Source organism: Pseudomonas syringae (assembly GCF_001698815.1).
In the GTDB taxonomy this organism is placed as follows: domain Bacteria; phylum Pseudomonadota; class Gammaproteobacteria; order Pseudomonadales; family Pseudomonadaceae; genus Aquipseudomonas; species Aquipseudomonas syringae_A.
On sequence record NZ_LGSI01000067.1, the window covers coordinates 56,727 to 114,397 of the forward strand.

Here is a 57,671-nt window from a genome sequence, read left to right on the forward strand (position 1 = left end):
GTCATCCCCATGAATTGTCCGGCGGCCAGCAACAACGCGTCGCCCTCGCGCGTGCATTGGCGCCGGAACCACAGCTGTTATTGCTCGATGAGCCATTTTCCAACCTGGATGGGGAATTGCGGCGGCGGCTGAGTCATGAAGTTCGCGACATTCTCAAAGCGCGCGGCACCAGTGCAATTCTGGTCACTCACGATCAGGAAGAGGCGTTTGCGGTCAGCGATCATGTCGGGGTATTCAAGGAAGGTCGTCTTGAGCAGTGGGATACGCCCTACAACCTGTATCACGAACCCCTGACGCCATTCGTTGCCAGCTTCATTGGCCAGGGCTATTTCATTCGTGGCCTGATGGTCGATCCGCAATCGGTGCAAACCGAACTGGGCGTGTTGCAAGGCAACCGTGCGTACCCCTCAATCAAAGGCAGCGCCGTCGATGTATTGCTGCGTCCTGACGATATCGTTTATGACCGGGACAGCGCGCTCAAGGCGCGGGTAACCAGCAAGACATTCCAGGGCGCGTCAACGCTCTACCGTTTGCAGCTATCCACGGGCAGTCAGCTGGAAGCGATCTTTCCGAGCCATGCCGATTACGTCGCCGGTGAAGAAGTCGGGATTCGCGTCGCGGCTGAACACCTGGTGGTGTTTCCGGCGGCGGGGAGCATTCCCGCGCAGAGCTCGGTGTAGCAGCCCTTCGAACCCGTTGGAGCGAGGCTTGCCCGCGAAGAACGATGACGCGGTGGATCTGTTCCACCGCGGCGCCTGATTCGCGGGCAAGCCTCGCTCCAACGATCAACCCCGCCCCACCGGCGCAAAAATTGCCTTGGTCTGCTCGGCAAGCACCGCCGGCGCCAATTCGACCTCAAGCCCTCGCCGTCCGGCGCTGACGTAAATCGTTTCGAACGCCTCGGCACTTGGATCGATGAATGTGCGCAAACGCTTCTTCTGGCCCAACGGGCTGATGCCGCCCAGCAGGTAACCCGTTGACCGTTGCGCGGCGGCGGGATCGGCCATTTCCGTCTTCTTGGCTCCCGCCGCGTGGGCCAGCGCCTTGAGATCCAGCGTGCCGACCACCGGGACCACCGCCACCAACAACTCGCCCTTTTCCGTACTCGCCAGCAGCGTCTTGAAGACCTGCTGCGGATTCAGCCCAAGCTTTTCTGCGGCCTCCAGGCCATACGATGCCGCTTTCGGGTCATGTTCGTAACTGTGGACACGATGTTCGGCGCGAACTTTTTTCAGCAGATCCAGTGCGGGGGTCATGCAGCGCTCCAGGGTGGCGGGCAGATCGATTCAGGCCGCTACTTTAAGCGATCCGTCGCCAGTGCGTCTTGATCAGCGCCTGTATCCGGGGTGATGAACGCTCAAGTACGCCTCACGAGGAACAAATTGCAACCCGCTCCAACCCTTTAGTCACAAAATGGACGCTGGTTCACATTCGACCTTTGACAGTATTCATTCTTGTCTATATTTTTTCGTTTACGAATATCACCGGAACTATATTTCTAGCCACGGTCGAATCTCGGTCGGCGATGGGGTTTCGCCGACACGATGAAAAAGATAGCACCGGTGAATTGCACACGGCGCTGCACAAAAACAAAAAACGAGGTCCTTCATGACAATCGCTTTACAACAACCGACGCTGAAAGGCCAATGCGTGGCCGAATTTCTGGGCACAGCCCTGATGATTTTTTTCGGAACGGGATGTGTTGCGGCGCTCAAGGTCGCGGGTGCCACGTTCGGCTTATGGGAAATCAGCATCATCTGGGGCCTGGCGGTGAGCATGGCGATCTATTTCAGCGCCGGAGTTTCCGGCGCTCACCTCAATCCGGCAGTCAGCATCGCGCTGAGCCTGTTTGCCGGTTTTGAAAAGCGCAAACTGCCGTTTTATATCGCCGCGCAAACGGCTGGAGCCTTTTGCGGTGCAGGCCTGGTGTATCTGCTGTATGTGAGCCTTTTCTTCGAATTCGAACAAACCCACCACATGGTGCGCGGCACGCTTGAAAGCCTCGAGCTGGCCTCGGCGTTCACCACCTACCCTAATCCGGCGATTTCAATCGGTCAGGCGGCATTGGTGGAATTTGTGATTACCGCGATCCTGATGGCGGTGATCATGTCGCTGACCGACGACAACAACGGCCTGCCACGCGGCGCCCTGGCACCCCTGTTGATTGGTTTGCTGGTTGCATTGATTGGCGCCTCTACCGCCCCACTGACCGGCTTTGCCATGAATCCGGCACGGGACTTCGGCCCTAAACTGATGACGTTCATTGCGGGCTGGGGTGAAATGGCTTTCACCGGCGGACGCGATATTCCCTATTTCCTGGTTCCGATTTTTGCACCAATTCTTGGTGCCTGCCTCGGCGCTGCCAGCTATCGTGCGTTGATCGCGCGCCATCTGCCCACCGCCACCCCCGCTAGTGCCGCACCCGTTGTAAAAAAGGATGCTGATGTTGCTGCCCTGAAAGTCCGGGCTTGAGCTTGAACCTCACCCGCGCTCTCGAAACTCACCCATTATTGCAAGGCAATCGACATGACTGACTCACAGAACAAGAACTACATCATTGCGCTTGACCAGGGCACGACCAGCTCACGGGCGATCATCTTCGACCGCGACGCCAATGTGGTGAGCACCGCCCAAAGCGAATTCGTCCAGCATTACCCGCAAGCAGGTTGGGTCGAACACGATCCGATGGAAATCTTCGCCACCCAGACGGCCTGCATGACCAAGGCGTTGGCCCAGGCAGATCTGCATCACAATCAGATCGCCGCCATCGGCATCACCAACCAGCGTGAAACCACGGTGATCTGGGAGAAGGAAACCGGCCGGCCGATCTACAACGCCATTGTCTGGCAGTGTCGCCGCAGTACGGAAATCTGCCAGCAGCTCAAGCGTGATGGCCTGGAAGACTACATCAGGGACACCACCGGTCTGGTCATCGACCCGTACTTCTCCGGTTCCAAGATCAAATGGATTCTGGACAACGTCGAAGGCAGCCGCGAACGCGCGCGCAACGGCGAGCTGATGTTCGGCACCATCGATAGCTGGCTGATCTGGAAATTCACCGGCGGCAAGGTTCACGTCACCGATTACACCAACGCCTCGCGAACCATGCTGTTCAACATTCATAAGCTGGAATGGGACCAGCGCATGCTGGACGTGCTGGATATTCCGCGTGAAATGCTCCCGGAAGTGAAGTCTTCCTCGGAAGTCTACGGCCACAGCAAAAGCGGCATTCCTATCGCCGGGATCGCGGGCGATCAGCAAGCTGCACTGTTCGGCCAGATGTGCGTCGAGCCAGGCCAGGCCAAGAACACCTACGGCACCGGCTGCTTCCTGCTGATGAACACCGGCAAAAAAGCCGTGAAGTCCGCTCACGGCATGCTGACCACTATTGGTTGCGGCCCGCGTGGCGAAGTCGCCTATGCGCTGGAAGGCGCAGTCTTCAACGGTGGCTCTACCGTGCAGTGGCTGCGTGACGAACTGAAGATCATCACCGATGCGGTAGATACCGAATACTTCGCCACCAAGGTCAAGGACAGCAACGGCGTTTACCTGGTCCCGGCCTTTACCGGGCTCGGTGCGCCGTACTGGGACCCGTATGCCCGTGGCGCGCTGTTCGGCCTGACCCGTGGCGTGAAGGTCGACCACATCATTCGTGCGGCGCTGGAATCCATTGCCTACCAGACCCGCGATGTACTGGACGCCATGCAACAGGATTCCGGCGAACGCCTGAAATCCCTGCGTGTCGACGGCGGCGCTGTAGCCAACAACTTCCTCATGCAGTTCCAGGCGGACATCCTCGGCACCCACGTGGAACGCCCGCAAATGCGCGAAACCACGGCACTGGGCGCAGCGTTCCTTGCTGGCCTGGCCATTGGTTTCTGGAGCAGTCTGGACGAGTTGCGCGACAAGGCGGTGATCGAGCGCGAGTTCGAACCACAGTGCGAACCGGAGAAGCGCGAGAAACTCTACGCAGGCTGGCAGAAGGCCGTAGCACGCACCCGAGACTGGGAACCACACGAAAACGAAGAGTAAGCAACCACGCGTGATCGGGGGGCAGTATTGAGTTACATGAGTTTCCGGCTGACAGGCAGCCTGTGCCTGCGGCATCATGAGCCGCATTTGGCAGCCTGAAAGGACACTCAACAATAATGAATCTGCCCCCCCGTCAGCAGCAGATCCTCGAACTGGTCCGTGAGCGCGGCTATGTCAGCATAGAGGAAATGGCCACGCTGTTCGTCGTGACCCCACAAACCATCCGCCGCGATATCAATCAGCTCGCGGAAATGAACCTGTTGCGCCGCTACCACGGCGGCGCGGCCTATGATTCGAGCATCGAAAACACCGCCTACGCCATGCGTGCGGATCAGATGCGCGATGAGAAACAACGGATTGCCGAGGCCATCGCCGCGCAAATCCCCGATCACGCCTCGCTGTTCATCAATATCGGCACCACGACCGAGTCCATCGCTCGCGCCCTGCTCAATCACAACAACCTGAAAATCATCACCAACAACCTGCACGTGGCGTCGATTCTCAGTGCCAAGGATGATTTCGAGGTGTTGCTGGCGGGCGGCAATGTACGCCGTGACGGCGGCGTCGTCGGCCAGGCCAGCGTCGACTTCATCAATCAGTTCAAGGTCGACTTCGCTCTGGTAGGCATCAGCGGTATCGACGAAGACGGCAGCCTGCTGGATTTCGATTATCAGGAAGTGCGGGTTTCCCAGGCGATCATCGCCAACGCGCGGCAAGTCTTGCTCGCGGCGGATTCGAGCAAATTCGGCCGCAACGCCATGGTCCGCCTCGGACCTATCAGTTTGATCGATTGTCTGGTGACCGATCAGGCTCCCGTGCCGGCTTTGATGCAATTGCTGACGCAGAACAAGATCCGGCTGGAAGTGGTTTAAGACGCGATCGCCCCCGTAGGAGCGAATTTATTCGCGAGGAGGCCAGTACATCAGACCCATCCGTTGCGTCTGGAACGGCGCTCTCGCGAATAAATTCGCTCCTACAAATGTTCCTTCTCTCTCTGCCATGTTCACTTTTGTTCCTTTTCCCTCCCCATGATCAGTATTTTCAATCAGTCTCGACTGGCTAGACCTTCACTATTGAGCTATCATTTTCGGAAATGAACATAAATGTTCGAATTTGTTGTTCGAACAAATATCAGGAGGCCATCCGATGCCCCATTCCGTCTTGCCTGTACCGCCCCTTTCCGAGGTCTACGACATCGCCGTTATTGGTGGTGGTATCAACGGTGTCGGAATTGCCGCAGATGCCTCCGGTCGTGGCCTGTCGGTTTTCCTTTGTGAAAAGGACGACCTTGCCAGCCACACCTCTTCTGCCAGCAGCAAGCTGATCCACGGCGGGCTGCGCTATCTCGAACATTACGAATTCCGTCTGGTGCGCGAAGCCCTGGCCGAACGTGAAGTGTTGTTGGCCAAGGCACCGCACATCGTCAAGCCGATGCGCTTCGTGCTGCCCCATCGCCCGCACTTGCGCCCGGCGTGGATGATTCGTGCCGGTTTGTTTCTGTACGACCACTTGGGCAAGCGCGAGAAACTGCCTGGCTCACGCAGCCTGCGGTTCGGCAGCGATAGCCCGCTGAAAGCAAACATCACCCGTGGTTTTGAATATTCCGATTGCTGGGTCGATGACGCCCGCCTCGTGGTGCTCAACGCCATGGCTGCGCGGGAACACGGCGCGCACATCCACACCCAGACCCGCTGCCTGAATGCCCGGCGCAGCAATGGCTTGTGGCACCTGCACATGGAACGCACCGACGGCACGCTGTTTTCGATTCGCGCCAAGGCGCTGGTCAATGCGGCGGGCCCCTGGGTTGCCAAGTTCATTCGCGATGATCTGAAACTGACTTCGCCGTACGGCATCCGCCTGATTCAAGGCAGCCACTTGATCGTGCCAAAGCTGTATGAAGGCGAAAACGCGTTCATCCTGCAAAACGAAGATCAGCGCATCGTGTTTGCGATTCCCTACCTGGAACGCTTCACGATCATTGGCACCACAGACCGCGAATATCAGGGCGATCCGAACAAGGTTGAAATCACCGACGGCGAAATGGACTACATGCTCAAAGTCGCCAACGACCACTTCAAGAAGCAGCTGACCCGCGACGATGTGCTCAACACCTATTCCGGCGTGCGCCCGCTGTGCAACGACGAGTCGGACAACCCGTCAGCAATTACCCGCGACTACACGCTGTCGCTGTCTGGTGGCGTCGATGAAGCACCGATTCTGTCGGTATTCGGCGGCAAGCTGACGACTTATCGCAAGCTGGCGGAATCGGCGCTGGCGCAGCTCGCACCGTTCTTCAAGGACATGAAGCCAAGCTGGACCGCCAAGGCCAGCCTGCCCGGCGGTGAAGACATGAGCACTCCGGCGGCCCTGAGCGCCGAGCTGATTCAGCGCTGCACCTGGTTGCCAGCGGACATCGCGCAACGCTGGGCGCGCACCTACGGCAGTCGTAGCTGGCGCTTGCTGGAAGGCGTACAAAGCCTCGCAGACATGGGCGACAGCCTTGGCGCCGGCCTGTACACCCGCGAGGTCGATTACCTGTGCAGCACCGAATGGGCGACCACTGCTGAAGACATTCTGTGGCGTCGCAGCAAACTGGGCCTGTTCATGACCGCTGAAGAGCGTGCCGGCGTCCAGCAATACCTGGATGTTGTGGCGCGTAGAAAAGGCGCTATTGAAGCGGCGTAATTGCGCTGTGCAGGACGAACCCGTGGGAGCGAATTCCCACGGGTTTGGCATTTCAACAGACGTCAATCCATTCGGTTTTCCGAACACTCCTCGACGTATGGTTCGGCATCCCGGACGTCCGAATACCCCGCCTCTCTCCCGATAGAACTTTAAACCCTTTAAAACCAACGACTTAACCAACAGTAGCGTGCTTGGCACGGCTCCTGCTCTACACTATTTGTCGATCGCTTCGACAGTAACGTGTGCCCCTGTCGGCCGCCGTTGAAGCATTCGCCGAACAAGCGGGCCACACCTGTTTCGGCCCCATAAAAAAAACAAAGTCGAGGAATTACAGATGCGCATCGTCCCCCATCTTTTGGGCGCAGCAATCGCTGCCGCTCTGATTACCACTCCAGTTTTCGCCGCTGAACTCACCGGCACACTGAAGAAAATCAAAGAGTCCGGCACCATCACCCTTGGGCACCGCGATGCTTCGATCCCGTTTTCCTATATCGCTGACGCTTCCGGCAAACCGGTTGGCTACTCCCACGATATCCAGCTGAAAATCGTCGAAGCCATCAAAAAAGACCTGAACATGCCGGACCTGCAGGTCAAGTACAACCTGGTCACTTCCCAGACACGTATCCCGCTGGTGCAGAACGGCACGGTTGACGTCGAATGCGGCTCCACCACCAACAACGTCGAGCGTCAGCAACAGGTTGACTTCTCGGTAGGCATTTTCGAAATCGGCACTCGTTTGCTGGCCAAGAAAGATTCGGCCTACAAGGATTTTGCTGACCTGAAAGGCAAAAACGTTGTGACCACTGCTGGCACCACGTCCGAGCGCATCATCAAATCGATGAATGCCGACAAGCAAATGGGCATGAACGTCATCTCCGCCAAAGACCACGGCGAATCCTTCCAGATGCTGGAATCCGGCCGTGCCGTAGCGTTCATGATGGACGATGCACTGCTGGCAGGCGAAATGGCCAAGGCCAAGAAGCCGGATGACTGGGCTGTAACCGGCACTCCACAGTCCTATGAAATCTACGGCTGCATGGTTCGCAAAGGCGACGAACCGTTCAAGAAAGCGGTCGACGACGCAATCGTGGCGACCTACAAGTCGGGCGAAATCAACAAGATCTACGACAAGTGGTTCATGCAGCCAATTCCGCCAAAAGGTTTGAACCTGAACTTCCCGATGAGCGACGAGCTGAAGAAGCTGATCGCCGAACCAACTGACAAAGCGGCCGAAGACAAAAAGGCTTAATAGCCCATAAATACCCTGAAGCAGCCTCGCGCTGCTTCAGGATGCCGTGCAAGCATTTGGATCGATCAGAGGGGAGACCCTGATGAATTACAACTGGGACTGGGGCGTGTTCTTCAAGTCCACCGGCGTTGGCAGCGAAACCTATCTGGACTGGTATATCTCCGGTCTGGGCTGGACTATCGCGATTGCCGTTGCCGCCTGGATCATCGCTTTGCTGTTGGGCTCCGTGCTCGGCGTCATGCGCACCGTACCGAACCGTTGGGTATCGGGCATCGCCACGGTATACGTGGAAATCTTCCGTAATGTGCCGCTGCTGGTGCAGCTGTTCATCTGGTACTTCCTGGTACCGGACCTGCTGCCTGAACACATTCAGGAGTGGTACAAACAGGATCTCAACCCGACGACTTCAGCGTTCCTGAGCGTGGTGGTCTGTCTGGGTCTGTTTACTGCTGCCCGGGTCTGCGAACAGGTGCGTACTGGCATTCAGGCGTTGCCGCGTGGACAGGAGTCCGCCGCGCGCGCCATGGGCTTCAAGCTGCCACAGATCTACTGGAACGTGCTGCTGCCGCAGGCGTACCGGATCATTATTCCGCCGCTTACCTCCGAATTCCTCAACGTGTTCAAGAACTCGTCGGTGGCCTCGCTGATCGGCCTGATGGAATTGCTCGCCCAGACCAAACAGACCGCCGAGTTTTCCGCGAACCTGTTTGAAGCGTTCACTCTGGCGACATTGATCTACTTCACCTTGAACATGAGCCTGATGTTGCTGATGCGCGTGATCGAGAAGAAAGTCGCGGTGCCCGGCCTGATTTCCGTGGGGGGTAAATAATGGACTTCTCAGGAATCATCCCGGCCATACCCGGCCTGTGGAACGGCATGGTCATGACCTTGCAGTTGATGGTCATGGGCGTTGTCGGCGGCGTCATCCTCGGTACCTTGCTGGCGCTGATGCGTTTGTCATCGAACAAGCTGCTGTCGAGGCTGGCGGGCGCGTACGTCAACTATTTCCGCTCGATCCCGCTGCTGCTGGTCATCACCTGGTTCTATCTGGCGGTGCCGTTCGTGCTGCGCTGGATCACCGGCGAAGATACGCCCATCGGTGCGTTCACCTCCTGCGTCGTGGCCTTCATGATGTTCGAGGCGGCGTATTTCTGCGAAATCGTCCGCGCGGGTGTGCAGTCGATTTCCAAGGGGCAAATGGGCGCCGCGCAAGCGCTGGGCATGACCTACGGGCAAATGATGCGGTTGATCATCCTGCCTCAGGCGTTTCGCAAGATGACCCCGCTGCTGCTGCAGCAAAGCATCATTCTGTTTCAGGATACCTCCCTGGTCTACACCGTCGGCCTGGTGGATTTCCTCAATGCCTCGCGCTCCAGTGGCGACATCATCGGCCGCTCCAATGAGTTCCTGATCATCGCCGGTCTGGTGTATTTCACGATCAGCTTTGCCGCCTCGCTGCTGGTGAAGCGTCTGCAAAAAAGGTTCGCCGTATGATTTCCATCAAGAGCATCAACAAGTGGTATGGGGACTTCCAGGTACTGACTGATTGCAGCACCGAGGTCAAGAAAGGCGAAGTGGTAGTGGTCTGCGGACCGTCCGGCTCCGGCAAATCGACCCTGATCAAATGCGTCAACGCGCTGGAACCCTTCCAGAAAGGCGACATCACCGTTGATGGCACTTCGATTGCCGATCCCAAGACCAACCTGCCCAAGCTGCGCTCGCGGGTCGGCATGGTGTTTCAGCACTTCGAGCTGTTCCCGCACCTGACCATCGTTGAAAACCTGACCATCGCGCAGATCAAGGTGCTCGGCCGCAGCAAGGCCGAAGCCACCGAGAAAGGCCTGAAACTGTTGGAGCGCGTCGGCCTGTCCGCTCACGCCAACAAGCATCCGGGTCAGCTTTCCGGCGGTCAGCAACAACGTGTGGCCATTGCTCGCGCCCTGGCCATGGACCCGATCGTCATGCTGTTCGACGAGCCGACGTCTGCGCTGGACCCGGAAATGGTCAACGAAGTGCTCGACGTGATGGTGCAACTGGCCCACGAAGGCATGACCATGATGTGCGTGACCCACGAAATGGGCTTCGCCCGCAAAGTGGCGAACCGCGTGATCTTCATGGATCAGGGACAGATCGTCGAAGACTGCGAGAAAGAAGAATTCTTCGGTGATGTCAGCGCCCGCTCCGAGCGTGCGCAGCACTTCCTCGCCAAGATCCTTCAGCACTAAGCGATACCCCGTCGGCGGCCTGGCTCTTTAGCGAGCCAGGCCGCTGTTCGGCTCAGGACGACTGTGATGAAATGCGACCCCAATCTTTATCGCGCCGCGCCGCCATCACTCGCCGTGAAACCCCGCCTGATACGCCACCTGTTTTTGCCGCCGCTGATCATTGCGCTGATGATCGGCCTGGGCTACATCGCCTATCTGTTCAGTGAACACAACGGTATCAAGGCGCTCAAGGAGAATGGCGAACGTCAGCTGGAGCTGCACGCGCGTACCGTTGAAAGCGAAATCAACAAATACACCTATTTGCCCAGCGTGCTGGAGCTTGAGTCCAACGTTTCAGCGCTGCTTAAAGACCCGACGCCCGAGCTGCGGCAGAAGGTCAACGACTACCTCGAAGGTTTGAACCGCCGCAGTCGCAGCCGCGCCATCTATGTGCTGGACACCACCGGCCGCGTACTGGCCACCAGCAACTGGCGCGACGCGGACAGTTATCTGGGCGAGGACTTGTCGTTCCGCGCCTATTATCAGGACGCCGTGCGTGGTTTGCCCGGCCGTTTCTATGGCATCGGCAGCACCACCGGCGAACCCGGCTATTACCTGGCCCATGGTCTGGAGGAGCAAGGCAAGATCATTGGCGTGGCCGTGATCAAGGTGCAGCTCGAAGCCCTTGAACAGCGCTGGCAACGGGCGCGCCTGGAGGCATTCGTCAGTGACGAGAACGGCATCATCATCCTCTCCAGCGACCCGGCCCGACGCTTGAAATCGGTGCGTCCGTTGACTCCGGAAATCAAGGAACGCCTGGCGCGCAGCCTGCAATATTATTGGTTCCCGCTGAACGAGCTGGTGCCGCTGGAGCGCGAATCCCTGGCCGAAGGCGTGGAGAAACTTACCTTTCCGGCCAACGTCAGCGTCGATCATGAACATAAACAAGTGAGTTATCTGGCCCAGACCCGGCAACTGAGCGACACGCCCTGGCACCTGACCTTGCTGACCCCGCTGGAAGACTTGCGCCGGGAAGCGGGCAGCCAGGGCATGCTGGTGGCAGTGATCTGCGCGCTGGTGGCCTTCTTGCTGATCGCCTGGAATGAGCGGCGCAAAGTGCTCTCGACACGTCTTGCAGCACGAGAAGCCTTGCAACAAGCCAATAATGAACTGGAACGCAAGATTGCTGAACGCACCGAGCACTTGCGCGCCAGCAACGAACGGCTCAAAGGCCAGATCCGCGAACGACGCCAGGCGGAAGACACGCTGCGCCGGGCTCAGGATGAACTGGTGCAGGCTGGCAAGTTGGCGGCCATCGGCCAGATGTCCACCAGCATCGCTCATGAACTGAATCAGCCGCTCGCGGCTTTGCGCACCTTGTCGGGCAATACCGTGCGCTTCCTCGAACGTGGAGCACTGGATACCGCCAGCGCCAACCTGCGCACCATCAATGATCTGGTCGACCGCATGGGCCGCATAACCGCCAGCCTGCGTGCCTTCGCCCGACGCGGCGACGACAAGGGCCAGGCCCTGCTGAGCAAAGCGGTCGAGGCCGCGTTGCAATTGCTGGCCGGACGCCTGGAAAACTTCTCGCTGGATCTGCATCAGGATTTTGTCGACGCGCAGTTGATGATCGACCAGACGCGTCTTGAACAGATTCTGGTCAACCTGATCGGCAACGCGCTGGACGCCATGAGCGCCCAACCACTGCCTGAACTGTGGCTTGAAGGTTCGCTGGTGGACGGCCGCTATCGCCTGCTGGTACGCGACAACGGCCACGGCATCGACGACGAAGCGCGCAAGCACCTGTTCGAGCCGTTCTTCACCACCAAGCCCGGCGAACAAGGGCTGGGCCTTGGCTTGACCTTGTCTGCGAGCCTCGCTGCAGCCGCTGGTGGAAGCCTCGGCGCGGAGCATCCAACAACGGGCGGCACCGCGTTTGTGTTGTGTTTGCCGTTGGTGCCCGTATGACCTGTGGGAGCGAGCTTGCTCGCGAAAGCGATGTTTCACGCCCTCGGGATATAGGGGATGTACAGACCTCTTCGCGAGCAAGGTGGATCGCCACCCCGGTCGCTTCCACATTCAATTCGCGGATTTGTCTGTCGCTTGATGAGAGCCCCAAATGAACACTGACCTGACCGTACTCATCGTTGAAGACGACCCGCATGTCCTGCTCGGCTGCCAGCAGGCGCTGGCGCTGGAGGACATTCCCAGCGAAGGTGTCGGCAGTGCCGAAGAAGCCCTGGCGCGTATCGGCGATAATTTTGCCGGGATCGTCATCAGCGATATTCGCCTGCCCGGCATCGACGGTCTGGAACTGCTGACCCGGCTCAAGGCCCGCGACCGCAGCCTGCCGGTGGTGCTGATTACCGGCCATGGCGATATCTCCATGGCGGTGAATGCCATGCGCGACGGCGCCTATGACTTCATGGAAAAACCCTTCTCCCCCGAGCGCCTGGTAGAAGTTGCGCGTCGCGCCCTGGAGCAACGCGGACTGGCCCGGGAAGTCTGGTCGCTGCGCAAGCAGCTGGCTGAACGGGATTCACTGGAAGGCAAGATCATCGGCCGCTCGCCGGCCATGCAAAACCTGCGCGCCTTGATCGCCAACGTCGCCGATACATCGGCCAACGTGCTTATCGAAGGTGAAACCGGCACCGGCAAGGAACTGGTCGCCCGCTGCCTGCACGATTTCAGTCGTCGTCATGCCCAGCAATTCGTCGCGCTGAACTGCGGCGGATTGCCGGAAAGCCTGTTTGAAACCGAAATTTTCGGCCATGAATCCAACGCCTTTACCGGCGCGGGCAAGCGGCGTATCGGCAAGATTGAACACGCGCACAACGGCACGCTGTTCCTCGATGAAGTGGAAAGCATGCCGATCAACCTGCAAATCAAGCTGTTGCGGGTTTTGCAGGAGCGCACGCTGGAACGCCTCGGCTCCAACCAGAGCGTGGCGGTGGATTGCCGGGTGATCGCCGCGACCAAATCAGACCTGAACGAGATGGGCAAGGCCGGACAGTTTCGCAGCGACTTGTACTACCGCTTGAACGTCGTGACCCTGGAGTTGCCGCCGCTGCGCGAACGCCGCGAGGACATCCTGCAACTGTTCGAGCACTTTCTGCAGCTGTCATCGCTGCGCTTCGACCGCGAGCCGCCGCAGCTGGACCCGCAAACCGTATCCAGCCTGATGAGCCACGACTGGCCCGGCAACGTGCGTGAACTGCGCAACGTCGCCGAGCGCTTCTCCCTCGGCCTGCCAGCCTTCAAGACCGCAAGCGCCCACATCGACAGCCAAAGCCTGGGCTTTGCCGAAGCCGTGGAAGCCTTCGAGAAAAACCTGCTCAGCGAGGCATTGCAGCGCAGCGGCGGCAACCTGAGCCAGGCCAGTCAGGAACTGGGCATGGCCAAGACCACGTTGTTCGACAAGGTGAAGAAATATGGGTTGGGCTAGCCAACGGCGTCAGGTTGATACCGTCTTGACCTTCATCACGCAAGCGCGATGCGAGGGTCAAACGGTTTCTGCGATTTCAGAACGTCGAACACGATGTGCAGCAAGTATAAGTTATGTAGGAGGGGACTTGTCCCCGAAAGACGGTAGCTCAGGCAGCGTTAACCTTGCGGACTTTCGTTGTCAGGACCATCGCATTCGGGGACAAGTCCCCTCCTACCGGTCGTTAGATATTCATTGCGCAGGCTCGGCGCCTCGCCAACAAGTTGGCTCCTACAGTTCGAAACTAAACTACTTGCCCTCTCCCAGAATCTGCCGAATCGCCCCCACAAACACATCCACCGGCTGCCCACCCGAAACCGCGTATTGATCATTGAAGACAATGGTCGGCACCGAACTGATGCCTCGGGAAACCCATAATTGTTCCTGCTCGCGCACTTCGGTGGCGTATTCGTTGCTGCTCAGAACGGCTTCGGCGCGCACGCGATCCAGCCCGACTTTCTGCGCGACATCCGCCAACACTCGATGGCTGGACGGATCAGCCAGATCGGTGAAATAGGCCGTGAACAGCGCCTCTTTCAACGCCTGTTGCTTGCCTTCCAGCTCGGCCCAGTGCAGCAAACGATGCGCATCGAAGGTGTTGTAGATGCGCCGGTTTCCCTGGGAGAACGTAAAGCCCAATTCTTCGCCACGCAGCCGGATATTTTCCCGATTGGCTTTCGATTGCTCTGGGGTTGAACCGTATTTCTGCTGGATATGCTCATCGATGTCCTGACCTTCGGCGGGCATGTTCGGGTTCAGTTCGAACGGCTGGAAATGGATCTGCGCCCGGACTTCATCGCCCAGTTCAGCCAATGCCTCGTTCAAGGCGCGCAGGCCGACCACACACCAGGGGCAGGAAACATCGGAGACAAAATCGATTTTCAGGGGAGTCGTCATGGCAGGCTCACTCTAAGGAAACAAAGTTGCCACGATACGCCTAAGTGCGGTTGGTATTCAAAGCTGCGCCATATGCCGCCCGTCTTCATGCTGCGCGCGCAGGTAAGGCAACACCGCGCCCAGCAGCGGTGCCTTGAAGGCTTCCTGGAAACGATGGGCCAGGCCGGGAATCAGCCGCAACTGGCTGCCCTGGATATGCGCGGCCACATGCACGCCGTGCATCACCGGCAACAACGGATCCGCCGTGCCGTGCACCACCAGCACCGGCAAGCGCAGGCGATCCAGCAGTTCGACGCGACTCGGCTCGGCCAGGATCGCCAGGATCTGCCGCTTCACACCTTCCGGATTGAACGCCCGGTCGTAGGAAGTCGCAGCCTGTTGCAGCAGCAGCGCACGATCATCCTTTACTTGCGGGCTGCCCAGCGCCGCGAGCAAATCCGCCTGCTGTTCCAGCGCGGCTTCCCGGTTGGGTGCGCCACGTTTGGCAAGCAATTGCAGAAGCGCCGGATTGGGCATCGGCAAGCCCTGGGCGCCGGAACTGGTCATGATCAAGGTCAGGCTTTCGATACGTTGCGGTGCGAGATCCGCCAGATGCTGAGCAATCATGCCGCCCATGCTCGCTCCCAGCACATGAAATTGCCGGACGTGCAACGCGTCCATCAAGCCCAGCGCGTCGTCGGCCATGTCAGTCAATGAATACGGTGCCGAAACCTGCAGGCCCAGTTTGAAGCGCAGCACTTCGTAGGTCAGGTTGGCATTGGCGGGCGGTTGGACCCAGCTGGACAGGCCGACATCGCGATTGTCGTAGCGAATGACCCGATAACCCTGCTCGCACAGGGCGACCACCACTTCGTCCGGCCAGTGAATCAACTGCCCGCCCAAGCCCATGACCAGCAGCAAGGCAGGGTCGGATTCACGGCCGATGCTCTGGTAAGCCAGGCGCACTTGCTGGAGTTCAGCTATCTGCGTAGGAACGTTGACGTCGCATCGAGAGGCCGCAAAAGACGGCAAGCCGCACAAAAGTGCGGCCAGGAAGAGAAACACGCGCATGAAAAAACACCAAAAAACAGATCCCCAGTAGGCGACGAGTTTGATGATGTTTTGCAAAGCGCGCTGCCACAGTTACGTGACAGTTTGATGAAGAGGGCTGAATGGTCATTCTGGATCAATAAACATCGGCCTCGCGGGACTCGCTCCAACAACTATCAGGCGAGCTAACTGCGCAACTGCCGCGCCGCCGCCACCATGTTCACCAACGCCGCTTCGGTCTCCGGCCAGGCGCGGGTTTTCAGGCCGCAATCGGGATTGACCCACAAGCGCTCGGCCGGGATACGTTGTACCGCCTTGGTCATCAACCGGACCATTTCTTCAGTGCCTGGCACCCGTGGCGAATGGATGTCGTAGACGCCGGGCCCGATGTCGTTCGGATAATCGAACGCCTTGAAGGCTTGCAGCAATTCCATGTCCGAGCGTGAGGTTTCGATGGTGATCACGTCGGCGTCCATGGCGGCGATGGACTCGATCACGTCGTTGAATTCGCTGTAGCACATGTGGGTATGGATCTGCGTTTCGTCGCGCACGCCCGACGCGCACAGGCGAAATGCTTCGACGGCCCAGTCCAGATATTCCTGCCAGTTGGCCCGACGCAGCGGCAGCCCTTCGCGGAAGGCCGCTTCGTCGATCTGCACGATTTTGATGCCGGCGGTTTCCAGATCCACCACTTCGTCGCGAATCGCCAGGGCTAATTGTTGCGCCTGCACCTTGCGCGACACGTCTTCGCGAGGGAAAGACCACATCAGCATGGTCACAGGCCCGGTCAACATGCCTTTCATGACCTTGTCGGTCAGGCTTTGGGCGTAGCTGATCCAGTCCACGGTCATCGCCTGCGGACGGCTCAAATCGCCGAAGATCACGGCCGGTTTGACGCAGCGCGAGCCGTAGCTCTGCACCCAGCCAAAGCGCGTGAAGGCGTAGCCGTCCAGTTGCTCGGCGAAGTATTCAACCATGTCATTGCGTTCGGCCTCGCCATGTACCAGCACGTCCAGTCCCAAACGTTCCTGGGTCTGCACCGCGTGGCGGATCTCGTGGCGCATCGCATCGGTGTAATCGTTGGCCGACAGGCGGCCCTGTTTCCAGGACTGACGCGCCAGACGAATGGACGGCGTTTGTGGGAACGAGCCGATGGTCGTTGTCGGAAATGCCGGCAGATTCAAGCGCGCCCGCTGCTGTTCAATGCGCGCGGCAAAGGCCGATTGACGCTGGCTGTCGGCAGCCGTGATAGCCGCCAGACGTGCCTGCACTTCAGGTTTATGGATGCGCGGCGATTGCGAACGGCTGGTCTGTATGGCGCGACTTTCAGCCAGGGCGGCCTGCACTTCGCAAGACTCCGGAGCGTTCAAAGCCGCGCTGAGTAGCGAGATTTCTTCGCACTTCTGTACGGCGAACGCCAGCCAGCTCTTGAGCTCGGCATCGAGTTTGTCTTCGCGCTGCACATCCACCGGGCTGTGCAGCAGTGAGCAGGAGCCGGAAACCCACAAGTTGTCGCCAAAGCGCAGCTGCGCCTCACGCAATTGCGCCAGCGCCTGGTCAAGATCACAACGCCAGACGTTACGGCCATTGACCACGCCCAGGGACAACACCTTATAAGTCGGCAGACGGTCTAGCACCGCAGCCAGTTGCTCCGGCGCGCGCACCAGGTCGATGTGCAAGCCGTCCACTGGCAGGGAAACCGCCAGGCCGAGGTTGTCTTCCAGACCGCCAAAATAGGTCGCCACCAGTTTTTTCAGCGGCGAATACTGCAGGCTGTGATAGGTGCGTTCGAAGGCGTTCTTCCAGTCCTGCGGCAGATCCAGCGCCAGAATCGGCTCATCGATTTGCACCCACTCAACGCCCTGGGCAGCAAGGCGCCCAAGGATTTCGCCGTACAGCGGCAACAGGCGCTCCAGCAGATCAAGCTTGTCGAAGCTGTCGCCCTTGGCCTTGCCCAGCCACAGGTAAGTCAATGGGCCGATCACGACCGGCTTGACCTTATGGCCCAGCGCGCGGGCTTCGTCGACTTCTTCGAACAGCTGTTCCCAGCTCAACTTGAAACGCTGATCCTGAGTGAATTCCGGAACCAGATAGTGATAGTTGGTATCAAACCACTTGGTCAGTTCCTGGGCGTATTGCCCTTTGCCGTGGGCGCCGCCGCAACAGGTGGTTGCGCCCCGCGCCATGGCGAACAGCGTGTTCAGGGTCGGCAAGCCTTGGGCGTCGGTGGTGTCCGCAAAACGCTGAGGGATCACGCCGAAGGTCAGCGAATGGGTCAAAACCTGGTCGTACCAGGCAAAGTCGCCCACCGGCAGCAGCTCAATGCCTGCCTCTTTTTGCAGCTGCCAGTGAGCGGCGCGCAGCTCGCGACCGGCGTCGCGCAAGCCTTGCTCATCCAGATCGCCTTTCCAGTGGGCTTCCAGAACTTTTTTCAACTCGCGATCAGCGCCGATGCGCGGAAAACCAAGTGTGTGGGCCAAGGCCATGATGCGTCCCTCCGTAAAAGATGGCGCCATTGTCGACAGCGAAGTCAACATGAGACAAACTCATTGTTTTCGTGTTGATCACAAAATCTATTCATGGAGCGCCTGCGGTGCTTGAGATACGCCACCTGAAAACCCTGCATGCCTTGCGCGAAGCCGACAGCCTCGTGGAGGCCGCCGAGCGCTTGCACCTGACGCAATCGGCTCTGTCCCACCAGTTCAAGGAACTGGAAGAGCGCCTGGCCATGCAGTTGTTCGTGCGCAAGACCAAACCGGTGCGCTTCACCAGCGCCGGCTTGCGCCTGCTGCAACTGGCTGACTCGGTGCTGCCGCAATTGCGCAGTGCCGAGCGGGACATCGCTCGATTGGCGGGCGGCACGGCTGGGCGTCTGCACATGGCGATTGAATGCCACAGCTGTTTTCAGTGGCTGATGCCGACCATCGATCAGTTTCGCGATGCCTGGCCGGAAGTGGAGCTGGATCTGGCCTCGGGCTTCGCTTTCGCGCCTTTGCCTGCCCTGGCCCGTGGTGATCTGGACCTGGTGGTGACTTCCGACCCACTGGAACTGGCGGGTATTACTTATGTACCGCTGTTCACCTACGAGGCGATGTTAGCCGTCGCCAACCAGCACCCGCTGGCGAACAAGCCTTACATCGTGCCCGAGGATCTGCTCAAGGAAACGCTGATTACCTATCCGGTGGAACGCGATCGGCTGGACATCTTCACGCGTTTTCTGGAGCCCGCCGACATCGAACCGGCGCAGGTGCGCACTTCGGAACTCACGGTGATGATGATGCAGCTGGTCGCCAGCGGCCGTGGCGTGTGCGGCATGCCGCATTGGGCGCTGCATGAATACAGTTCGCGGGGTTATGTAAAGGCCAAGCGTCTGGGCGAGAAAGGGTTGTTCGCTACGCTGTACGCCGCCGTACGCGCCGACATGCTCGACGCGCCGTACATGCGCGATTTCCTGCTGACCGCCAAGGACACCTCGTTCTCGACGCTGGATGGGGTTAGCGCGGTGCGGTAAATATGGGATCCGTAGGACCGGCTTCAGCCGGGAGGGCGAGCGTTCTGACGACACAGGTGCGGCGTATGGTCTGGCCTCCTCCCGGCTAAAGCCGCTCCTACGCAATACACTTCATATTTGAGCCAGCAAGCAGGGTCGAGCTTCAATATGCCGCCAGCATCCTCCGATAAATCGGCAGGATCGAATCCCGGGTCAGCGGGGCCAATGGCAGTTCGGGATGGCTGTCGGCGCTGATCCAGACCACCTCCTCGATCTCTGCCGCCGGTACCACCTCCCCATCGATGCGCACCTCGAACAGCTCGCAGCGCACCTCAAAGCCGGGCTCGTTGGCCGCCGGTGCGGCAAATGAGCCGAGATAACCGGCCTGGACGGGATCAATCACCAAACCCAGCTCTTCCTCAAGCTCTCGCGCCAAGGCCACGGCAGGCGGCTCGCCGGGTTCGATCTTGCCGCCCGGTTGCATGAAGGCCGTGGTCCCGCGCTTGCGGACCAACAACGTGCGGCCATCCGCACCGATCAACAGTGCTGCGGCTATCTGAATGACCTTCATGAAAAAATCTCGACCTTGAGTTGGCGCGCTTCATCGGCGCGCTCCAGCGCCAGGACGATCAACCGATCAATCAGGCCCGCATAGGTCAAGCCGCTGGCCTGCCAGAGCTTGGGATACATGCTGATGGAAGTGAATCCCGGAAGGGTATTGACCTCGTTGATGATGATGTCCCGCGCCTCGGTGACGAAGAAATCCACCCGGGCCAGCCCCGCGCATTCCAGTACTCGGTAAGCTTGCAGAGCCACTTCCCGCACTTGATCACTGAGTTCCGGCGCCAGCTCGGCCGGAATGGCGATCCGCGCCTGGTCGCCGTTCAGGTATTTGGTGTCGTAGGCATAAAATTCGTCATTGGCGATGACTTCGCCGCATACGCTGACCTGTGGCTGGCGATTACCCAGCACCGCGCACTCCACTTCACGACCGACGATGCCCTGCTCGATCAACACCTTGTGATCGAACTCGAAAGCCAGCGCCAGCGCGGCGATAAAGCCCGCCTCGTCGCTGACTTTGCTGACGCCCACGGACGAGCCCTGGCTGGCCGGTTTGACGAACATCGGCAGGCCCAGCCTGGCGGACACTTCTTCGAAGCGCGCCGATTGCCCGCGAGTCAGCACCAGCGAAGGGGCGACGGCGATCCCGGCATCGCGCAGCAAACGTTTGGTGACGTCCTTGTCCATACAAGCTGCCGAGGAGAGCACGTCCGGCCCGACAAAGGGGATCGCCAGCAGGCGCAGCAAGCCCTGCAACGAACCGTCTTCGCCGAACGCGCCGTGAATCAGCGGGAACACCACATCGATTCTCGGCAACTCGACGCCTGACGCGACTTCGACAAATTGCCCGGCCAGACTTCCCGGCAGCAATGACAAAAGCTTGCCCGACTCGCTGAGTTTGATCTGCGCAGGGTTATCAGCATTGAGCAAGTAGTCACGCTCATCGAAACGCAGCCAGCGGCCTTGCTTGTCGATGCCGATCAAGGTCAGGTCATAACTGCCGCGATCGATCGCGTTGATCACGTTCCTGGCTGACTGCAGCGAGACTTCGTGTTCGCTGGATTGACCGCCGAAGAGGATGGCAACTGATGTTTTCAAAGCGACAACTCCTGGTTTTCAGGCCGCAGAGTCAAAAGCAAATTGAAGCGTTAGTCCAGCGACGAAGCATGCCGGTTGTCACCAGAACTGAAATCCAGGCAAAAAAATCCCGCGCGCCGGACGAACAGAATCTGATCGTCCAGCGCGCGGGACCCTGCTGCTTCATTCCGCGGCTTCAGCGTCTTTCTTGCCACCGGAGCCGAACGTTGCAAAGCGCTTGTTGAAGCCCGCGATGCGGCCTTCGGTAGTGGTTTTACGCTGCTGCCCTGTGTACATCGGGTGCGAAGCGCTGGATACATCGAGGGCTACGTAAGGGTACGTCTTGCCGTCGGTGTGATGTTGCGTGCGCTCCGTATCCACCGTGGAGCCGATCAGGAAAAAGACATCGGCAGCGGTGTCGTGGAACAGCACGGTACGGTACGCGGGGTGGATATCAGGTTTCATGTTGCCTCCAGATGAGTACGTAAACGATGTGTTATACAGTAACATAATAGCAAGCACAGACCATCATCGATTGTCGTGACTTGCATCATTCGCGAACTTGATTAGGCAGGCGCTTGTCGCTAAGGTTCGAGCCGCTGCTGCTCAATCAATGACCCGGGATGGGTCTCCTGGCGTACTGGCCGGATGGAAACAAGCCATGTCTCAACCCGATCATTTTCAACTCCCCTCCTACGCGTACAACCGCCTGATTGAAGCCCGCGACTCGCTGCGTCTGCTCGATGGCTACGTGAATAAAACCGATGTGCTATGCAACCCTTCGATGCTGGTGAGCTACGTCTCGATGCTGCAAGGCGCCTTGCAGGAAGTGATCGCCGCCAGCCAACCTGCCGAACCCCGTGACGCGTTCATGCGCAAGGCCGACGAACTCGGCTTCGTGGCGCTCAACCCCATGGAAATGAAGCTGATTGAGCACCTGCGTTGGACCAGCCTCGAGGGACGGGAAGATATCCATGAAATGGCGCAGCAAACCCGTCGCGTGAAACCGTGGGTGCTGGAGAGCTGATCTTTATAGGCCGATGCAGATTCGTTGGAGCGAGCGGGCGGCGTTCCGACTTGCCCGCGAAGGCGCCATTTCAGGCAATAAATACATCGACTGGAACTCCGGTTCGCGGGCAAGCCTCGCTCCAACAGGACACGGTCAACGCTCGTCGCTCGACCGTTAGCGCAACAAATGCTGGCCTGCTCATTGGCTCAGCGAGCAGTATGCGCATCACCGTTATTAGCCCAGGAATACGTATGAGCCTGTCCCTTCTCAGTCGTTACGCTTTCTTTGTAGGTTGTGTGTTGTTCACGCTATTCAGCTTGCCTTTCTGGCATCACGAATGGTTATGGCCGTTCACATTGGTAACCGGAGTGTTATCGCTGGTCGGCATTTTAGATCTGCTGCAATCACCCCATTCGGTGCGGCGCAATTATCCGATTCTGGGCAACATTCGCTACGCCGTGGAGGCCATCCGCCCCGAAATTCGCCAATACCTGCTGGAATCCGACAGCGACGCCCTGCCCTTTTCCCGGGCGCAGCGTTCGCTGGTGTATTCCCGAGCCAAGAATGAGTCGGCAGACCGGCCCTTCGGCACGCTGATCGATGTCTACCAGACCGGCTTCGAATTCATCAGCCATTCCATGCGCCCCGCGCCATTGAGCGATCCGAACTCGTTTCGCGTCATCGTCGGCGGCCCGCAGTGCACGCAGCCATACTCGGCTTCGTTGTTCAATATTTCCGCGATGAGTTTCGGCTCGCTCAGCGCCAATGCCATCCGCGCCTTGAACCAGGGCGCCAAACTCGGCAACTTCGCCCATGACACCGGCGAGGGCAGCATCAGCCCGTATCACCGGGAAAACGGCGGCGACCTGACCTGGGAGCTGGGCAGCGGTTACTTCGGCTGCCGCACAGCCGATGGACGCTTCGATCCCGAACGATTCGCCAAGCAGGCGCTGGACCCGCAGGTGCGAATGATCGAAATCAAGATGAGCCAAGGCGCCAAACCCGGCCATGGCGGCATCCTGCCCAAGGACAAGGTGACCAAGGAAATCGCGGAAACCCGAGGCATCATGATGGGCGAGGATTGCGTCTCGCCATCACGGCACAGCGCATTCTCTACACCCAACGAAATGATGCAGTTCATCGGCCAGCTCCGCGAGTTGTCCGGCGGCAAGCCGGTGGGTTTCAAGTTTTGCCTGGGCCATCCTTGGGAATTCATGGGTATCGCCAAGGCCATGCTGGAAACCGGCATCCTGCCTGACTTCATCGTGGTTGACGGCACCGAAGGCGGCACAGGCGCAGCTCCTGTGGAGTTCACCGATCACATGGGCGTACCGATGCGCGAAGGCCTGTTGTTCGTGCATAACACACTGGTGGGCTTGAACCTGCGGGACAAGATCAAGCTCGGCGCCAGCGGCAAGATCGTCAGCGCGTTCGACATCGCCAGCGTGCTGGCCATCGGCGCCGACTGGGCCAACTCGGCGCGCGGCTTCATGTTCGCCATCGGCTGCATCCAGTCGCAAAGTTGCCACACCAACAAATGCCCGACCGGCGTCGCTACTCAGGACACCCTGCGCCAGCGTGCGCTGGTGGTGCCGGACAAGGCCCAACGCGTCTTCAACTTTCACCGCAACACGCTCAAGGCCCTGGCAGAAATGATCGCCGCGGCCGGGCTGGATCACCCATCGCAACTGGGCGCTCGACATCTGGTGCGGCGCATGTCGGCGACGGAAGTGAAGCTGTTCTCGCAGTCCCATGTATTCCTGCAGCCCGGCCAGTTACTCACCGGCCCCATTGATGGCAGCTTCTATTCGAACATGTGGCAAATGGCTCGGGCTGACAGTTTCGAGCCCAACGCGATTGCCTGATGACGGGCAAAAAACTCGATGGGCATGCAACGTGCCCATTGAGACATTCTGTAATAGCCCCGCTTTGCATTTGCATCTATAACCCGCCACCCTTCCGCGCCGCCGCTCTGCTGGACCGACGGCGTGAACCATTGCTCGTGCATTGACCTCTACTTTCTACGACTTCAAGAGCCTACCGTTATGACTGACGGACGCGACCTGCGCATCGACTTCTTTCGGGGCCTGGCGCTGATTTTCATTTTCTGGGATCACGTGCCGGACAATCCCTTCGCCCAATTGACCGTACGTAATTTCGGTTTCAGCGACGCTGCGGAAATTTTCGTATTCCTGGCCGGCTATGCCGCGATCCTGGCCTACGGCCGCATTGCCCAACGCGACGGTTTTGTCGTCGCCTGCATCCGCATCCTGCGCCGTACCTGGGTGCTGTACGTGGTGCATATTTTCCTGCTCACGTTATTGATGGGCATCGTGTTCGTCGCCAACAATCACGTCGAGACCCGGGACATGGTCCGGGAAATGGGCCTGGAATACTTTGTCGGCAATCCGCAGCAAGCGCTGGCCGATGAGTTGCTGTTGCGCTTCAAGCCCAACCTGACTGACCCGCTGCCGCTGTACATTCTGCTGCTGCTCGCCTTGCCGCTGATCCTGCCGTTGATGCTGCGCAGTGTCGCGCTGGCGGTTGGCCTGTCGCTGGCGCTGTACATGATGGTGCCGCTGTATGGCTGGAACCTTTCAGCCTACGAAGGCGGCGGCGTCTGGTATTTCAATCCGGTGGCGTGGCAATTGCTGTTTGTTCTGGGCGGCGCTTGTGCGCTGAAGTCACAAGCGAAATCGACCAGCAGCGCCAAACCGGTTGCGCTGCTGCGACAACCGCTATTCATGCTCTGCGCCGCCTACGTGTTGCTGGCGGGCGTGCTGACCGTACTCTGGAAATTCCCTGAGCTGCACGCCGAGCTGGTGCCGCAAATCATCGCCGATATTCTCTACCCCATCAGCAAGACCGACCTAGCCCCCGCGCGTCTTCTGCACTTTTTGGCCCTGACCTACTGCGTGGCAAAACTGCTGCCCGTCGGCCAAACCTGGCTCGACAACTGGCCGGCGCAACAGACCTGCCGAATGGGTCGCTACTCGCTGGAAATCTTCTGCCTCGGCGTACTCCTGGCCCCACTCGCCGACATGGCCAACGCCCTGGCGGGCGACACCTGGCCGATGCAAGTCTGCACCGCCCTCATCGGCCTCGCGCTGATGGTACTCATGGCCGCCTGGCTCGATCTCAACAAACGCCTGGGCCAACCAAAACCTGCCCAGGTGATTGCTGTTTGAGAACTGCGTCGCACTGAAACTCCTTCTCGGAAGTTTCCCACAACCTTATCAGGCCAAGTTTTTTTGGAGTTGGCCGTTAAGGAGGGGGAATGGATTAATTAGAGAGGGAGTTATGGTGAAGATCAATCCGACCGCACACCCAAGTGTAATCTGTCCAATTACGACGCCACAAAAGGCTGATCCAAGCGAAGAGGTAGTAGCCAGCGAACGCAAAGTGCAAATTTCTGGCCGATCCATGATCGACAAGCCGTTCTACGTCTATGAGCACGCTCCCTGGCTGAAGCCTTATCAATCGCCTGCCGGTCGTGAACTCTGGGAGAGCAAGACGGACGAAGAGCGGGACGGGACAAAGGAAAAGTATCTGAACACCCTTCGTTTATCCGCCGAGACATCACTTAACGGCATATTCGAAGAGTACTTTGGAATAAAACACGATCTTAAGTTTCTAAACCCGGAACTGGCAGAAAAATATTTCAGTTTTACGCTGGATGCAGAAGGCAATATCAAAGTCACTGACCCCGATAAGGTGTTGACGCCCAGCGACCTGGATTACCTTCAGGAGATATTCAGCCAACGTGCCAACCTGAAAGACAAGATGCACAACCATGCACGCGCTGTCATGGCGTACGTTGATCACAACAGCAAAACATTTGACAACCGGTTCATGCTCCGACTGGAGAACTACGAAGCAACGATTGACTACGTCGAGTTGCTAGCACGCAATCCCAGAGGCAACTTCATGTGGGGGCTGGAGGATCAGATTATCAGGCGATGCAGCGCGCGAACAGGATCGTTGTTCGAGACAACGGCATAGGCGCCCATCAGTAGCGTCCCTTGCAAACTAATTCTGGTGAGAAGTTTATGAAAATCTCCGGTCCAGGCTATAGAATCCCCGGCTTAGAATTATCCAATGGCTGACATGGTATCTGGGAATTTTCCGGCCTACCATTCGAAGCTCGGTGTTCAGAGCGGATGGTGTCGAGTCAGAACAACACGCCCATGCTAAAGTTAGTAGGCGTGACCGCGACTGTACTATCGGAATTTAGCGCCATAGTCGCGTCGCCGATAGGGCTGTTAAGTTCGCAGTAACTAGAATGCGATGTACACGATTGGCCATCTACATGATGCCGGAGCAAAAACTCCTAGCATCATGAGGCATATTTTTAAGAATGACTTGCTGTGGATAACTCGAGCGCTAGTGCTGCAAGCTGTTCGTCATCAGCACGCCTCCAATCATGTGAAGAAATGTAGCCCTCGTAATGGTCAAAAAACTTGTCAACGCTCGACGATATTTTTTTAAACTCACTATGATTGCCAGTCCCGTGCATTGGGAATAGCTTCGCATGAAGATGGTCTACACCATAACCTTCAAATACCATCGCGGTTCGCCCAACATCCGCCAAAGTGCCATCAAGAATCCTTGCAACTTTCTTCGAGGCAACTACGAGCTCAGCAAGTACCACATCGTCCTGATCAAATGCATAGCTAGAGTAATGTTTCTTGGGGATGACTACCGTAGCGCCAACCGTATTGGGGAAAATTGAGAGGAATGCAACATATTTATCATCCTCCCAGAAAATATGTGAAGGCGCTTCCCTTTGGACGATTGCGCAAAAAATACATCCTTCCTTATGCACGAGCAAACCTCTTTATTAGCGAGTCAAACCGCTCGGGAGTCCCATCGAGCTGTACTTGTCTCCTGTATACCAAATGAGCATTTAGCCATGGAGGATATCAAGTTTGAACTCAACACAGCCGCGAGCCACAAATTCATAGGGCCATAACTAAGCATAATAGCACTAGGGAGGGCAGACCATTGCTCATCCTCAACGAGTTTGGCTGCTTCTTCAACCGCTTGGTAATCATGAGGTGCGAAGTGAAATGATGCACACAGGTGATGGAGGTAACCACCTGACACAACGGGGATTCCGCAGGCTTTTGCCAATTTCCAGCCATCTCCGACCCGCCCGCCGTCAACCACTGACGTTTATAAACAGACCGTTCCTACAAAAGCGTCCTCCAAGGCCCTACACCAGCCTTTGGCAAAGATTTCTGTTGCCACGTCTGCCAGCGACTAAGCTTGTGTCAGGTGCGATTAACAGGTTTAACCGGGCCAATGGATATGGGTGTATTACGGCATTCCGATACGAAGCAGACTGCGCTGGACGTCGACAGTCAGGATCAGCCATCAATGCCGAAAAACCCTCGCCACAGGCGTTATGCGTGGCGCGTGTTCTGGGTGTTGTTGGTCATGGGGCTGGTGGCGTTGGGCTTTGCCATTGCTACCGAGTCGCGCAGTTCACGGCTGCAAGCCCGGGAGTTCAGCCGTTTTGCGGCTAGCCTGAGCTATTCGCTGCAACCTGGTCCCAGCGATGCGGTGTTGTATCCGGGGGACGGACCATTTGATAAGCGCCTGGGCTATTCGTCTCTGGATGAGTTCCTACCGCGACTGCTCAAGCGCGATTATCTGATCACTGAACAGACCCGTTTCTCTCCCGAACTTCTCGCTTACGGCCGGCGCGGTTTTTTCGTGCCTTACGAGGAAAAGATTCAGGCAGGGCTGTCGATTACCGATTGTCGGGGTACCGATCTCTATCAGTTCCGCTACCCGCAACAGTTCTATCCAAGCTATGCCTCGATTCCGCCGTTGGTGGTGCACAGCCTGTTATTCATCGAGAACCGCGACTTGCTGGACCCGCAGCAGCCAATGGCCAACCCGGCGGTGGACTGGCCACGGTTTGCCAAGGCTGCCGTGTCGCAGCTGGCGAAATTGATCGGTTTGCCCGGCCAATCGGCAGGCGGCAGCACGCTGGCCACACAGTTGGAAAAATACCGTCACTCTCCCGATGGCTTGACTCAATCGGGTTCCGAGAAGCTACGGCAGATGATTTCCGCCAGCGTGCGCGCCTATCAACCCGGCGAACAAACCCTGCAAGTCCGGCAACGGGTGGTGCGCGATTATTTGAACAGCGTGCCGTTGTCGGCCGTGCCGGGCCATGGCGAAGTGCATGGGTTAGCCGAAGGGTTGCGGGTCTGGTACGGCGCGGATTTCGTGCGCACCAACCAGTTGCTGGCGTCCACCGCAAGCGATCCGCAAAGCCAGGCCGCGCGAGGCCTGGCTTTGCGTGAAGTACTGTCACTGGTGATTGCCCAGCGGCGCCCGTCGCACTATCTGGCCAAGGGCCGCACGGAACTGGCTGACCTGACCGATAGCCATATCCGCCTGCTGGCGCAGAATAAAGTCATTGATCAGAGCCTGGCGGATGCGGCACTGAACAGCACGGTCACCTACCGCAACTGGGTTCAGCAGCCGACCATTCAGCCGATTGAAACCAACAAGGGCATCAGTGTGGCGCGCAGTCGCCTGTCGGGGATGCTCAATCGCCCACTCTACGATCTGGATCGCCTGGACCTGTCAGCCACCACCACCTTGCAAAGCGAGTTGCAGACCCGCGCCAGCCAGTACCTGCGCGATTTGGCGGACCCGGCTTTTGCAGCGAACGTCGGGCTGTTGGGCGAGCGCTTGCTGACGCCAGCCAGTACTGCGCAGGTGCGTTACAGCTTCACCCTGTTCGAGCGGGGTCCGGACGGTTCACGAGTGCGAGTGCAGACCGACAGCACCGACCAGCCGTTCGATATCAACGAAGGCAGCAAGCTGGAACTGGGTTCCACGGCGAAGATGCGGGTGCTGACGACTTATCTGGAGATGATCGCCGAGTTGCACGAGCGCTACTCGGGGCTGACCTCGGCGCAACTGAGCAAAACCCCAGTACAAGAGCAGGATCGCCTGACTCGCTGGGCGGTGGATTATTTGGCGCAGAACAAGGATCGCAGCTTGCCGAAGATGCTTTCTGCGGCCCTCGACCGGCATTACTCGGCGAGCCCCGGGGAAAGCTTTTTCACCGGTGGCGGTTTGCATCACTTCAATAACTTCCGCAAAGAAGACAACGGGCGCAACCCTACATTGCGCGAGGCTTTGCGCGAGTCGATCAACTTGCCGTTCATTCGTTTGATGCGCGATCTGGTGCGTTACAGCACCTACCAGGCGCCCAGCAACAGCGCCGAGTTGCTCAAGGACGATGACAACCCACGTCGCCAGGAATACCTCGCGCGCTTCGCGGATCGGGAAGGCACGGTTTTTCTGCTGCGATTCTGGAAACGCTACAAGGACAAGACAACCCAGGAGCGGCTGGACACCTTCCTTGACGGCCTTCACCCCACGGCGCCGCGACTGGCGGCAGTTCATCGCTATTTGCTGCCGGAAGCCGATCAGACGGCGTTCAACTCGTTTGTCCGGGCGCACATGGCCGAAGAAAAAATCGGTCCCAGGCTGAGCGAAAAGCGCCTGGCCGAGCTGTATCAGAGCTACGGCCCGGGCGCGTACGATTTGCCGGATCAGGGCTATATCGCCAGGGTTCACCCGCTGGATCTGTGGCTGGTGGGTTATCTCCTGAAAAACCCGGAGGCGCAGTTCAAGGATGCGGTTGCGGCCAGCCATTTCGAGCGCCAGGAAGTCTACGGCTGGCTGTTCAAAAGCCGGCATAAAAGCGCCCGCGACAGCCGCATCCGCACCATGCTGGAGATCGAAGCGTTCCTCGATATTCATCAACGCTGGCAGCGGGTCGGCTACCCGTTCGACCATCTGGTGCCTTCCCTGGCGACAGCAATCGGCAGCTCGGGCGACCGTCCTGCGGCGTTGGCGGAGTTGATCGGTATCATCCAGAACGATGGCATCCGCTTGCCGACCTTACGCATCGACAGCCTGCATTTTGCCGCCGACACGCCCTACGAAACTCGCCTCGCCAACAACCCGGAGCTCGGCAAACGCGTATTGCCATCCGAAGTGGCGACGGCCATGCGCGAAGCCTTGTCGCAGGTGGTGGAAGGCGGTACGGCCAAGCGCGTGCAAGGCAGTTTCAAATTGCCGGATGGCAGCCCGCTGGCGATGGGCGGCAAAACCGGCACCGGCGACAACCGCATCGAGAGCATCGGCGCGGGCGGTCGCATCCTCAGCTCCAGAGCGATAAACCGCACGGCGACCTTCGTGTTCTACCTGGGTGACAACCACTTCGGCACCCTCACCGCCTTCGTGCCAGGCAAGGCAGCGGAAGGATTTCGCTTCACCTCGGCGCTGCCGGTGCAGGTGCTCAAGGGCATGGCGCCGATTCTGAGTCCTTATCTTGAGCCTGGGATGCATACGCAGTGCAGTGTGACGACGGCCCCGTTGGAGCGAGGCTTGCCCGCGAAGAACGATAACGCGATAGGTCTGGTCCACCGAGGCGCCTGATTCGCGGGCAAGCCTCGCTCCAACAGAAACGTGGCAGATGAGAACCGTTCGTCTTTATCTCTTGCTTAATGGTTAAGATATATCTTAAGGTATATCTAACTTAAGCAGGAGATAGAGAAATGCGTGATGACCATCACCACAATGAACACCGCCCCCATCACCGCGACCACGGCGAAGGTCGTGACGGTTTTGAAAAGCGTCCTCGCGGCGAACGCGGTGGCCGTGGGCCTCGGGTGTTTGCACCGGGGGATCTGAAGTTGCTGTTGCTGGCGTTGATCGCCGAACAGCCTTGCCACGGCTACGACCTGATCCGCCAGATCGAAAGCATGTTCGATGGCGCCTACAGCCCAAGCCCGGGCGTGATTTATCCGACCCTGACCTTCCTTGAAGAAAGCGAATTGATCGAAGGCAGCGCTCACGGCGGCAAAAAACACTACGCCATCACCGAAGCGGGTCGCGCCTCATTGACCGAACAAGCCGTAGCGCTGGACGGCGTGCGCATGCGCATTGACGTCAGCAAGCGTTCCTTGCGGGGTCATGAACGTCCGCCGGAAATCCATGAAGCGGTAAACAATCTGCGTCACGCCATGCATCTGCATGATGGCCGCTGGAGCCCCGAAGAAATCCTGCGGGTTCGCGACCTGCTCAATAACACCGCCAAAGCCATCGTCGATGGCCCCCACGCGTCGGAGAAGTCCGTATGAATTCGCAACAATCGATCCACCGAGTCAGCCATGAAATCAAACGGCGTAAGTTGCAGGTGCTGCGCGTTACAGACATCACCCCGAAGATGCGTCGGATTACGCTGCACGGGCCGGAGCTGACAGGCTTTATCAGCCAGGGAACCGACGATCACGTAAAGCTGATTTTTCCGCGCACCCCGGAAGAACAACGAGCAATGGAAACCATGAAGCTCGGCGCACCGGATGACGGCCCGCGCCCGGCCATGCGCGATTACACGCCGCGTCGTTATGACGCCGAAAGCGGCGAACTGGACATCGACTTCGTGCTGCACGGCGAAGGCCCGGCTGCAACCTGGGCGGCGCAGGCTCAGCCGGGGCAGTTTCTGCACATCGGTGGCCCGCGTGGTTCGATGATCGTGCCGGATATGTTCGACAGCTACCTGCTGATCGGCGATGAAACTGCCCTGCCCGCCATCGCTCGTCGCCTTGAAGGCCTTCCGGCCAATCGCTGCGCGCTGGTGGTGGTCGAGGTTGCGGATATGGGCGAGCAGCAGGTGTTCCAGAGCCAGGCGCAAGTGGATGTGATCTGGATCGTGCGCGGCGAGCAGGATCTGGTGGACGTCACCCGCCGCCTGGAAATGCCCGAAGGTCAGCTGTACGCCTGGGTCGCCACCGAAGCGGCATTGTCGCGCAGGATTCGGCGCGTGCTGCTCGGCGAATTCGGGCTTGATGAAGCACTGGTCAAATGCTCGGGTTACTGGCGACTTGATGAGCGGGATGAGGGGTAAATCCCCGTTGGAGCGAGGCTTGCCCGCGAATCAGGCGACGCGGTGGGCCAGGCGCACCGCGTTATCGTTCTTCGCGGGCAAGCCTCGCTCCAACAGATCGCAATAAGGGTCTACGCCCGGCGACCCTTGATTCTATCCACGCCCACCAGCAACAAGCCCACCCCCACAAACCCGGCCAACACCCCGCCCGCATTGATGAACGCTCTGGTAAACCCAATGGTTCCGGCATCAATGAAGGGGTACATGTAATCGCCAAGGGAATTGCCGCGTAGCAGCACGTAGGCAAAGTAGACAATCGGGTAAAGAATCCACAGCAGCACATGCCTGAATCGCAATACGCCCTTGGGCACGTACAGCCACCAATAAAACAGGAACATCAGCGGCATCACGTCGTGGAGCAATTCGTCTGCGACCCATTGCCAGCCTTCGGGCTGCCACAAATGGCGCAACAGAATGTTGTAGGCCAGACCGACCAGGGCAATGCTGGTCGCAATGCCGCTGCACACCACGGGATGGCGAAAAAAACGCTGCGCCGCTGACGTGCTGCTGCTCAGCGCACAGGTCAGGGCAACCGCAACCAGCGTGTTGCTCAATACCGTGAAGAAGCTGAAAAACCGCACCAGTCCGCCAACCAGGCTGGCGTCGTCTGCCCAGCGCGCGAAGAAAATCAGATACAGCTGAATAACCAGTCCCAACCAGCCCAGGCTCGCGGCAATGATCGTGTAGCGGCGCTGTCCTTGCGCGGGTTGCGTGTGTTCGGCGTACATCAGTGTTAATCCTTGAGGCCCAGGCTCCAAACCGGACGAAGTTACCAACCCTTGCTGCGGTGCAACTTCACATACAGCGCTTCGACTTTTTCACGAGCCCAAGGGGTCTTGCGCAGAAAAGTCAGGCTGGACTTGATGCTCGGGTCGCTCTTGAAGCAGCGAATATCAATGCGTTCAGCCAGGCCGGACCACTCGTAATGCTCAACCAGAGCGTTGAGGATCTGTTCCAGCGTCACGCCATGCAGAGGGTTGGAATGCTGTGTTGTCATGCGGAACCTTCGAGTTGAATGATCAAGGGCGTTTCAAAGAGCTGCGCACCTTAGCCGAGCCTTCTGACAGCGGGAAGGGCTTAGCGTGCGAAGGCTTCCGATTGTCGCACCGCTAAAGCCCATTAAAAGTGTAGGACGCATCCTGAACACAGGACGGATAAGCACCTAACCGAGCCAGCACGGCGAATTGAGGATGGATCGCTCAACGCGGTAAATGTTATGTTATAACAACAAATAATATCCCATCGCTCGTCTCCTGCGTTGCTTCGCGCATCCGCACTGCCAAGGAAATCAACATGTCTCGCCCTTCCAGCAAACTGCTCTGGCGTCTGTCGCCACTGGCAACCGCCCTGCTGCTCGCTTCCCCGTCTCACGCGGCAAACGTGGTGGATCTGCAACCGCAGTTGATCACCGCAAACCCGCTGGGCAGCAGCCAACTCGCTTCGCCAGCAACGATTCTTGAGGGAGATGAGCTGACCTTTCAGCAAAAAGGCAGCCTCGGCGAAACACTCAACAAGCAGCCCGGCGTGTCTTCATCCTACTTCGGCCCTGGCGCCAGCCGCCCGATCATTCGCGGTCAGGACGGCGACCGCATTCGTATTCTGCGCAACGGCGTTGGCGCCCTGGATGCTTCGTCGCTGTCCTATGACCACGCGGTGCCGCTGGACCCGGTCAACGTCGAGCGCATCGAAATCGTTCGCGGCCCCGCAGCACTTTTATACGGAGGCAGCGCCATTGGCGGCGTGGTCAACACCTTCGACAACCGCATTCCTACTGAAGCCATCGAAGGCATCCATGGCGCTGGCGAATTGCGTTACGGCGGCGCAGATACCACGCGCAGCAGCGCTGGCAAACTGGAGGCCGGCAACGGTCAGTTCGCCCTGCACATCGACGCCAATGCCCGGGAGTTCAATGACCTGCGGATTCCCGGTTATGCGCGCACCCATGATCAGCGCGCCAGCGACGAAGGTGATGACAAAAAACACCGACTGAGCAACAGCGACGGTCGTCAGGATGGTGGTGCGGTCGGCGGTTCCTACACCTGGGATGACGGTTACGCCGGTTTGTCCTACAGCAATTACGACTCCAACTACGGCTCACCCGCCGAGCAGGACGTGCGGATACGTATGCAGCAGGAGCATTACGCGTTCGCTTCGGAAATTCGCAATCTGGCCGGACCCTTTACTTCGGTCAAACTGGACGCGGGTTACACCGATTACGAGCACCGTGAAATCGAAGGTGGCGAAGTTGGCACCACGTTCAAAAACAAGGGCTACGAAGCTCGAATCGAAGCACGTCATCAGCCGATCGGCCCTGTGCAAGGCGTGATCGGCGCGCAAATGACCCGTGGCGAGTTTTCCGCCTTGGGCGAAGAAGCATTCGTCCCGCAAACCGACACAGACGCCGGCGCCTTGTTCATCCTTGAAGAACTGCAAGCCAGCGAGCGTCTCAAGTTGAGCCTTGGCGGGCGCATCGAGCACACCCGCGTCGATCCGGACGCCAAGGGCAACGAGCGTTTCGCCAACGCCGAGAACGCCAGCAGCTTTACCGCAGGCAGCCTTTCTTCCGGAGCCATTTACAGCCTGACACCGATCTTGTCCCTGGCTGCTACCCTGGGTTACACCGAGCGCGCGCCGACCTTCTATGAGCTTTACGCCAACGGCGCGCACGTCGCCACTGGCACCTACGAGCGCGGCGATGCGAGCCTGTCGAAGGAAAAAGCCGTGTCCAGCGATCTGGCATTGCGCTTCGATAACGGCACGCATAAAGGCAGCGTGGGCGTGTTCTACAGTCACTTTTCCAATTACATCGGTTTGCTCGGCAGCGGTCGCTCGCTGAACGATGAAGGTGAAGACGACGCCGATGGCATCCCGGAATATAACTATTCAGGCGTGCGCGCTCGCTTCAGCGGCTTCGAGGCGCAGGATCACTGGAAACTGGGACAAAACCGATACGGCAGCCTCGCTCTGGAACTGTCGGGTGATTACACCCGCGCCAAAAACCTCGATACCGGCGAAGCCTTGCCGCGTATTGCACCGTTACGCCTGAACAGCGGTTTGTTGTGGGAACTGGATAAATGGCAGGCGCGGATCGATGTCGAACACGCCAGCTCGCAACGCAAGGTTCCGGATAACGAAACCGGCACCGACGGCTACACCACGCTGGGCGCCAGCGCCGGGTACCGATTCGACATGGGCAGCAGCCAGTGGCTGGCGTTCGTCAATGCCGAGAACCTGACCAACCAGACCGTGCGCTACGCCAGTTCGATCCTGCGCGACATCGCTCCGGCTCAGGGGCGAAGTGTTGAGGTGGGGTTGCGCACGACCTTCTAACGCTCTTCTGTTGGAGGCTTACCCGCGAATCAGACGCCTCGGTGGTCCCAGATCCACCGCGCCATCGTTCTTCGCGGGCAAGCCTCGCGCCAACGGGCTCTGGAGATTCTCCTGAAAGTCTTGGGTTGCTTCAGGTGCGACGCTTTGCCTCACTGTTGCAGCCTTTGCAATGATCCATGTCAATTTCCCTGCTGTTTGCTGAGTCGTTAGCCCCCTATCATTGCCACCTTCAACGGCTGAATCGATTAATCCTGTTTTTTCGATCCCTTCTCTCGTTTCTTCAAGCGCGAGATGCCGCTTTCGACCCTCACTTAATAACTTAAAAAGAATGCCCCTAATGTCCGATTACCCGAGACGATCTGCTGCCATGGCCGTGCCTGTTCTGCCGCGCCTGCAAACCATCAATGGCTTTTGCGGCCTGCTGGCATTGGGGCTTGCGACTTGCGCGCAGGCAGCACCCGCGTTCGACGCCGACTCGCCGTGGATGCTGGGCGACTGGAATGGCAAGCGCAGCGAACTGTCGCAGCAAGGGTATGACTTCAAGTTGGACTACACCTCCGAGACAGGCTCCAACCTGCATGGCGGTTACAACCATGACAAAGCCGTGCGTTACAGCGATCAATGGGCATTGGGCGCGCACCTTGATCTGCAGAAGATTCTCGGCTGGCACGATGCCGAGTTCCAACTGACGGTGAGCAATCGCAATGGCGACAACATCAGCAATGACCGCGTCGGCGACCCGCGCACCGGCACGCTTTCTTCGTCCCAGGAAGTCTGGGGCCGGGGCAGCGTCACCCGTCTGACGCAGATGTGGTACCAGCAGAAATTCCTCGATCAGGCCTTGAGCATCAAGCTCGGCCGTTTCAATCAGGGCGAAGACTTTGGCACCTTCCCTTGCGACTTCCAGAACCTTGCCCTGTGCGGTTCCCAGGTCGGCAACTGGGACGGCGGTATTGTCTACAACTGGCCGATCAGCCAATGGGCCATGCGCGTCAAATACCAGCTGACGCCTGAAGTCTTTGCGCAGATCGGCGTGTTCGAACAGAACCCGTCGAACCTGGAAAACGACAACGGCTTCAAGCTCAGCGGCAGCGGCACTCAAGGTGCCGTGTTGCCGGTTGAACTGGTGTGGTCACCGAAAGTTGCCGGGCTGCCGGGCGAATACCGCGCCGGTTATTACTACAGCACCGCCGACAGCCAGGATGTGTACAAGAACAGCAATGGTCAGTCTGCTGCCGCCACCGATGGCGCCTATCGCAGCGCATCGAGCAAACACGGCATGTGGCTGAATCTGCGCCAGCAAGTCACCAGCGTCGACGGCGATGCGAGCCGTGGCCTGAGCCTGTTCGTCAACGGCACGATGCACGACAAGAAAACCAACATGGTCGACAACTATGTGGCGCTGGGCGGCTTCTATAAAGGCCCGTTCGATGCCCGTCCGCAGGACGATATCGGTCTGGCCGTCGCGCGCATTCACGTCAACCCGGCGTACCGCAAAAACGCCGACGCACAAAATCGGGCGGCGGCGGTCTACGACTACAGCGACCCGGCCTTCATGCCACTGCAAGACACCGAATACAACGCCGAGCTGTATTACGGCGTACACCTGACCAACTGGCTGACTGTGCGCCCCAACCTGCAGTTCATCCGTCATCCGGGCGGTGTGGACAAGGTCGACGACGCACTGGTCGCGGGCTTGAAAATCCAGTCGTCGTTCTGACCAACGGTTGATTTGAACTGTCGGTAATACGTTTCAGCAACTAGCGTCAAAGTATCGCCACACGATTCGCCAGGAATCGGCGTCATGAATATCAAAGTTTCAATCACTTAATCTGTCACGGAGATTCACACTATGAGCACTGATGGTGCTTTGAGTCGATATCGCTTGCTACCGACGTTGCTCGGGCTGGCGATCTTGTTGATGGGCCTGATCATGTTGGCGGGGGGTGTCAAACTCCTGCAACTGGGCGGTTCGTTGTATTACCTGCTGGCCGGTATCGGCTTCGCCGTGACGGGCTTGTTGCTCATCACCGGACGCCGCGCGGCCCTGGGTCTGTATGCGGTGGTTCTGTTCGCGAGCACCGTCTGGGCCTTGTGGGAAGTCGGTCTGGACTGGTGGCAACTGGTGCCGCGTCTGGCATTGTGGTTTGCCCTCGGTATCGTCTTGTTGCTGCCCTGGTTCCGGCGCCCCGTGCTGCGTGGCCAACCCGGCGGCCTGGCGACCGGCGCGTTGAGCGTGGCCGTGGTTCTGGCCGGCGTTGCCGCGCTGGCGAGCCAGTTCACCAACCCTGGCGAAATCAAGGGTCAACTGGACCGCGACACTGCAGGCACCAGCAACACCGCGCCGGCCATGCCCGACGGTGACTGGCAGTCCTACGGTCGCACCGCTTTCGGCGACCGCTATTCGCCGCTGGCGCAGATCACTCCGGAAAACGCCAGCAAGCTGGTTCCGGCCTGGACCTATCGCACCGGCGATATACCTGGCCCGAATGATCCAGGTGAAACCACGGCGGAAAATACCCCGCTCAAGGTCAACGGCATGCTGTATGTCTGCACGCCGCACAGCCAGGTGATCGCACTGGACCCGGATACCGGCAAGGAAATCTGGCGCTACGATCCAAAGATCAGCACCCAGAATGCCGCCAACTTCAAAGGTTGGGCGCACATGACCTGCCGTGGCGTGTCGTATCACGATGATGCTGCTTATGCCGCCGCGCCAGCCCAAAGCCCGGCCACTCCGGCCGTCGCGACTACCAGCAGCAATGCGTGCCCACGTCGGATCTTCCTGCCGACTGCCGACACCCGCCTGATCGCGCTGAACGCCGACACTGGCAAGGTCTGTGAAGACTTCGGCAACAAAGGCGCCATCGACCTGAGCGCCAACATCGGCACCTTCGCGCCGGGCGGTTACTACTCCACGTCGCCACCGGCTGTGACCAAGGATCTGGTCGTGATCGGCGGCCACGTCACCGATAACGTTTCGCTGGACGAGCCTTCCGGCGTAATCCGTGCATTCGACGTACACACGGGCCGTCTGGTGTGGAACTGGGACAGCGGCAATCCGGACAACACCACGCCACTGGCAGAGGGCCAGAAGTACACCCGCAATTCACCCAATATGTGGTCGATGTTCGCGGTCGATGAAAAGCTGGGCATGCTTTACCTGCCGATGGGCAACCAGACCCCGGATCAATGGGGCGGCAATCGCACGCCGGAGTCGGAAAAATACAGCGCAAGTATCGTGGCGCTGGACATCGCGTCCGGCAAAGTACGCTGGAACATGCAGCTCACTCACCATGACTTGTGGGACATGGATGTGGGTGGTCAGCCGACCTTGCTGGATATGAAAACGGCGGATGGCGTCAAGCCAGCGGTGCTGGTATCGACCAAGCAGGGCAGCATCTATGTGCTGGACCGCAGCACCGGTCAACCGATCATCCCGATCAACGAAATCCCGGTCCCTCAGGGCGCGGTGGCGGGCGATCACACGTCGCCGACCCAACCAAAATCCGACCTGAATTTCATGCCGCCGCCCCTCAAGGAGCGCGACATGTGGGGCGTGACGCCGTTCGACCAGATGCTGTGCCGGATCGACTTCAAATCCTTGCGTTACGACGGCCCGTTCACCCCGCCGTCGCTGGAAGGTTCGCTGGTTTATCCAGGTAACTTCGGTGTGTTCGACTGGGGCGGCATTTCGGTCGATCCAGTGCGCCAGATCGCGTTCGTGAATCCGAGCTACATGGCCTTCCGTTCGAAACTGGTCCCAGCGGCCGAAGTTGAAGGCGGCCCGGGTCGCAAAAGCGAAACCGAAGGCGTGCAGCCGAACAAAGGCGCGCCATACGGTGTGATCCTTGAAGCACTGCTGTCGCCGATGGGCTTGCCTTGCCAGGCTCCGGCCTGGGGTTATGTCGCGGCTGTCGACCTGACCAGCCACAAAACCATCTGGATGCACAAAAACGGCACCGTGCGTGACAGCTCGCCGGTTCCAATCCCGCTGTCCATGGGCGTGCCAAGCCTGGGCGGGACGTTCACCACCGCCGGTGGCGTCGCGTTCCTGAGCGGCACGCTTGACCAGTATCTGCGCGCCTACGATGTCCGTAACGGCAAGCAGTTGTGGGAAGGCCGCCTGCCAGCAGGCGCGCAAACCACGCCGATGACCTACACCGGCAAGGACGGCAAGCAGTACGTGCTGGTCGTGGCTGGCGGTCATGGCTCGCTGGGTACCAAGCAAGGCGACTACGTGATGGCGTTCAAACTGCCGGATTGATGATTCGCTGAGGCAGTGAAAAAGCGGCTATCGAGAGATGGCCGCTTTTTTTGTTTGTTATGAAACCCGGCATCCCTTCCCCTGGACTAGCGACCCAGCGCGTTAACGCAGCCTGCCGCCGGCCTTGCCCGCCCGCAAGATATCGCCCCAGCGCCGAACCAGATAATTGTGTTCGTCCATCACCGAATTCCACACCGCGATATGGCCCATGCGTTGCACATAGGAACCACCAGCGCGGACCTCTCCGGGATCGATCAAGGGCAAACCATCGCTGCCCAGCAGCTGTTCACGAGCAGGCAATCCGGCGTACCAGTAATCCCATTCCGCAGCGCTGAGGTGGTCACGGCTGCGCGCCGGATTACCGATGTAATAGCCTTGGCGGGCCATCACTGCACCCGGCCAGCCGGAAAGCCACCAGTTCAAATAGGCATACGCTGCGTCCAATATCGGGCCCTTGGCATGGTGTGACAGCGAAAGCCCACCGAACCATCCGCGATAACCTTCACGAGGCACTGCAACGCGATATTTCACCCCGGCGCGATGCAGTCTGACCAATGTCGGTGACCACAGGCTCTGAATATCGATGGCCGGACTGAGCATCAACTCAGCCGCTTCTGCATCGTCTGACCAAAATGCGCCGAAATGCCCTTGCTGCTGTTTACGCACCAGGATATCGGCGAGCACATCAATCTCCTCGATGCTCATGTTGCCGATATCCTTGAACTGCGCCAGGCCCGCGCCTTGCACGGCCAACGCCGCATCCAGCGCGCCGATGGCGGCGTCGCTTTGCAGCGCTATACGTCCGCCCCAGGCCGGGTCCAGCAACCAACCCCAGCTTTCATCCGCCGAATTAAGGCCAGCGGGTAAACGCTCGGGCCGGTAAGCGAAGCTGTCGGCGTTATGAGTCAGCGGTAACATGCTGATGCGTTCCGTCACGGCACTACCCAGAGAGCCATCGTGCTGCACGAACAATCGTTCGCTGGGCACGCTGCCGCTGCCGAGGCGATCCGATGAGCGCAGACGGCCGCGCTTGGGCAGATCATTGATCTCATGCCAGAGCGCGATGCGCCGGGTATCGATAGGTTGTATTGCTCGGGCGGGCCAGACGAAATCAACGTTGTGAAACCATTGATCGTACAGGTCGTAACTGTCCGGCTGCATGACCGCGATGCGTTGCGCGGTTTGTACGTCGTGAATCTGATAGACCAATCGGATGCCCAGCTCGCGCTCCGCCCGTTCGCGCAACGATTCCAGCAAGGTGACCGAGGTTCCCAGTACGCGCAAGGTAATGGTCATGCGGTCCCCTCAGCGTTTTTCGGAGCAAAGCTGTGGGCAAACACATCGAACGAGCGCCGCAGCAGATCCGGCTCCAGGCCGCGCAGGATAAACACCAGTCGTGATGTACGATCCTCCCCGGGCCATGCCGACAGGTGCACCGGCGCATGCAGACAATGCTGTACGCCATGGATCACGATAGGAGTTTGGCTGGCCTTCACGTTGAGCAGTCCTTTGACACGGAGGATTCGTTCGCCATGGCATCTTAACAGCATCGATAACCAGACCCCGAACCCGACCCAGTCCAGCGGTTGCTCGAACGTGAGACAACAGACTTGCGCATCTCCGTGACGGGACGGTGTGGACTGCACGCGATGCAAACGCCAGCGAGCCACTTCCTGCTCCGGCTCGGCGCTGCGCACGCCCTGATCGAGGAGTAACTGTTCGCCGCTATGGACCTCGGTGCTCTCCTGCATGGGCGCTGAAGAATTCAGCTCTTGCAGATGCGCGCGCAAGGCAGCCAATGCCGATGGGTCAACCAGATCGGTCTTGCTCAGCAACAAGCGATCGGCAGCCGCTACCTGCGCCAGCCATTCCGGGTGCAGGCGCTCTTGCAACGGGGCATGGCAGGCATCCACCAGCGTAACGATCAAGCCCAGATGAAAACGCCCACGTAACTGTGGGTCATTGCTCAACGTGGCGAGGATGGGGGCCGGATCGGCCAGCCCGGTGGTTTCCAGGATGACGCGACGAAACTGTGGGATTTCGCCTCGGCTGCGTCGCCCAAGCAAACCCAGCAAAGCGTCCTTCAATTCCCCCCTGATGGAGCAACAGACACAACCACTGGGCAGTAAAACAGTATCCGGAGCGACTTCCTGCACCAACAAATGATCAATGCCGACATCGCCGAACTCATTGATCAATACCGCGGTGTCGCCAAGGTTTTCATCTTGCAGGAGACGCTTGAGCAAGGTGGTTTTGCCGCTGCCGAGAAATCCGGTAACGACGTTCATGGCGATGCTCATAAGGGCCTCTGCAAATGATCAAGCACTCGAGGGTCGAGAGGATCAAGCGGCTGGCCAATGAGTAACTCCGCCTTTTGCCAGAGCTGCTCCAGGCCTGTGGCCAGTTCCTGTTTGCCTGTCGCACCCAGCAGCAGATAGGACACGCCCTGAAAATCCTCGACCTTCAAGCGAAACGGCGCGACGACCCTATTGATCGCCGCGATACGTCGCAAACGCTCGCGACGTCGGGGCAACTCGCCGTCCAACGGGTCACTCCAATGTACGTCTTCGCCCAGCAGGCCGCAAAGTCCACACATGAGTTCACTCCTGACTCGCCAACGAGTTCATCACGGCATAACATCGCCGGAGTTAGGTCCTAACGTCTGACCCACAAACAAATTACCACCAGGCTCGCTGGCCAGCAGCACCGCCACAGGCGCAACCTCTTCGGCAAGCCCGAAGCGACCCAGTGGCAGCTCGGCTGCCTTGGCGGTTTTCCAGGCACTGCTGATGCCTGCGACCAGCGGCGTTTCAATGGGGCCGGGCGCGATGGCGTTGACCAGCACGTTGTCCTTGGCCACTTCAAGCGCAAGGGATTTAGTGAAACCAATGACCCCGGCCTTGGCTGCGGCATAGTGAGTCAGCTCAGCGCCGCCCTTGATGCCCAGTTGCGAGGCAACATTGATAATCCGCCCCCAACGCTGCGCCAGCATGTGTGGCAATGCACACTGGCTGGCGACAAAGACGCTGGTCAGGTCGACCCGCAACATGTCGTTCCACATCTCGATGCTCAGATCGACGCAACGCGCCTGAGTCAGCATGCCAGCATTGTTGACCAGGATATCGATCCCGCCGAAGTGCTCGACACAAGCATCAACACTGGCTCGAGCGCCCTCAACGCTGCCGACATCGGCCACACATTCGTGCACCTGCGCGCCCAACTGGCGGCATTGTTCAGCGACTTTCGCCAGGCTGACCGGGTCACGATCGCCCAACAGCAGATACGCGCCTTCAACCGCGTAAGCACAGGCGATGGCGGCGCCAATGCCGCTGCCTGCGCCGGTAATTACGGCGCGTTTGTTTTGCAGTCGTTGCATGAATTTGGCTCCTCTTGAGCACTGTGACGCATGAAACTGCGGGTGATATCTACGGTGAGCGCTACTCAGGCCAGCGCACCGTCAGCCCACCGTCAATCACAATGCTTTGTCCGGTCAGGTAACTGGCTTCATCGCTGCACAGGAAACGCACCAGTGCAGCCACCTCATCAGCGCGACCGACCCGACCCAGCGGAATAGCTTTCGCCGCCCGTGCAAGACCTTCCGGGCCAAGGGAGTTTTTGCTGTCCAGCGATTGAGGCGTTTCGATCAAGCCGGGGATTACCGAGTTGCACCGTATGCCCCGCGCAGCCAACTCCACCGCCAGCGAGCGGCACAACCCCGGCACGCCGGCCTTGGCTGCCGCGTAATGAGAATGGTCTTGCCAGCCGTAGACACCACCGGCAATCGACGAGATCGCCACCAGTGCGCCACCCTTGTCCATGTGTCGAACCGCCGCGCGAAAGGTGCGCATCACGCCCGTCAAATCGACATCGAGCATTTCATTCCAGCGCTCGTCGGTCATTTCCAGCAGTGGCGCACGACGCAGCAAACCGGCATTGGCCACTGCGTAATCCAGGCGTCCAAAGGTCTTGATCGCCTGCTCGGCCAGTTCGTCCACCGATTGCGTGCTGGTAACATCCAGCGTCGACATCAGACATTGGCCGCCGGCCGCCTCGACAAGCTCCATGGTTTGCTTTGGATCGTGAGGGTCTGCGGGATAATAACCGCCGACCACTGAGACGCCTTGCCGGGCGAAGGCCACTGCCAGCGCTTGACCAATGCCGCTGGCAGCACCGGTAATCAGTGCAGTTTTCCGAGTCATAGAAATCTCCTTACTTAACGGTTTCCGGGCGGACATGCCTGGCGGCGAACATCAATGCACCCGAGAGGAAGCACGGCAGCGCGCCAAAGTACAAAGCCGAGGTCTGCCAGTCGCCACCAGCACTCAACACCGACGTAGCTCCGAAACCGGCAACCACCGCGCCAATAGGTCCCATTGCATGGATGATTGCTCCGCCGGTGGCGCGAATACTGGTCGGAAAACTTTCGCTGATGAAAAACAGCGCCGCCGAGTAAGGGCCGATCAGGAAAAACAGACCCAGGCTGTAAAGCCCAACCACCGTCGGCATATTGCTCGGTCCGTAAAGCATGCCGGCGAACGCCAAACCACCGAGCATCCAGCCCAGGCCAATGACGTTGCGCCGACCGATCTTGTCGCCCATCCAGCCATGGCTCAGGTAACCGCAATAACCCACAAGGTTGGACAGCACCAGAATGATCAGCGAATTCTCGAAAGAGATGTGATGCACGCTGACGATCACGGAAGTGCCCAGTACGCTGAACACTTGAATCGCTGCCCAGTTGAGCAGAATCGCTGCGCCGATCACCAGAGTGGCGCGGAGTGACGACCCGCGAAACGCCGCTGCGATGCCGGCGGTACGATGTTCTTCATAGTCGACACCGTAAGTCAGGGCCACTGCCTGAGCCTGACTGACGTCGCCTTTTTTGCGCAGTTGAGTGATGCGTTGATGAATCTGGAACTGCGGACTCTCCTTGAGCTTGCGGGCCATGATCGCGATGATAATCGCCGGGATTGCAGCGAATACGAAGCAGCCCTGCCAGCCTATGATCGGCAACAGCACAGCCGTCAGACCGGCGGCGATCAGCGCGCCGACCGGCCAACCGCCCTGCACCAGGCTGTAAATGAAACCGCGACGCTTGGCCAGGCGTGGATCGTCGGAGGCTGCGTAGATTTCACTGAGGTAGGTTGCGTTGACCGTTTCTTCGGCATAACCCAAACCGCCCAGCGAGCGAATCAGGATCAACGGGGATTTACCCCAGGCACCGCCAATGGCGGTCAGCGCCGAACAAATGGCTGAGCCGGTCACGGTAAAAATAATGCCCATGCGCCGCCCAAGGCGATCTACCAGTGGGCCGATGGCGAGCGCGACCACGGCCGTACCCACGGCGACCCATGTCGCAATCTCGGCCTGTTCAACCTCACCCCAACCAAAGTGCCGCCCGATCTCCGGTAACAAGGTGCCGAACAAGATGAAGTCATAAACCGCGAAGACCCAGGCGAAAAAGGCGATCCAGGTCGCGAATCGCACTTGATCAGGAGTCAGTTGCTGGGGTTTCCAGCCAGTCAGGTCGAGCTTGTTGTAAATGGACATGGGCGACGCCTCGGACAGGGCAATGAATCATCAGTTACGGGGATTACGACGGACAAAGTCATCGGCGATTTCGTCAAAAGTGACGAACTTCACGCCCGCATGACTCTGGATGTGCTCTATCAGGCGCTCGAGCATCAGCAGCACTTGCGGCCGACCGGAGACGTCCGGGTGAATGGTCATGGTGAACACCGCGTGTTCGTGTTCGCGGTAAACCCAGTCGAACTGGTCGCGCCACATTTCTTCCAGATGTCGTGGATTGACGAAACCGTGGCTGTTGGGTGATTTCTTGATGAACATCATTGGCGGCAGGTCATCGAGGTACCAATTGGCGGGGATCTCCACCAGATCGGTTTCCTCACCTCGCACCAAAGGTTTCATCCAGGTATCAGGATGTTGGCTGTAATCGATTTTGGTCCACTTGTCGCCGACCCGAACGTAATAAGGATGGAAGTCGTTGTGCATCAAGCTGTGGTCGTACTTGATGCCTTTTTTCAGCAACAACTCGTTGGTGACGTTACTGAACTCCCACCATGGTGCGACGTAACCTGTAGGTCGTTTCCCTGTCATCTGGGTGATCAGGTCGATAGACTTATCAAGAACGATTTCTTCCTGCTCCGGCGTCATCGCAATCGGGTTTTCATGGCTGTAACCATGCACGCCGATTTCATGACCGGCATCAGCGACCGCCTTCATTTGCTCGGGGAAGGTTTCCATCGAGTGACCCGGAATAAACCAGGTGGTGCGCAGGCCGTAGCGCTCGAACAACTTAAGCAAACGCGGCGCACCGACTTCCCCGGCAAAAAGGCCCCTTGAGATATCATCGGGCGAATCTTCGCCGCCGTAGGAACCCAGCCAGCCCGCCACCGCATCCACATCGACGCCAAACGCACACAGAATTTCTTTAGCCATCTTGGTTCTCCTGCTCGTTAATCAGACCGGCCTTTTTCCGTCAGCACTGGCGCCGGGAGCTCCAGTGACTTGCTTGTCAATCAACAGTCACGGCGACATCAGCAGCGCTTCCACCGCCAGAGCCACCCGCAACAAGCGGGCGTCTTCCCCCGCCGGTGCGCTGATTAAAAATGCGGTCGGCAAACCCGAAGGGTCACGGCCACTGGGCATAGAAATGCCAGGCATATTCAGCAAACTACCGGGCATGGTCAGGCGCAAGGTCGCCAGATTGGTTCGGATAAACAGCTCATCATCGGCCAGCAAAGGTGCCAGTGGCGGCGCAACATGGGCGACGGTTGGGGTCAGCAACAATGCACCGTCGAGTTCGAGGGCCAGCTGTTCCTGCAGGCGCTCACGAGCGCTGTACAGATTGAGGAGTTGACTGGCAGGTACGTGCCGCGCGGCTTCCAGACGCAGGCGTACCCGAGGGTCTAGCTCGCTGGCCGCATCGCTGTCGAGCAGTTGTTGATGCAGAGCGAAGGCTTCCGCCGCGCCCAGCCAGCCCTGCTGCGCGATCAACTGCAATGCGGCCTGAAAGACAGGGCAAGGCCTCACCTCGATCAAGGCCCCGCTGCCGCGTATACGCTCAATGGCCAGCAGCAGATTGCCCCGTACCGCCGGCTCGACCTGCGGATCGTCCAGCACTGCCTGATCGACCCAAAAACGCTGTCCAGTAAGGCTGCGAGCATGCAACGACGTGGGTTTGCTGCGCGAGCACAGCAGATCGTCGATGACCAAAGCATCACGCACGCTGCGGGTCAGCGGCCCAATGCTGTCCAGCGTATGGGCCAATGGAAAAACCCCATCACGACTGTAACGCCGAGTGGTACTGCGAAAACCGACCAGGCCATTGAATGCAGCCGGAATGCGAATGGAGCCTGCGGTATCAGTACCCATCGCAATCGGAACGATGTTCGCGGCGACAACGACCGCGGAACCGGACGAAGATCCGCCGGGGATGCGCGGCTGACCGTCACTCGCGGGATTGATCGGCGTACCGAAGTGAGGGTTCAGGCCCAGGCCGGAATAGGCAAACTCACTGAGATTGGTCTTGCCCAGGCAAACCATCCCGGCCCGAGCAAGCAGGCCGACAACAGGAGCATCCAGCAACGCCGGAGACAGATTCTTGCGCACAGCTGCGCCAGCGGTGGTAACAGAACCGGCGACATCAAACAAATCCTTCCACGCCAGCGGTACGCCATCCAGCCGGCTCAGAGGCTGTCCGGCCCGCCAACGGTCGGCGGATGCCTGCGCTTCACGGTGGGCCCGCTCGATGCTTCTGGAAATCAATACGCACTCAACCTGATCCGCGTTATCGAGCGCTTGATCAAGCGCCTGCATCGGGTCGCTGCGCCCCTGCGCAAAATCGTCGGCCATGGCGCAACCATCGCTGAGGGCGTTTCGGTTCATGGTATCCATCAGTGACATGGCGCACCCATTAAATGTACTTATTAATAAAATATACATTTAATGTAGGCAGTTTCCATGCCAGTCAGGGCTGCCAACACGCACCGGCGCCACCTGTTTGTCCGGCAATGAAGCGCAAAAGGTCGTACCAGGCGCCTTTCACTACTGAAAAACGGGCTGGATTGGGTGGAAGGCTAGACACAACAGCTGCGACCTAATTAATGTATATTTTCAAAACGATACATTTTAGTGCATAAAAGTAACGTCAAGCCCCATCAATGGGCGTGAAACGTACCCCAAGGTGACAAGTGCGCTTCTGTGCGAGAATCGCCGCTATTCCTTAGAGATGTGTATGAAACCGATGTCAGCAGAGGATTCGCGCACCGCGTCGCGCTACGCCATGATTCGTGAAGTGCTGCGCACTGCCATTGTCTCCGGCGCGGCGGCCAATGGTTTGGTGCTGCTTGAAGCACCCTTGGCGCAGCTGTTTGGTACCAGTCGGGTGCCAGTACGCAAGGCCCTCGATCTGCTCCACGCAGAAGGGCTCATCCGTCGTTTCGATGGTCGAGGTTATCTGGTCAATCCAGACGGCCTGGAGGTCGAACCGCTGCGCCTGTCCTTGAGCCACAAGCAGTTGGGGCTAGACAGCAGCGAAGACCTGGTGGATACACGCCCGCTTGGCGAACGTATCTACGATGAAATTGGCGCGGAATTGTCCACCTGCATCGCTTTTGGTCATTACCGGCTGGATGAACAAAGTGCCGCCGAGCATTACAGTGTGAGCCGCGCAGTCGTGCGCGAAGCCTTGATGCGTTTGCGTGACCGGGGTCTGGTGGAGAAAGAACCGTATTCCCAGTGGCTGGCCGGGCCATTGACTGCTCGAGAAGTGACTGAGGATTATGAACTGCGTGCCTGTCTGGAACCCGAAGCGCTGCGCCAGACCGCACCAGGCCTGAGCCGCGAGACGCTCGAAGCGATGCTCGCACGAGTCATTCAAGCGCAGGGCAATCAGGGTTGTACGCTGCAAGAGATCGAACGAATTGAAGAAGATCTGCATCAGGAGTGTCTGGCGGGTCTGCACAATCGCAAGATAGCGACCCTGATTCGTCAAGCCCAGAGCCCGATGATCATTAGCCGGATTTTCTACAGGCTGCTGAGTATCGGTGCGGATGAAGCGATGCTGGCTGAGCATCGCCTGATATTGGAGCTGCTATTGCACGGCGCATTCGATGCCGCAGCGCTCAACCTCAAGGAACATCTGCAAAGAGCACGGCACCGCATGTTACAACGCCTGAAGGTGCTGTCCGTACTGCCTGAGCAGGAAGTGCCGGGGTACCTGACGCGGTTGAGCTGAGGGCGTTTCCATCCTGGCCCATGAAGGGTCGTGCAAAAAGCAGTCTGGAGACGATTTTCCTACGTTCGGCAATGAAAGACTGACTTTTGCCGCTGAATGCGTTGTTTTTGACCCGGTTATAAATGCTATTGACCGCAGCCATTGAAACCTAAGGGAGACCGCCCCATCTAAGAGCCATGTTCAATTGTGCAGGTGCCCCATGAGCGACCAGCAAGCAGACTCACACGATTTGCCAGATGAAGTAGACGCTGAGCACGAAGTAACCCTGAGTTCCACCAGCACCTCGCTCGCCTTGCCTGGGCAGAACCTGCCGGACAAGGTCTATATCATCCCGATTCATAACCGTCCTTTCTTCCCGGCCCAGGTGTTGCCGGTCATCGTCAATGAAGAACCGTGGGCCGAAACGCTGGAGTTGGTGAGCAAGTCCGAGCACCACTCCCTGGCGCTGTTCTTCATGGATACCCCACCGGAAGACCCGCGCCACTTCAATACCGACGCGTTGCCCGAATACGGCACGCTGGTGAAGGTGCACCACGCCAGTCGCGAAAACGGCAAGCTGCAATTCGTCGCCCAGGGCCTGAGCCGGGTGCGCATCAAGACCTGGCTGAAACATCATCGCCCGCCTTACCTGGTGGAAGTCGAGTACCCGCATCTGCCCAATGAGCCGACCGACGAGGTCAAGGCGTATGGCATGGCCCTGATCAACGCGATCAAGGAGCTGCTGCCGCTCAATCCGCTGTACAGCGAAGAGTTGAAGAACTATCTCAATCGCTTCAGCCCCAACGATCCGTCGCCGCTGACCGACTTCGCCGCAGCGCTGACGTCGGCCACCGGCGTCGAGCTGCAACAAGTGCTCGATTGCGTGCCCATGCTCAAGCGCATGGAAAAAGTCCTGCCGATGCTGCGCAAGGAAGTCGAAGTTGCGCGCCTGCAAAAGGAAATCTCCGCCGAGGTGAACCGCAAGATCGGTGAGCACCAGCGTGAGTTCTTCCTCAAGGAGCAACTCAAGGTCATCCAGCAAGAGCTGGGCCTGAGCAAGGACGACCGCAGCGCCGACATCGAACAGTTCGAAGCTCGCCTGGAAGGCAAAACCCTGCCGCCGCAGGCGCGCAAGCGCATTGACGAAGAGATCGGCAAGCTCAAGGTGCTGGAAACCGGCTCGCCGGAATATGCCGTCACCCGTAATTACCTGGACTGGGCGAGTTCGGTGCCGTGGGGCGTGTTCGGCAAGGACAAACTGGACCTCAAGCACGCGCGCAAAGTGCTCGACCAGCATCACGCGGGCCTGGATGACATCAAGGCGCGGATCCTCGAATTCCTCGCGGTCGGTGCCTATAAAGGCGAGATCAGCGGTTCCATTGTGCTGCTGGTCGGTCCGCCGGGCGTGGGTAAAACCAGTGTCGGGCGCTCCATTGCCGAATCCCTGGGGCGGCCGTTCTATCGTTTCAGCGTCGGCGGCATGCGCGATGAAGCCGAGATCAAGGGCCACCGTCGCACCTACATCGGCGCCCAACCGGGCAAGCTGGTGCAGGCGCTCAAAGATATGGAAGTGATGAACCCGGTCATCATGCTCGATGAAATCGACAAGATGGGCCAAAGCTATCAGGGTGATCCGGCCTCGGCATTGCTGGAAACCCTGGACCCGGAACAGAACGTCGAATTCCTCGACCATTATCTGGACCTGCGTCTGGACCTGTCCAAAGTGCTGTTCATCTGCACCGCCAACACCCTCGACTCGATCCCCGGCCCGTTGCTCGACCGGATGGAAGTGATTCGCCTCTCCGGTTACATCACCGAAGAGAAACTGGCCATCGCCAAGCGTCACCTGTGGCCTAAGCAGCTTGCCAAAGCCGGTGTTTCCAAAGGCAGCCTGGCGATCAGCGACAACGCGTTGCGCGCGGTGATCGACGGTTATGCGCGAGAAGCCGGTGTGCGGCAGCTGGAGAAACAGCTGAGCAAAGTGGTACGTAAAGCTGTGGTCAAACTGCTGGATGAACCGAAGTCGGTGATCAAGATCGGCCCAAAAGATCTCGAAGCATCGCTGGGCATGCCGGTGTTCCGTAATGAGCAGGTGCTGTCCGGGACCGGCGTGATTACCGGCCTGGCCTGGACCAGCATGGGCGGCGCGACCTTGCCGATCGAGGCCACGCGCATTCACACGCTCAACCGTGGCTTCAAACTCACCGGCCAGTTGGGCGATGTGATGAAGGAATCCGCTGAAATCGCCTACAGCTACGTCAGCTCAAACCTTGAGCAATTTGGCGGCGATCCACGTTTCTTCGACGAAGCCTTTGTCCACTTGCACGTACCCGAAGGCGCAACGCCCAAGGACGGCCCAAGTGCTGGCGTGACCATGGCCAGCGCCTTGTTGTCCCTGGCGCGTAACCAGGCACCGAAAAAAGGCGTGGCCATGACTGGCGAGCTGACCCTGACCGGGCATGTCCTGCCAATCGGTGGCGTGCGGGAGAAGGTGATTGCGGCCCGTCGGCAGAAGATCAACGAGTTGATCTTGCCGGAACCCAACCGTGGCAACTTCGAAGAACTGCCGGATTACCTGAAAGAAGGCATCACCGTGCATTTCGCCAAGCGTTTTGCGGATGTGGCGAAGGTGTTGTTCTAAAAAGAGCTGCCCTACATCTGTTGGAGCGAGGCTTGCCCGCGAATGCCGATAACGCGGTATACCTGCCGCATCGCGTCGACGGGGTCGCGGGCAAGCCTCGCTCCAACAGAATCGGCTATCCTCCAGGCTCGTCAAACGAGACTGGAGCCTCCATGACCCCTGCCCGTCTACTCGCCCCGCTAAGCCTTTGCCTGCTCGCTGCCTGTGCGCAGCAACCGCGCCATATCGTCACCCTCGAAAAACAAAGCGAATGCCCGCTGACCTTGAAAACCGGGCAGATCTTGCTGTTGACCCTGCCCAGCACGCCGACCACCGGCTACCGCTGGCAGATCCAGAACCCGGCGCAGGGCATCTTGCGCAGCATGGGGCCGGAGGTTTACAGCAACCCCGAAGACAAAAACATGGTCGGCAGTGCCGGTCAGTCGGTATGGCGTTATCGGGCGGCGGACGCTGGCAGCGGTCACCTGATGATGGTCTATCAACAGCCGTGGGCGCCGGAAGTCGCACCGGAACGCACTTTCGACTGCGTGATTACCGTCAATGAGTGAGTTTTAGCCAACTTCGCGCAGATGAGGTTTCGGCCCGGACGTGTAATTGGCTAAAATGCCGCACTTTTCAGCCCTACGCCGGAACTGCCGTGAGCAAAGAACCCGACCGCCTATTCGCCCAGCCCCTTGCCCAGGTGCCCGACTTCGCCTTTAACGAGGACGTGGTGCGGGTGTTCCCGGACATGATCAAGCGCTCGGTGCCGGGTTATCCGACGATTGTCGAAAATCTCGGCGTGCTCGCGGCGCAATTTGCGCAACCCAATAGCGTGCTGTACGACTTGGGCAGCTCCTTGGGTGCCGTGACTCAAGCCTTGCGCCGCCATGTGCGAACCGAAGGCTGCAAGGTCATTGCTGTGGATAACTCGGCAGCCATGGTGGAGCGCTGCCGTGAATACCTCAATGGGCAGGACTCGATGTTTCAGGAGTTGCTGCCGGTGCAGGTCATCGAAGGCGACATTCTGGCCCTTGAGTTCCAGCCAGCCTCGGTGGTGGCGTTGAATTTCACACTGCAATTCATCGCTCCCGAGCAACGTCTGACGCTATTGAGCCGCATCCGCCAGGCGCTGGTGCCGGGCGGCGCGCTGATTCTGTCGGAGAAGCTGCGCTTCAATGACGAACAGGAACACGCTCTGCTCACTGATCTGCACGTCGCCTTCAAGCGCGCCAACGGCTACAGCGAACTCGAAATTGCCCAGAAACGCAGCGCCATCGAAAACGTGATGAAGCCCGACAGCCTCGACGAACACCGCCAACGCCTGCTTGACGCAGGATTTTCCAAGGTGGTGCCCTGGTTCCAATGCCTTAACTTTGCCTCGTTGATTGCCCTGCCATGATTGATCTCGCTCCTCTGGTCCGCCGTCTGGCGGGCACTCCTCTGGCTGAATGGGCCAATGGCCTGCAAGCGCAACTCGATACCAAGATGACCAAGGGCCACGGCGATCTGGAGCGCTGGCAAGGCGCGCTCAATGCCCTGCCCGACTTGATGCCGACCCGCGTCGATCTGGCGGACAGCTTTACCCTGGACGCCGAGTGCGACGGCGAAACCCGCACTCAGGTGCGCAAGGCGCTGTTGGGCCTGTCGCCGTGGCGTAAAGGGCCGTTCGATGTATTCGGCGTGCATGTGGATACCGAATGGCGCTCGGACTGGAAGTGGTCGCGGGTTGCCCCGCACCTGGACCTCAAGGGCAAGCGCGTCCTGGACGTCGGTTGCGGCAATGGTTATTACCAGTGGCGCATGCTCGGCGCCGGGGCTGACAGCGTGATTGGCGTCGATCCGAACTGGCTGTTCTTCTGTCAGTTCCAGGCCATGCAGCGCTTCCTGCCCGACCTTCCAGCCTGGCATTTGCCGTTCACGCTTGAGGATTTGCCAGCACGGCTCGAAGGCTTCGACACGGTGTTTTCCATGGGCGTGCTGTATCACCGCAAGTCACCCATCGATCACTTGCTGGCCCTCAAGGATTGCCTGGTCAAAGGCGGCGAACTGGTGCTGGAAACCATGGTGATCGAGGGCGACGTGCATCAAGTGCTGGTCCCGGAGGACCGCTACTCGCAGATGCGCAACGTCTGGTTCCTGCCATCAGTGCCGGCGCTGGAACTGTGGCTGCGCCGCGCGGGCTTCGTCGATGTGCGCTGCGTGGATGTCAGCGTTACCACCGTCGAGGAGCAGCGCGGCACGGAATGGATGCGTTTCCAGTCTCTGAGCGACTTTCTTGATCCGGACGATCACAGCAAAACCGTGGAAGGCCTGCCCGCGCCGATGCGGGCAGTGATTGTGGGGCGTAAGCCTTAAAAAACAGCTTGTTGGAGCGAGGCTTGCCCGCGAACTGGTCACTGCGGTGTCGCAGATACACCGCGTTAGCGTTCTTCGCGGGCAAGCCTCGCTCCAACAGGGCTCCGGCTTTTTCAGCCCTTGTAAGCCGCCGCCAAAATCAACGCTTTCATTTCCGCCACCGCCGACTTGAAGCCCACGAACAGCGCGTGAGCCACCAGCGCGTGGCCGATGTTCAGCTCGTTCACGCCCTTGATCGCCGCAACTGCTTCGACGTTGTGGTAATGCAGGCCGTGTCCGGCGTTGACGATCAAACCTTCAGCCAGACCAAACGCGACACCATCGACGATACGTTGCAGCTCGTCGGCGACTTCGGTGGGGGTCTGGGCGTCGGCATAACGACCGGTGTGCAACTCGACGGCAGGCGCGCCGACACGTTTTGACGCGGCGATCTGCCGCTCATCTGCGTCGATGAACAGCGACACTTCACACCCGATCTTGCTCAAGCGCTCAACGGCCGCCTGAATGCGCGCTTCCTGGCCGGCTACGTCGAGACCGCCCTCGGTGGTCAATTCCTGGCGTGTTTCCGGAACGAGGCAAACATGCGCCGGACGAAGGCGCTCGGCGAAAGCCAGCATTTCGTCGGTCACGCCCATTTCGAAGTTCATGCGGGTTTGCAGCACATCCTTGAGCAGCAATACATCGCGTTCCTGAATATGGCGGCGGTCTTCACGCAAATGCACGGTGATGCCATCGGCACCCGCCTCTTCGGCATCCAGCGCGGCCTTGACCGGGTCCGGGTAACGCGTGCCCCGGGCCTGACGCAACGTGGCGACGTGATCGATGTTGACGCCAAGAAGGATGCGAGTGCTGTGAGTCACGGGTGTCTCCTGAAAGATGGTCGGAACAGGTCGGTGAGCATAAAGCCTGTTTACGGCTTGCGAAACAGTTCGCGACTGACTAATGGACGGCCGCCCAGGTGAACGGCCAATGCCTGACGCATCAGCCGCTTGGCGGCAGACAACGCACCCGGCGCACTCCAGTCGGCTTCGGCCATGGCCAGCAGCTCGACGCCCTGGAATAAACCGGGCTGCAACAGGTACACCCGCTCCAGCCCGGCATCCACTACCAGACGGTACATGCCGTCCGTTGCCAGCGGTTCGCCATTGACGTCCGTATCCAACGCAAAACCGTAGCCCAGATCGTCGAGCAGGCGCCATTCGAAAGAACGCAACAGCGGTTCCAGCGGACGACCTTCGGCCAGTGCCAGCAAGGTAGCAGCGTAATGATCAAAAACGGCGGGATGGGGATCTTCGGCGGGCAGCAGGCGAATGATCAGCTCATTGAGGTAAAGGCCGCTGAACAGCGCCTCGCCCACCAGCCAGCTGGCAACACCCGAGGCTTCCATACGCCCGACATTCTTCAGTTCGCCACGGCCACGAAATTCGATCTCAAGCGGCACAAACGGGCGCGCTAGCGTACCGGCCTTGCCTCGCGCACTGCGCAGCACGGCCCGCAGGCGACCTTGCGGCGTGAGGAAGTCGACAAGTGCACTGTTTTCACGGTACGCCCGGCTGTGCAACACGTAAGCAAGTTGGCCGATGGGCGCGCTCATTGTTCAGGCAGGCTCGAAAGAGGCGAAGACAACGGAGGAATGTGACTGCCAATGGCAGAGCGCAGGAAACGCTCCACCATTGGGCATTGAGCTTACAGGTCGCCGTAGCCCAACGAACGCAGGGCGCGCTCGTCATCGGACCAGCCGCCTTTGACCTTGACCCAGAGATTGAGCATGACCTTGGAGTCGAACAGCAGCTCCATGTCGCGGCGCGCGTCGGTGCCGATGCGCTTGATGCGCTCGCCCTTGTCGCCAATGATGATCTTCTTCTGACCGTCACGTTCGACGAGGATCAAGGCATGAATATGCAGAGTTTTGCCCTGCTGCTTGAACTCTTCGATTTCAACCGTGATCTGGTACGGTAGCTCGGCACCCAACTGACGCATGATCTTCTCGCGAACCAGCTCGGCGGCCAGGAAGCGGCTGCTGCGATCAGTGATCTGATCTTCCGGGAAGAAGTGCTCGTTTTCCGGCAAATGCTTGGCGATCAGGGTTTCCAGCGCTTCGAGGTTGTGCCCGTGCTGCGCGGAAATCGGCATGATCGAAGCATTGGGCAGCTGACCCTGCAACCATTCCAGATGCGGCATCAGCTCGGTCTTGTCTTCCAGGCGGTCGGTCTTGTTGATCGCCAGAATCACCGGACCCTGCACGTATTGCACACGCTCGAGCACCATCTGGTCTTCGTCGGTCCAGCGCGTACGGTCAACCACGAAAATCACCACATCAACGTCTTTCAACGCTGCTGACGCGGTCTTGTTCATGTAGCGATTGAGCGCTTTTTCGCCGTTCTTGTGCATGCCCGGGGTATCGACGTAGACCGCCTGGATGGCGCCTTCGGTCTTGATCCCCAGCATGTTGTGACGGGTAGTCTGCGGCTTGCGCGAAGTGATCGCCAGCTTCTGACCCAGAATATGGTTGAGCAGCGTGGATTTGCCCACGTTCGGGCGGCCGACAATGGCGACATAGCCACAGCGTGTTGCGATTGAATCATTCATGGCCGTTCTCCACGCCAAGGGCAATGAGTGCTGCGGCCGCTGCTACCTGTTCGGCAATGCGACGACTGACACCCTGACCCCGGCTTTTTTCATTCAATAAGGTGATCTCGCATTCGACGAAAAAGGTTCGGCAATGCGGTTCGCCTTGGATATCCACCACTTCGTAGCGCGGCAGGTCACAGGCACGCGACTGGAGAAACTCCTGCAGCCGGGTCTTTGGATCTTTGTTGGTGTCGACCAGCGTCAGGCTGTCGAACTCGGTGGTGAGCCAGTCCAGAACCCGCTCACGCGCCGCGTCCATGCCCGCATCGAGGTAGATCGCACCGATCAGCGCCTCAAGTGCATCGGCAAGAATCGACTCGCGACGAAAACCGCCGCTCTTCAGTTCACCGGAACCCAGACGCAGGTATTCGCCCAGATCGAAACCACGGGCCAGCACGGCCAGGGTTTCACCTTTGACCAGACGCGCCCGCAAGCGTGACAACTGGCCTTCGCGAGCCTGGGGGAAGCGGTCGAACAAGGCTTCGCCGGCCACGAAGTTGAGAATGGCATCACCGAGGAACTCCAGGCGCTCGTTGTTGCGCCCGGCGAAGCTGCGGTGAGTAAGGGCCAGGACCATCAGCTCCTGATCCTTGAAGGTATAGCCGAGCTGGCGCTCCAGGCGACTCAACGAAACGCTCACGGTTTACCCACGCTGAATGTGTCGTCGAACTTGACCACCAGATCGATATTCTGGATCAGTGCTTCACGCTTCTCGTATTTCAAATGGGCGAGAAACTTGTTGTTTTCCACCGTCACACTTAACACCTTGTTCAAATCCAAATCCCGAATACTGTTGACCTGCATGCTTTTACCGACATAACTGTAGAAATCGCTGACCGTACTGATATCCAGGGAAGGGTTGGTCTCGACCGCCTCAATGGCGCTCTTGAGCGACCTGTGGTCGAGATAATGCGGGACCAGCTTGAATGCCACATTGACCACAAACGCTAACAGCGCCAGGGCCAACAGCCATCCCACAAACGACAACCCTTTCTGCGAACCGGCGACTTTCATATGAAACCTCAAGGATAGCCCGTCGAAAGCGGTCGGCAGGATTGCTCCACTGCGACACCGATTCGAGCCAGCCCAAATGACATACGGCGCTGTATCACACAGCGCCGCATCGATTACTTGATCAACCCTACCCGCGAGAAGTTGGGCAGGTGACTCAGTTTAGGCTCAGGCCAGCTCATCCATACGGCGAACGCCTTGCCGACAATGTTCTTGTCCGGAACCATGCCCAGTTCGTCCTTGGGAATACTTGGATCATCCCAGTAACGGCTGTCGTTGGAGTTGTCCCGGTTGTCGCCCATCATGAAGTAATGCGCGGCCGGAACCGTCCATTCCCGATCAGGTGGCGCCCGATAACGGGTCATTTCCTGGCGGATCTGATGCTCGACGGCGCCCAGTTGCTCGTTATACAACTCTGCGCTGCCCAGGGTGCCCGGCTCGGTGCCGATCAACTGCTTGGCCACCAGCTCACCATTGACGTACAGCTTCTTGTCGCTGGTGTAACGGATCT

51 protein-coding genes (2 of these 51 cut by a window edge) are annotated in these 57,671 nt (G+C 58.9%); 27 read left to right on the forward strand and 24 right to left on the reverse strand.

The genetic code is table 11. The annotated features are described in order from the left end of the window. A protein-coding gene (locus tag AFK24_RS23035) for an ABC transporter ATP-binding protein (RefSeq protein ID WP_065835420.1) crosses the window boundary here: on the forward strand, positions 1-680 show its 3' portion. It extends 394 nt beyond the left edge of the window; only the last 680 of its 1,074 coding nucleotides appear in the window; the start codon falls outside the window, past its left edge; it ends in the stop codon at positions 678-680. 105 nt (positions 681-785) lie between these two features. On the opposite strand, the gene ybaK is transcribed toward AFK24_RS23035, so the two are convergent. Further along, positions 786-1,256, reverse strand: a complete 471-nt coding sequence (gene ybaK / locus AFK24_RS23040) for a Cys-tRNA(Pro) deacylase (protein WP_065835421.1) — start codon at positions 1,254-1,256, stop codon at positions 786-788. Between the two features lie 352 nt (positions 1,257-1,608). Here ybaK and AFK24_RS23045 point away from each other — a divergent pair, with 352 nt between their 5' ends. From AFK24_RS23045 to AFK24_RS23090, 10 genes are all read left to right on the forward strand, one after another. Beyond that, a complete protein-coding gene (locus AFK24_RS23045; RefSeq protein ID WP_065835422.1) occupies positions 1,609-2,472 on the forward strand; it encodes an MIP/aquaporin family protein in 864 nt (287 codons plus the stop codon). Positions 2,473-2,526: 54 nt separating this feature from the next. Beyond that, positions 2,527-4,032: a glycerol kinase GlpK gene (glpK, locus tag AFK24_RS23050; protein WP_065835423.1), complete on the forward strand. Its 1,506-nt coding sequence runs from the start codon at positions 2,527-2,529 to the stop codon at positions 4,030-4,032. Between the two features lie 116 nt (positions 4,033-4,148). Next, a complete protein-coding gene (locus AFK24_RS23055) occupies positions 4,149-4,904 on the forward strand; it encodes a DeoR/GlpR family transcriptional regulator (protein WP_020288929.1) in 756 nt (251 codons plus the stop codon). 274 nt (positions 4,905-5,178) lie between these two features. After that, a complete protein-coding gene (gene glpD / locus AFK24_RS23060; protein WP_065835424.1) occupies positions 5,179-6,717 on the forward strand; it encodes a glycerol-3-phosphate dehydrogenase in 1,539 nt (512 codons plus the stop codon). Positions 6,718-7,051: 334 nt separating this feature from the next. Then, the gene (locus AFK24_RS23065) at positions 7,052-7,966 is read left to right on the forward strand and encodes a glutamate/aspartate ABC transporter substrate-binding protein (protein WP_065835425.1); all 915 of its coding nucleotides are present in this window, start codon (positions 7,052-7,054) and stop codon (positions 7,964-7,966) included. Between the two features lie 82 nt (positions 7,967-8,048). Then, entirely contained in the window at positions 8,049-8,795 is a 747-nt protein-coding gene (locus AFK24_RS23070; RefSeq protein ID WP_065835426.1) for an amino acid ABC transporter permease, read from the forward strand. Further along, positions 8,792-9,460, forward strand: a complete 669-nt coding sequence (locus AFK24_RS23075) for an amino acid ABC transporter permease (protein ID WP_170826383.1) — start codon at positions 8,792-8,794, stop codon at positions 9,458-9,460. Before AFK24_RS23070 ends, AFK24_RS23075 begins: the two co-directional genes overlap by 4 nt. Continuing rightward, positions 9,457-10,191 carry an amino acid ABC transporter ATP-binding protein gene (locus tag AFK24_RS23080; RefSeq protein ID WP_065835428.1) on the forward strand — a complete coding sequence of 245 codons (735 nt, stop codon included), beginning with the start codon at positions 9,457-9,459 and terminating at the stop codon, positions 10,189-10,191. The genes AFK24_RS23075 and AFK24_RS23080 overlap by 4 nt, the downstream gene beginning before the upstream one ends. A 66-nt stretch (positions 10,192-10,257) precedes the next feature. After that, positions 10,258-12,141, forward strand: coding sequence for a sensor histidine kinase (locus tag AFK24_RS23085; protein ID WP_065835429.1), 1,884 nt, complete (start codon positions 10,258-10,260; stop codon positions 12,139-12,141). 151 nt (positions 12,142-12,292) lie between these two features. Then, positions 12,293-13,618: a sigma-54-dependent transcriptional regulator gene (locus AFK24_RS23090; RefSeq protein WP_065835430.1), complete on the forward strand. Its 1,326-nt coding sequence runs from the start codon at positions 12,293-12,295 to the stop codon at positions 13,616-13,618. A gap of 288 nt (positions 13,619-13,906) precedes the next feature. Here the strand turns inward: AFK24_RS23090 and AFK24_RS23095 are convergent, their stop codons facing one another. The 3 genes from AFK24_RS23095 to metE all read right to left on the reverse strand — a co-directional run bounded on the left by AFK24_RS23095 (position 13,907) and on the right by metE (position 18,069). Further along, complete coding sequence (locus AFK24_RS23095) at positions 13,907-14,554, reverse strand: DsbA family oxidoreductase (protein ID WP_065835431.1); 648 nt, start codon at positions 14,552-14,554, stop codon at positions 13,907-13,909. A gap of 57 nt (positions 14,555-14,611) precedes the next feature. Further along, positions 14,612-15,604, reverse strand: a complete 993-nt coding sequence (locus AFK24_RS23100) for an alpha/beta fold hydrolase (RefSeq protein ID WP_065835432.1) — start codon at positions 15,602-15,604, stop codon at positions 14,612-14,614. A gap of 164 nt (positions 15,605-15,768) precedes the next feature. Next, positions 15,769-18,069, reverse strand: a complete 2,301-nt coding sequence (metE, locus tag AFK24_RS23105; protein ID WP_065835515.1) for a 5-methyltetrahydropteroyltriglutamate--homocysteine S-methyltransferase — start codon at positions 18,067-18,069, stop codon at positions 15,769-15,771. Between the two features lie 107 nt (positions 18,070-18,176). Here metE and metR point away from each other — a divergent pair, with 107 nt between their 5' ends. Continuing rightward, positions 18,177-19,094 (forward strand): transcriptional regulator MetR, encoded by a 918-nt coding sequence (gene metR, locus AFK24_RS23110; protein WP_065835433.1) that lies wholly within the window; start codon positions 18,177-18,179, stop codon positions 19,092-19,094. A 142-nt stretch (positions 19,095-19,236) separates the two neighbouring features. Here metR and AFK24_RS23115 read toward each other — a convergent pair whose 3' ends face one another. The 3 genes from AFK24_RS23115 to AFK24_RS23125 all read right to left on the reverse strand — a co-directional run bounded on the left by AFK24_RS23115 (position 19,237) and on the right by AFK24_RS23125 (position 21,176). Then, the gene (locus AFK24_RS23115) at positions 19,237-19,644 is read right to left on the reverse strand and encodes an NUDIX hydrolase (protein WP_065835434.1); all 408 of its coding nucleotides are present in this window, start codon (positions 19,642-19,644) and stop codon (positions 19,237-19,239) included. After that, positions 19,641-20,732 carry a D-alanine--D-alanine ligase gene (gene ddlA / locus AFK24_RS23120; protein WP_065835435.1) on the reverse strand — a complete coding sequence of 364 codons (1,092 nt, stop codon included), beginning with the start codon at positions 20,730-20,732 and terminating at the stop codon, positions 19,641-19,643. The genes AFK24_RS23115 and ddlA overlap by 4 nt, the downstream gene beginning before the upstream one ends. Before the next feature lie 162 nt (positions 20,733-20,894). Further along, positions 20,895-21,176 carry a type B 50S ribosomal protein L31 gene (locus AFK24_RS23125; RefSeq protein ID WP_065835436.1) on the reverse strand — a complete coding sequence of 94 codons (282 nt, stop codon included), beginning with the start codon at positions 21,174-21,176 and terminating at the stop codon, positions 20,895-20,897. 196 nt (positions 21,177-21,372) lie between these two features. Here AFK24_RS23125 and AFK24_RS23130 point away from each other — a divergent pair, with 196 nt between their 5' ends. From AFK24_RS23130 to AFK24_RS23145, 4 genes are all read left to right on the forward strand, one after another. Further along, the gene (locus tag AFK24_RS23130; protein ID WP_065835437.1) at positions 21,373-21,738 is read left to right on the forward strand and encodes a hypothetical protein; all 366 of its coding nucleotides are present in this window, start codon (positions 21,373-21,375) and stop codon (positions 21,736-21,738) included. Positions 21,739-21,971: 233 nt separating this feature from the next. Continuing rightward, positions 21,972-23,585 (forward strand): FMN-binding glutamate synthase family protein, encoded by a 1,614-nt coding sequence (locus tag AFK24_RS23135; RefSeq protein WP_065835438.1) that lies wholly within the window; start codon positions 21,972-21,974, stop codon positions 23,583-23,585. A gap of 180 nt (positions 23,586-23,765) precedes the next feature. After that, the gene (locus AFK24_RS23140; RefSeq protein WP_065835439.1) at positions 23,766-24,908 is read left to right on the forward strand and encodes an OpgC domain-containing protein; all 1,143 of its coding nucleotides are present in this window, start codon (positions 23,766-23,768) and stop codon (positions 24,906-24,908) included. Positions 24,909-25,020: 112 nt separating this feature from the next. After that, positions 25,021-25,722, forward strand: coding sequence for a hypothetical protein (locus AFK24_RS23145; protein ID WP_065835440.1), 702 nt, complete (start codon positions 25,021-25,023; stop codon positions 25,720-25,722). 349 nt (positions 25,723-26,071) lie between these two features. On the opposite strand, the gene AFK24_RS23150 is transcribed toward AFK24_RS23145, so the two are convergent. After that, positions 26,072-26,545 (reverse strand): HIT family protein, encoded by a 474-nt coding sequence (locus AFK24_RS23150; protein ID WP_065835441.1) that lies wholly within the window; start codon positions 26,543-26,545, stop codon positions 26,072-26,074. Positions 26,546-27,030: 485 nt separating this feature from the next. Between AFK24_RS23150 and AFK24_RS23155 the strand changes: the two genes are divergently transcribed. The 3 genes from AFK24_RS23155 to AFK24_RS23165 all read left to right on the forward strand — a co-directional run bounded on the left by AFK24_RS23155 (position 27,031) and on the right by AFK24_RS23165 (position 31,666). Continuing rightward, positions 27,031-30,195: a transglycosylase domain-containing protein gene (locus tag AFK24_RS23155; protein ID WP_240500434.1), complete on the forward strand. Its 3,165-nt coding sequence runs from the start codon at positions 27,031-27,033 to the stop codon at positions 30,193-30,195. Between the two features lie 119 nt (positions 30,196-30,314). After that, positions 30,315-30,899 (forward strand): PadR family transcriptional regulator, encoded by a 585-nt coding sequence (locus tag AFK24_RS23160; protein ID WP_065835442.1) that lies wholly within the window; start codon positions 30,315-30,317, stop codon positions 30,897-30,899. Continuing rightward, positions 30,896-31,666: a siderophore-interacting protein gene (locus AFK24_RS23165; RefSeq protein ID WP_065835443.1), complete on the forward strand. Its 771-nt coding sequence runs from the start codon at positions 30,896-30,898 to the stop codon at positions 31,664-31,666. Before AFK24_RS23160 ends, AFK24_RS23165 begins: the two co-directional genes overlap by 4 nt. A gap of 110 nt (positions 31,667-31,776) precedes the next feature. On the opposite strand, the gene AFK24_RS23170 is transcribed toward AFK24_RS23165, so the two are convergent. Together AFK24_RS23170 and AFK24_RS23175 are read right to left on the reverse strand one after the other, a co-directional pair. Continuing rightward, positions 31,777-32,433: a Pr6Pr family membrane protein gene (locus tag AFK24_RS23170; RefSeq protein WP_065835444.1), complete on the reverse strand. Its 657-nt coding sequence runs from the start codon at positions 32,431-32,433 to the stop codon at positions 31,777-31,779. A gap of 41 nt (positions 32,434-32,474) precedes the next feature. Further along, positions 32,475-32,702: a VF530 family DNA-binding protein gene (locus tag AFK24_RS23175; RefSeq protein ID WP_020288901.1), complete on the reverse strand. Its 228-nt coding sequence runs from the start codon at positions 32,700-32,702 to the stop codon at positions 32,475-32,477. Between the two features lie 296 nt (positions 32,703-32,998). On the opposite strand from AFK24_RS23175, the gene AFK24_RS23180 reads away from it, so the two are divergent. From AFK24_RS23180 to AFK24_RS23190, 3 genes are all read left to right on the forward strand, one after another. Next, a complete protein-coding gene (locus tag AFK24_RS23180) occupies positions 32,999-35,035 on the forward strand; it encodes a TonB-dependent receptor (protein WP_065835445.1) in 2,037 nt (678 codons plus the stop codon). Between the two features lie 367 nt (positions 35,036-35,402). Continuing rightward, on the forward strand, positions 35,403-36,755 hold the full coding sequence (locus AFK24_RS23185) for a carbohydrate porin (RefSeq protein ID WP_080482264.1): 1,353 nt from the start codon (positions 35,403-35,405) through the stop codon (positions 36,753-36,755). A 132-nt stretch (positions 36,756-36,887) separates the two neighbouring features. Continuing rightward, positions 36,888-39,302 carry a glucose/quinate/shikimate family membrane-bound PQQ-dependent dehydrogenase gene (locus AFK24_RS23190; protein WP_065835447.1) on the forward strand — a complete coding sequence of 805 codons (2,415 nt, stop codon included), beginning with the start codon at positions 36,888-36,890 and terminating at the stop codon, positions 39,300-39,302. Positions 39,303-39,404: 102 nt separating this feature from the next. Here the strand turns inward: AFK24_RS23190 and AFK24_RS23195 are convergent, their stop codons facing one another. From AFK24_RS23195 to AFK24_RS23230, 8 genes are all read right to left on the reverse strand, one after another. Beyond that, positions 39,405-40,598 (reverse strand): ABC transporter substrate-binding protein, encoded by a 1,194-nt coding sequence (locus tag AFK24_RS23195; protein ID WP_065835448.1) that lies wholly within the window; start codon positions 40,596-40,598, stop codon positions 39,405-39,407. Then, a complete protein-coding gene (locus AFK24_RS23200; RefSeq protein WP_065835449.1) occupies positions 40,595-41,602 on the reverse strand; it encodes a CobW family GTP-binding protein in 1,008 nt (335 codons plus the stop codon). Before AFK24_RS23200 ends, AFK24_RS23195 begins: the two co-directional genes overlap by 4 nt. Continuing rightward, on the reverse strand, positions 41,599-41,898 hold the full coding sequence (locus tag AFK24_RS23205) for a hypothetical protein (RefSeq protein WP_065835450.1): 300 nt from the start codon (positions 41,896-41,898) through the stop codon (positions 41,599-41,601). Before AFK24_RS23205 ends, AFK24_RS23200 begins: the two co-directional genes overlap by 4 nt. Before the next feature lie 30 nt (positions 41,899-41,928). Continuing rightward, positions 41,929-42,678: an SDR family NAD(P)-dependent oxidoreductase gene (locus tag AFK24_RS23210; RefSeq protein ID WP_065835451.1), complete on the reverse strand. Its 750-nt coding sequence runs from the start codon at positions 42,676-42,678 to the stop codon at positions 41,929-41,931. A 61-nt stretch (positions 42,679-42,739) separates the two neighbouring features. Continuing rightward, positions 42,740-43,501 (reverse strand): SDR family NAD(P)-dependent oxidoreductase, encoded by a 762-nt coding sequence (locus AFK24_RS23215; RefSeq protein WP_065835452.1) that lies wholly within the window; start codon positions 43,499-43,501, stop codon positions 42,740-42,742. A 10-nt stretch (positions 43,502-43,511) separates the two neighbouring features. Then, on the reverse strand, positions 43,512-44,852 hold the full coding sequence (locus tag AFK24_RS23220; protein WP_065835453.1) for an MFS transporter: 1,341 nt from the start codon (positions 44,850-44,852) through the stop codon (positions 43,512-43,514). Positions 44,853-44,882: 30 nt separating this feature from the next. Next, entirely contained in the window at positions 44,883-45,761 is an 879-nt protein-coding gene (locus tag AFK24_RS23225; RefSeq protein ID WP_065835454.1) for a polysaccharide deacetylase family protein, read from the reverse strand. A gap of 87 nt (positions 45,762-45,848) precedes the next feature. Continuing rightward, entirely contained in the window at positions 45,849-47,219 is a 1,371-nt protein-coding gene (locus AFK24_RS23230) for an amidase (RefSeq protein WP_139110565.1), read from the reverse strand. Between the two features lie 340 nt (positions 47,220-47,559). Between AFK24_RS23230 and AFK24_RS23235 the strand changes: the two genes are divergently transcribed. The 5 genes from AFK24_RS23235 (at position 47,560) to cmoB (ending at position 53,518) form a co-directional block, all read left to right on the forward strand. Continuing rightward, positions 47,560-48,561, forward strand: a complete 1,002-nt coding sequence (locus tag AFK24_RS23235) for a GntR family transcriptional regulator (RefSeq protein ID WP_065835455.1) — start codon at positions 47,560-47,562, stop codon at positions 48,559-48,561. A 199-nt stretch (positions 48,562-48,760) separates the two neighbouring features. Next, positions 48,761-51,181 (forward strand): endopeptidase La, encoded by a 2,421-nt coding sequence (lon, locus tag AFK24_RS23240; protein ID WP_065835456.1) that lies wholly within the window; start codon positions 48,761-48,763, stop codon positions 51,179-51,181. Between the two features lie 152 nt (positions 51,182-51,333). Beyond that, positions 51,334-51,729: a protease inhibitor I42 family protein gene (locus AFK24_RS23245; RefSeq protein WP_065835457.1), complete on the forward strand. Its 396-nt coding sequence runs from the start codon at positions 51,334-51,336 to the stop codon at positions 51,727-51,729. A gap of 89 nt (positions 51,730-51,818) precedes the next feature. Further along, positions 51,819-52,562, forward strand: coding sequence for a carboxy-S-adenosyl-L-methionine synthase CmoA (gene cmoA, locus AFK24_RS23250; RefSeq protein ID WP_065835458.1), 744 nt, complete (start codon positions 51,819-51,821; stop codon positions 52,560-52,562). Then, positions 52,559-53,518: a tRNA 5-methoxyuridine(34)/uridine 5-oxyacetic acid(34) synthase CmoB gene (gene cmoB, locus AFK24_RS23255; protein WP_065835459.1), complete on the forward strand. Its 960-nt coding sequence runs from the start codon at positions 52,559-52,561 to the stop codon at positions 53,516-53,518. Before cmoA ends, cmoB begins: the two co-directional genes overlap by 4 nt. Positions 53,519-53,631: 113 nt before the next feature. On the opposite strand, the gene pdxJ is transcribed toward cmoB, so the two are convergent. The 6 genes from pdxJ to lepB form a co-directional block, all read right to left on the reverse strand. After that, positions 53,632-54,378, reverse strand: a complete 747-nt coding sequence (gene pdxJ / locus AFK24_RS23260) for a pyridoxine 5'-phosphate synthase (protein ID WP_065835460.1) — start codon at positions 54,376-54,378, stop codon at positions 53,632-53,634. Between the two features lie 50 nt (positions 54,379-54,428). Then, positions 54,429-55,112: a DNA repair protein RecO gene (gene recO, locus AFK24_RS23265; protein ID WP_065835461.1), complete on the reverse strand. Its 684-nt coding sequence runs from the start codon at positions 55,110-55,112 to the stop codon at positions 54,429-54,431. 92 nt (positions 55,113-55,204) lie between these two features. Continuing rightward, positions 55,205-56,107, reverse strand: a complete 903-nt coding sequence (era, locus tag AFK24_RS23270; RefSeq protein ID WP_020288887.1) for a GTPase Era — start codon at positions 56,105-56,107, stop codon at positions 55,205-55,207. Then, on the reverse strand, positions 56,100-56,789 hold the full coding sequence (gene rnc / locus AFK24_RS23275) for a ribonuclease III (RefSeq protein WP_020288886.1): 690 nt from the start codon (positions 56,787-56,789) through the stop codon (positions 56,100-56,102). Before rnc ends, era begins: the two co-directional genes overlap by 8 nt. Next, positions 56,786-57,163, reverse strand: coding sequence for a DUF4845 domain-containing protein (locus AFK24_RS23280; RefSeq protein ID WP_065835462.1), 378 nt, complete (start codon positions 57,161-57,163; stop codon positions 56,786-56,788). Before AFK24_RS23280 ends, rnc begins: the two co-directional genes overlap by 4 nt. A 113-nt stretch (positions 57,164-57,276) precedes the next feature. Next, positions 57,277-57,671, reverse strand: the 3' end of a protein-coding gene (gene lepB, locus AFK24_RS23285) for a signal peptidase I (protein ID WP_065835463.1). It continues 460 nt past the right edge of the window; 395 of the gene's 855 nt are visible here — the last part of the coding sequence; its start codon lies off the right edge, out of view — the gene reads right to left on this strand; it ends in the stop codon at positions 57,277-57,279.

Bases quoted from the DNA above. Each gene is read 5' to 3' on its own strand.
- AFK24_RS23245 (WP_065835457.1), top strand. From the start codon at position 51,334: ATGACCCCTGCCCGTCTACTCGCCCCGCTAAGCCTTTGCCTGCTCGCT.
- recO (WP_065835461.1), bottom strand. From the start codon at position 55,112: ATGAGCGCGCCCATCGGCCAACTTGCTTACGTGTTGCACAGCCGGGCG.
- AFK24_RS23115 (WP_065835434.1), bottom strand. From the start codon at position 19,644: ATGAAGGTCATTCAGATAGCCGCAGCACTGTTGATCGGTGCGGATGGC.
- AFK24_RS23235 (WP_065835455.1), top strand. From the start codon at position 47,560: ATGAAACCGATGTCAGCAGAGGATTCGCGCACCGCGTCGCGCTACGCC.
- AFK24_RS23205 (WP_065835450.1), bottom strand. From the start codon at position 41,898: ATGTGTGGACTTTGCGGCCTGCTGGGCGAAGACGTACATTGGAGTGAC.
- AFK24_RS23125 (WP_065835436.1), bottom strand. From the start codon at position 21,176: ATGAAACCTGATATCCACCCCGCGTACCGTACCGTGCTGTTCCACGAC.
- AFK24_RS23130 (WP_065835437.1), top strand. From the start codon at position 21,373: ATGTCTCAACCCGATCATTTTCAACTCCCCTCCTACGCGTACAACCGC.
- metE (WP_065835515.1), bottom strand. From the start codon at position 18,069: ATGGCCTTGGCCCACACACTTGGTTTTCCGCGCATCGGCGCTGATCGC.
- AFK24_RS23220 (WP_065835453.1), bottom strand. From the start codon at position 44,852: ATGTCCATTTACAACAAGCTCGACCTGACTGGCTGGAAACCCCAGCAA.
- AFK24_RS23080 (WP_065835428.1), top strand. From the start codon at position 9,457: ATGATTTCCATCAAGAGCATCAACAAGTGGTATGGGGACTTCCAGGTA.
- ybaK (WP_065835421.1), bottom strand. From the start codon at position 1,256: ATGACCCCCGCACTGGATCTGCTGAAAAAAGTTCGCGCCGAACATCGT.
- lon (WP_065835456.1), top strand. From the start codon at position 48,761: ATGAGCGACCAGCAAGCAGACTCACACGATTTGCCAGATGAAGTAGAC.
- AFK24_RS23065 (WP_065835425.1), top strand. From the start codon at position 7,052: ATGCGCATCGTCCCCCATCTTTTGGGCGCAGCAATCGCTGCCGCTCTG.
- AFK24_RS23170 (WP_065835444.1), bottom strand. From the start codon at position 32,433: ATGTACGCCGAACACACGCAACCCGCGCAAGGACAGCGCCGCTACACG.
- AFK24_RS23135 (WP_065835438.1), top strand. From the start codon at position 21,972: ATGAGCCTGTCCCTTCTCAGTCGTTACGCTTTCTTTGTAGGTTGTGTG.
- AFK24_RS23160 (WP_065835442.1), top strand. From the start codon at position 30,315: ATGCGTGATGACCATCACCACAATGAACACCGCCCCCATCACCGCGAC.
- AFK24_RS23100 (WP_065835432.1), bottom strand. From the start codon at position 15,604: ATGCGCGTGTTTCTCTTCCTGGCCGCACTTTTGTGCGGCTTGCCGTCT.
- AFK24_RS23140 (WP_065835439.1), top strand. From the start codon at position 23,766: ATGACTGACGGACGCGACCTGCGCATCGACTTCTTTCGGGGCCTGGCG.
- AFK24_RS23090 (WP_065835430.1), top strand. From the start codon at position 12,293: ATGAACACTGACCTGACCGTACTCATCGTTGAAGACGACCCGCATGTC.
- AFK24_RS23045 (WP_065835422.1), top strand. From the start codon at position 1,609: ATGACAATCGCTTTACAACAACCGACGCTGAAAGGCCAATGCGTGGCC.
- AFK24_RS23145 (WP_065835440.1), top strand. From the start codon at position 25,021: ATGGTGAAGATCAATCCGACCGCACACCCAAGTGTAATCTGTCCAATT.
- cmoB (WP_065835459.1), top strand. From the start codon at position 52,559: ATGATTGATCTCGCTCCTCTGGTCCGCCGTCTGGCGGGCACTCCTCTG.
- AFK24_RS23055 (WP_020288929.1), top strand. From the start codon at position 4,149: ATGAATCTGCCCCCCCGTCAGCAGCAGATCCTCGAACTGGTCCGTGAG.
- AFK24_RS23070 (WP_065835426.1), top strand. From the start codon at position 8,049: ATGAATTACAACTGGGACTGGGGCGTGTTCTTCAAGTCCACCGGCGTT.
- AFK24_RS23280 (WP_065835462.1), bottom strand. From the start codon at position 57,163: ATGAAAGTCGCCGGTTCGCAGAAAGGGTTGTCGTTTGTGGGATGGCTG.
- AFK24_RS23190 (WP_065835447.1), top strand. From the start codon at position 36,888: ATGAGCACTGATGGTGCTTTGAGTCGATATCGCTTGCTACCGACGTTG.
- AFK24_RS23175 (WP_020288901.1), bottom strand. From the start codon at position 32,702: ATGACAACACAGCATTCCAACCCTCTGCATGGCGTGACGCTGGAACAG.
- AFK24_RS23085 (WP_065835429.1), top strand. From the start codon at position 10,258: ATGAAATGCGACCCCAATCTTTATCGCGCCGCGCCGCCATCACTCGCC.
- AFK24_RS23195 (WP_065835448.1), bottom strand. From the start codon at position 40,598: ATGACCATTACCTTGCGCGTACTGGGAACCTCGGTCACCTTGCTGGAA.
- AFK24_RS23095 (WP_065835431.1), bottom strand. From the start codon at position 14,554: ATGACGACTCCCCTGAAAATCGATTTTGTCTCCGATGTTTCCTGCCCC.
- AFK24_RS23230 (WP_139110565.1), bottom strand. From the start codon at position 47,219: ATGGATACCATGAACCGAAACGCCCTCAGCGATGGTTGCGCCATGGCC.
- AFK24_RS23180 (WP_065835445.1), top strand. From the start codon at position 32,999: ATGTCTCGCCCTTCCAGCAAACTGCTCTGGCGTCTGTCGCCACTGGCA.
- glpD (WP_065835424.1), top strand. From the start codon at position 5,179: ATGCCCCATTCCGTCTTGCCTGTACCGCCCCTTTCCGAGGTCTACGAC.
- AFK24_RS23185 (WP_080482264.1), top strand. From the start codon at position 35,403: ATGGCCGTGCCTGTTCTGCCGCGCCTGCAAACCATCAATGGCTTTTGC.
- AFK24_RS23155 (WP_240500434.1), top strand. From the start codon at position 27,031: ATGGGTGTATTACGGCATTCCGATACGAAGCAGACTGCGCTGGACGTC.
- AFK24_RS23165 (WP_065835443.1), top strand. From the start codon at position 30,896: ATGAATTCGCAACAATCGATCCACCGAGTCAGCCATGAAATCAAACGG.
- AFK24_RS23200 (WP_065835449.1), bottom strand. From the start codon at position 41,602: ATGAGCATCGCCATGAACGTCGTTACCGGATTTCTCGGCAGCGGCAAA.
- AFK24_RS23225 (WP_065835454.1), bottom strand. From the start codon at position 45,761: ATGGCTAAAGAAATTCTGTGTGCGTTTGGCGTCGATGTGGATGCGGTG.
- AFK24_RS23215 (WP_065835452.1), bottom strand. From the start codon at position 43,501: ATGACTCGGAAAACTGCACTGATTACCGGTGCTGCCAGCGGCATTGGT.
- glpK (WP_065835423.1), top strand. From the start codon at position 2,527: ATGACTGACTCACAGAACAAGAACTACATCATTGCGCTTGACCAGGGC.
- era (WP_020288887.1), bottom strand. From the start codon at position 56,107: ATGAATGATTCAATCGCAACACGCTGTGGCTATGTCGCCATTGTCGGC.
- AFK24_RS23210 (WP_065835451.1), bottom strand. From the start codon at position 42,678: ATGCAACGACTGCAAAACAAACGCGCCGTAATTACCGGCGCAGGCAGC.